The following is a 57,671-nucleotide window of genomic DNA, read 5'->3' on the forward strand; positions in this document are numbered from 1 at the left end:
TTACTCACCCGTCCGCCGCTAGGAATCAGGTGCAAGCACCCTATCCCCGCTCGACTTGCATGTGTTAAGCCTGCCGCCAGCGTTCAATCTGAGCCATGATCAAACTCTTCAGTTAAAATCATTTCGAGTTTTATAAGTAAAACTCTTAAACTTGGCTCATCAATTTTCTGACTTAAATTTCGCTCAAATAAACTTCGAGTAATTTAAACCAATCAATCAATGAAAATAATTTCGATCAATCAACCAGTAAAAATCCACACAAGTTGTTCTTCATAATCTCTTAATGATCTTCTCACTACTTCGTCAGTAGCAAGCTAGGTCGGCTATATTACTCTCTATCTCTAGAAAGTCAACCAGTAATGAAAATTATTTTTAAACCTTCTTTCTAAAACCCAACTCAACCATTTCATGCTAAGTTACTGTTTTATCAGAAGTTTTAATCTTCATCACCGCCGATGGATGTGCATTCTACAGTATTTCAGGGGGCTTGCAACCCCATTTTTTAAACTTTACAAACGCATGTTTATTTTATAATCCATAAAATTCATAAGTTACTGTTTTATTTATAAAAATTATTTTAATAAAAGTTTGAGTTATTATTTAATGCAAAACAAAACAATATTAACTTACTGATAAACATGAATTTAAATTACTACCATAAACAAAAAGCAGGAAAAAACTCCTGCTTTTTGTTTGTTTTCAGTTCAAATTAGAATTTCATACTGATTCTTGCCCAGTAATTCCGTCCGATATTATTAAATTGCTCATTGGCAGCAAATCCAAAACCGGAACTGCCCATCTTGTTCAAATGCTCGGCATAGGTACGGTCCAGTACGTTATCGACACCCACAGAAAGATCCATGTTGTCATTTACATGATATGTACCATTTAAAGAGAGAGTACCAAAACCAGCACTTTGCTTAAGATCATAGCCGACAATATTGCCTTCACGCTCACTAATTCGGTTCTGACCATCGACCAGGCGCCAGTAGGCACCCAAAGTATAGTTATCCTGGATATAACGTAAATTTACCCGAGCTTCCAAAGGTGAAATCTGTGGCAACGGCGTATTGTCACTGGTATTTTCACCCCAGGCATACATCGCACTCAGATCAGCCTGAATCGCATCAGTAAACTGATATCCGATTCCGACTTCTGCACCTGCCACTGTTGCATCTACATTTCGGCTATGTGCTTCTAACATTCCCATATTACCTGTTGGCAAGTAAGTCGTGAGGATGTAATCATTGATCACACCTGCATATGCCGATGCCCATGAACTGAAATTACCATGTTCATGCTGGTAGCCAATATCCAGCTGTAAAGTTTTTTCAGTATCAATGTTCTTAAAGGTATTTGGATGACCATTGCCTGATTTTGGACTGAACAGCTCCCAGTAATCCGGCATACGTTCGACATAGCCAATACCCATATAAGTCTTGCCATCATCATGGTCTGGATGCTGATTCTCAAAACGCAAAAAAGCGCTTGGTAAAGTTTTTTTACGCTCCTGGTTTGACTCCACTGCTTCTACTTTGACCTGATCCAGACGCAGGCCACTCACCAACTTATGATTATCACTGACCTCATAACTGAGCTCACCGAAACCACCGATCGACTGGAACTCCATATCTTTAATACGTGGCTTATTCTGATACGCTGTCATCAGATTTCCGTTACGTTTGCTATGCTGATTATTCTGGCTGTCGATACCTGTAATCAGCTGTAATTTATCCCATTCACTGGTCACGGCCATACGCGCATTCAATGTCTTACGCGCTACATTGGTGGCCATAGGCATACTCATCATACCGCCAGGCTTGAACTCGCGCAGACTATAGTTATCCATGACATGGTCATTAAAATTGTAGTTTACCTGTGCTTCAATTTTCTTGATCACATCGCTGACATTTCTCTTTTCAACACGCAAACCCAGACTTTCACGGGCAAACTTGGAGCCATCCATTGCACGGCCGGCATACACAGCTTCACCATCCGCCTTGCCCCCGGTCAGTTCTACCCAAGTGTCTTCATCCGGCGTCCAGCCCAGTGCCAAATCTGCATTCCAGCGTTCCCAATCTGAAGGTACAGTTTGGCTATCACCATCTTTATAACTGTTTGATACCGAACGGTTGGTGTTCAGGCGGATATATTTCTGCTCATCACCCACGGCTGCTTCAATATTTTGATCCAGACGACCAAAAGATCCCATCAGTACACTGGCCTGACCACGATATTTTTTATCCTGATCAAACTGTTCCGGGCTACGCTCAAAAATGACGGTTGCTGCCGAACCGGTATTGGCATATTGAACCGTTTGCGGGCCTTTAATCACTGAAATACGATCATAACTTTCTGGAGAAATATATGAAGTGGGCGAATCCATCCGGCTTGGGCAGGCACCGAGGTTTTCAGTGCCATCAGTCAGGATTTTAATGCGTGAACCGAACATACCACGAAAGGTCACATCGCCATTGGTACCTGCTCCGCTATTGACCGAACTAAAACCTACAATACTTTGCAGATAATCTGCGCCATCAGTTGCTGGCACTGGCTGAATCGGCTGTTTGGGATCAGCACGAACAATCAGACCATTGGCATCATTACCGGCAGTTGAAGTCACCACAATCGGTGCCATGGTTTGTACTGGCATGCTTTCATTGGCCATAACCACTGAGGAATAACAGGCAACATAAATTGCAGCCACAAGGGGCTGTAACGAGAATTTAGGCTGAGCCATTTTCTATCTCACTGAATACATAAATTAAACACGGTCCGAGTCATTCAAGACCCAGTCAAAACAACGTGGATTTATGCAAACAGTGGCGGTGCCCGTCCTTGCGGAATCAGAAAGAGTCGCTGAAGAACAAACCAGACATGTTTAAAGGCTTGTTCAAAAGCCAAGAGTCTGACCTGAATTCGATCCAGGACTTCTTTCACTTCAAGCTCAGGCGGCAAAACCAGGTTGCCATAGACAGTACAGTACTGACACTGATGACTGGCATCGTGTTCATGCGCCATGGAGTCTGAGGAAATAGGATGCTGATCAAGGTGATAATGGGCAGAATGTTCAGAATGAACATGAGAGGAAACTAAAAGGGCGCGCGTGATGGTTTCACAGACCGGAGCAACCTGATATTGCTTCGGCAGCAAAGGCTGTAAGAACACAGCAATCTGTAGAAATACCGCCACAAAGGAAAGTAGCAGACCTCCCCGCAGGACCATAGGCAAACCCTTGAATTTGTCTGAGCTAAGTATAACAAAGCCCAATCAAAATTGGGCTTGTTGAAGCATAAAAATTGCTTGGGAAAAGAGTCCTAGCGTTTAACTGCAACTTTTTCTTTATTGCGCTGGCGAACCAGTTTTTCTACTTTTTCACGGGCACGCTGACGTTTCAATGGCGACAGATAATCCACAAAAAGTTTACCATTTAAGTGATCCATTTCATGTTGGATGCACACAGCGAGAAGTCCATCAGCCTCTTGTTCAAAGGGTTGACCATCCAGACCAATTGCCTCGATTTTTACGCGTGACGGACGCTCAACTTTATCGTATATTTGAGGAACTGATAGACAGCCCTCTTCATAAGGCTGTGTTTCTTCAGTCAATGGTGTGATTTTGGGGTTAATGAACACCATGGGTTGATCTTTGTTTTCAGACAGGTCCATCACAATCAGCTGAATATGACGATCAACTTGGGTCGCGGCGAGTCCGATGCCTGGCGCTTCATACATGGTTTCAAACATATCTGCAGCGAGCTGACGAATTTCATCAGTAACTTCTTCGACTGGTTGTGCAATGGTACGAAGACGGGGATCCGGGAAACTTAAAATAGGTAATAAGGCCATACTGCGTCCTCAATTATGCCATTGATCAAAAAACCAAATGAAGGGAATGCTTCATCAAAAAAATGTGTGTAAGATCGTTATTATAACGCAACTACGCACATAATTTTAGGAATTATGATAATGAAAAAGGTTTTGAAGGGCATGCCATTTTTTAGTGCCTTGGGGTTAAAAAATCAAATGCTCGCACTGGCAGTTTGTGTCGGAGTGAGTATGGGGACAATGTATTCAGCCGAGGCAGCTCCTGCCCGCAACGTCAATCCACCTGCTTTAAAAGCCAGTGCGCCCAATGTCTACGTGGTCAAAAAAGGCGATACATTGTGGGATATTTCAAAACGTTTCTTAAAAAATCCGGTGCGTTGGCCAGAAATCTGGGCCAGTAACAAGCACGTGAAAAATCCACATTGGATTTTTCCAGGTGACCGCCTGTTGATGTGTGACTATCAAGGTCGTCCAATTATCGGTAAAGACGAAGGTGATGGCTGTGAAGGTATCATCAGTCGTTATATCGGTAGTACTTCATTACAACCACAGGTTCGCGTTGAATCTTTAAATAATACGATTCCAGTGATTCCATTAGCGCATATCCAGCAATGGTTGGAACGCTATACCATAGTGGCAGCGGATTCAGTTCAGGGTACGCCTTACATTCTCGGCACTGCAGACCAGCGCGTACTGGCCGGTAAAGGCCAGAAGGTCTATGCACGCGGCAATGGTTTGGTGGTTGGCCAGCGTTATGCGGTATATCGTGAAGCAGACCCTTATGTATTTACCGATGCCAATGGCAAGAAATACACGGCTGCTCTAGAGTTGCAACAGGTTGCTTCCGGAATTGCAGTACGTGGCGAAGGTGATGTCACCACGCTGGAATTGACAGATAGCTATAATGCCGAAGTGCGTCGCGGTGACCGTGTATTGCCTGAATACGATCCGATGTTACCTACCCTGTTCTATCCAGTGAATGCAGAAAATACGGTTGCTGGTGGTCAGATTGTGCGTGTACTGGGTTCAATTGGTACCGCTGCGCGTCATAGTGTCGTAACGATTGACCGTGGTACGGCACATGGGGTTCAGACTGGTCATGTCTTTAGCGTAAACCAGAAAGGTGAAGTGGTGACTGATCCGAAAACCAAAGAGCGCGTACAGCTTCCAGGTGAGCGCATTGGCAATGTGATGGTCTTTAAAACTTTTGACCAGCTGAGCTATGCTTATGTGCTGGAAAGTGAGTTACCTATCAAGGTGGGTGCCAATATTCAAGCGCCATTGTTAGATGAATAATAGATTGATCTAACTTTACAACTGAAAGAATAAGAAGACACACATATAGGTCTCGATATGCTGAACTCTTTATCACGCGTGCAACTGGAAACACTGACGTTATGGTATCTGGTTCAGCATTCTCTTTCGAGCTTCTATAAAATCAGTCAGCATTATTCAAGTCTGACCACAGCCCTACAGCCTGATCAGGTGCCCACCTGGCAGGCGCTTGGCATTCATGCCAATCATATCCAACGCTTGAAAGACTTCTCGCTTCCAGAATCACAACAGAAATTTCAGCGCTGTCTGGAAAAAGTTCAACGAGATAGTGATTTCATCCTGCTCTATCATGATCTGCACTATCCGCAGCAACTCAGCCACTATGTAGACAAGCCACCAATTATTTTTGGTCAAGGTCAGCCGGATACATTGCTTCAGGCTCAAATTGCGGTTGTAGGAAGTCGCAAGCCGAGTCCTCACGGCCGGCAAGTAGCTTATGATTTTTCCTTTTATTTGAGTGAACAGGGTTTCTATATTAATAGTGGATTAGCACAAGGCATAGATGAAGCAGCACATCGGGCAGGATTAAAATATCAGGGCACCATTGCAGTGATGGGGACTGGACTGGATCAGACCTACCCTTCTCAACATGCACAATTGCGCCAGGAGATTATTGCGCATGGTGGTGCGGTCATTACCGAGTTTCTGCCAGAGACTCCACCATTGCAGCATCACTTTCCACGGCGTAACCGGATTGTCAGCGGTTTAAGTCTCGGAGTCATTGTGGCTGAAGCGACCTTAAAAAGCGGCTCTCTAATTACGGCCAAACTGGCTGCCGAACAAGGCAAAACCGTGTTTGCCATTCCGGGACATATTTATAGCGAATATCATAAGGGTTGCCATCAGCTGATTCGTGAAGGCGCGATTCTGATTGATCACCCGCAACAGGTGATTGAAGAACTGGCTCTGGCGACTCAATGGCAAGCCTTACAAAATGAAGTACAACATGACATGGCGGATGAACTTCCTGCACACATACCGCCCCATCTGCTCAGACTTTATAACCAGTTAGACTGGGTCGGACAGGATCTGGATCATCTCAGTCATCATCTGCAACTGGATGTGTCTTCTCTGACCAGTCAATTGATGGAACTGGAGCTACTTGGCTTTTGTACTCAGCAAGCCGGCATGTATCTACGTTGTCGTCCACATAAATAAGGTTCACAATAGACACTTCTTGTTTTGATAAGGTATACACATGATCACCACCTCTGTTGCCGAAGCAGCTGAATGTCTCAAAGCTGGACAGGTCTTGGCATACCCTACAGAGGCTGTTTGGGGCTTAGGTTGCGACCCCTACAATGAACAGGCATTTCACCAGATTTTAACCTTAAAACAGCGCCCGATTGAAAAAGGCGTGATTTTACTCGCAGCTCATATTTCACAAGTGGAACATTTACTTCAGGATCTAAGTGAAGAAATGCGTGAAAAAGTAATTGAGTCTTGGAGTAATGATCGACCTACAGACCGGGCAACCACCTGGCTACTCCCTGCCAATGACGATATTCCAGGCTGGATTAAAGGCAAACACCCTAAAGTAGCCGTGCGTGTGACCACTCATCCTCTTTGTGTAGCTTTGTGTCAGGCCTTTGGCGGTTTTATTGTTTCGACCAGTGCCAATCCTGCCGGCTTAGAACCTGCACGTTCCCTGCAAGATGCCATGCGTTATTTTGACCAGGATCTGAATTATCTGAACGGCGATCTGGGACTGAGCCAGAAACCAAGCCGGATTATTGATGCTGTAACAGGTGAAATTATTCGTGACTGAGCCTTTGCTCAGTCATTTTTCTTTTCAAGCCGACTAAAGTTTTAAGACAAAAAAAAGCTCAACCATATAGGGATGGTTGAGCATAAAAAAGGATGTGTATTATCACATCCAGAGGGTCTGTAAATCTCTGGGAGTTTGATAAATCTAGGTTTTTTCTGATTCATCATTCTCGATGCGGGCATTATGCGAGAAATCCGTCACAACAGCAAATACAATAAAACAATGTATCAATACATTTTTCCTATTAAAAATATTTAAAATTTAATCAAAATTCAAAATATCTTGCTATTTTTGTTTCAGTTTTAAAATGAAGTTAATTTTTAATAATTTATTTTTATATCCATAATCACTAAATTTAAGGAATAATACTGTAAAAATAATGTAATCATTTGTTCAAATATTAAACAAATAAAACTTCAACTCTTTATTTGATCGCTTAAACCTTGGGCTTAGCTGGGTATTGCGCCAATAAAATACCTACCAGAATAATGGCACCACCAATGCTGTGGTAGATCGTCCAAGCTTCAGACAACCATAAATAAGCGATTAACGCCGTAAACACTGGCATCAAATTCATAAAAATACTGCTGCGGTTTGGGCCCAGTTGTTGTACAGCCATCATCCATAAGAATGGGGCAGCAATAGAAGGAAAAATTCCGGCATAAATAATACTTGCTACGTTATTACTATTAATAGCATCTAAGCCTGAGTACAGTACTAAAGGAATGTGATAGAGAACGGCCAAAAAAATCTGCATATAGAGACTAACCAATAGCGGAATCTGGATCTGCCATTTTTTGAGTAATACGCCATAACAGGCATAGAAAAATACCGCAATCAGCATCAGCAGATCACCAATATAATGATCTTCTGCATCCAGTAAATGTGCCCATTGCCCCTGCCCCATCACATACATCAGACCAATAAAAGACAATATACTGCCCATCACCGCCATTAAGGTGGGACGAACATGTAAAAGAAAGATCCCGACAATAATGGTAAAAATCGGAATAAAAGCATTGATCAGGCCCATATTGGTGGCACTGGTATAATGTGCTGAGGTATAAGCTAGACCTTGATACAACACCATACCCAATGCACTTAAGACAGCCAGATGCCCCAGATGTGGTCGAATTTCCGGCCAGGCTTTGCGAACCTTGGGCCACATCAACGGCGTTAAAATCAGCAGAGCCAGAACCCAGCGATAAAAACTGATACTTAAGGGAGAAATATAATCCGCTACATAACGGTTAACGGTCATATTCAATGACCAGATCAGGACCGCAGTCAAGGGAAGCAGCATGGCCCACCACATTGTTTTTTGCTGCTGCGTCATAACTTCATCCCTGTCTTTATCTATTGTTAATCTATGCTTCTTGGCAAGTGCCTAAGCATAATTGATTTTTCAACTAAAATTAATGCTATTTGTAGCCGGCCAGTAAGCATTTCACTGATTCCGACTTGTACTGTATTTAAATACCCGTTAAAACAAATAGCCCTCATTCATTTAATAAAAAGGAAATCCGATGAGCACTTCTGTGTATGACATTCCGGTAAAAACGATTCAAGGAACGGACACGACGCTGAACCAGTATCAAGGCAAAGTCTTACTGCTGGTAAATGTGGCATCAAAATGCGGCCTCACTCCACAATACGAAGGCTTGCAAAAACTCTATGATGATAAAAAAGCCGAAGGACTGGAAATCTTAGGTTTCCCTTCCAATGATTTTCTGGAACAGGAACCTGGAAGTGAAAAGGAAATTCAGGAATTCTGTTCCCTGAACTATCAGGTGGATTTCCCGCTGTTTGCTAAAATTCCGGTCGTGGGTGAAGCTAAACATCCTTTGTATGCTACTTTGACTCAGGCTGTGCCAGAACGTATTGGTGAAGGTCCATGGTGGAAAGATCTGGTCGACTATGGCCTGACTCCAAATGAACCGCCTGAAGTCCTCTGGAACTTTGAAAAATTCCTGGTGAACAAACAGGGGGAAGTCGTTGCACGTTTTGCACCGGATATCACGGCAGATGATTCACGCCTGCTGGATGCAATCAATGCTGAGCTTGCTAAATAAGTCTTTTTAAATAGGTCGGTTGCAACTGATGACCAGTTTAGCCGACCTGGCTCATAGGCATAAACATTGAATTTCATATTTTTTTCACAAACTTATCTAAAATTTATGTTTGCTGAAACCGCCCAGACCCGATAAAACATGAGTCTATTTCCATAACAATTCGAGCAAAATAATATGAGCCAGTCCATTTATGAGATTCCGGTAAAAACCGTCACTGGAGAAAATACGACTCTGTCCGATTATCAAGACAAAGTCCTGCTGATTGTAAATGTCGCATCGAAATGTGGTTTAACCCCACAATATGAAGGACTGCAGAAACTTTATAATGAGAAAAAAACCGAAGGACTGGAAATTCTGGCTTTTCCTGCGAATAACTTTAAAGGTCAGGAACCGGGCACAGACGAGGAAATCCAGCAGTTCTGCAGTCTGAACTACAATGTGGATTTCCCGCTATTCTCCAAGATCTCTGTCGTGGGTGAAGATCAGCATCCTCTTTACCATTATCTGACCCAAGCTCAGCCGCAACGTACAGGCGGCGAAGATTTTGCAGAGCGCCTGAAAAGTTTTGGCAATACGCCAAATGAATTACCAGAAGTGCTGTGGAACTTTGAAAAATTCCTGGTCAACAAGCAAGGTGAAGTGGTCGCGCGTTTTGCACCAAATATTCCAGCAGATGATGCCCGCTTGCGAGATGCGATCAATGCAGAATTGGCTAAATAATTTGTAACAGTAATGTAAGTATCTATTTCAATAATAGATACTTATTATTTAAATAAAAATCAAATACTTACAACCAGATTTACTTAGCTCTAAAATCTCCATGATTTACGCTTAATTTTTATTTTTCTACAACACTTCATTCCATATTTATCAATGAGTTAAGCCTAATATGCAGTTATCCCAAGAGAGATAACGATAGGTTCAAAACATGAAAAACTTAGTAAAAGCAGTCGTATTTTCATTATCTAGTACACTTGTGGCGACTTCAGCTTTTGCTGCAGCTCCAGAGCATCATTCGCAACATCATCAGCCACAAAAAACGCATGTTCAGCAGCATGCACAGTATAAATCTCCTGCACACGCTCAACAGTATAAACAGGTACATAAGAAAGTAGATCCTTCACACGATTGGCGTGTAGGTCAAAAAGTACCAGCTCAGTTCCAGAGCAAAGTGTACAAGGTAGACCACAGCAAATACAAAAAACTCAGCAAACCTGGTAAAAACCAGCAATGGATCAAAGTGAATGGTGACTATATCCTGACCAATGTGATGAGCCATAACATTATCAAAATTATTGCAGGATAAGTTTTATCCTCCTCGGTGAAAAAAGAGTGCTTCGGCACTCTTTTTTAATGTCTTAATCTTTTGTATTCAAAATATTTGTTATGACTTTGCAACAATCTTTTTTATCTCCACATTTTATTCTTATAGTCATGCATTAGAACCACCTGCACCGAGACCACGATTTCATGTCCAAGATTCTTGTAAATGCTCTTCTTCCTTTTGCCCTATTTAGCTCAGGCGTTTTATTAATAGGCTGTGAACAGGCGACCGAAGCACCGGTCGAGCAAGAACAAAGTACGCTTTCTACTGATCTTGAACCTGCAAAGCAAAGTGATCGCACGATGACTGCGCAAACAGAGCTGAAGTCTGGCAATATGTTTTATATGGTGCGTGATGTGGCTGATCTGCAATTCAAGGCGGGCAGTTATGTCGAACAGTTAAAACAGACCCAAACTGATCTGCAAACTGCGGTGGATACTAAAGATACCCAGCAACTGCAAGCTACAGCAGGTAAGTTACAACAACAGTTGACAGGCTTTAATCAGGCCTTAGGTGAACTGAATTTAAAAAGTCAGGAAATTGATCAGGTACGTAGCAATATCATGAGCGCCAATCAACAGGTTCTGGCTTCTCCTTTACTGAATGGCCAAGTCGATTTCAGTCAGGTTGATTTAAAGAAAATTGAAAGCCAGATGGTCAGTGTGCAAGCTGAAATGCTTAAACTGGCAGGCATACTGATTCAAAACTCAGATAAAGACGCTTCATCAGAAGCTGAAACAGAAAATACTTGATTTACGCTGATATCTCGTTCAAAAAGAAGCCACTGTTTAAGTGGCTTCTTTATTTTAAAAATTAAATATTATTTTTTTGGGCTTTTCACCACCACCAATCGTTTCTGCACAAATTCTTTGAAACCATCGATTGAAAGTTCATGACCATAACCCGAGTTTTTAATCCCGCCAAATGGCAGCTCTGGGGCAGTATCGGTATACCAGTTGATCCAGATCATGCCGGTTTCTACACGTGAAGCCAGCTTTTTCGCCCGCTCAATATTTTGTGAATGAATCACGCCTCCGAGACCATAATTGGAATCATTGGCAATCGATACAATTTCATCTTCATCTTTTGCGACATAGATCTGTGCCACAGGACCAAAGAATTCTTCATACCAGGCCGGATTATCACGGCTGATATTTTCCAGAATAGTTGGCTGATAGAAATTACCTTCATGCTCATAAGGCTTACCACCAGTCACGACTTTCGCGCCATTCTCTACTGCCTTATCAACCTGCTTGGTCAGTTTTTCCAACGCATCTGCCGAAGACAGTGGGCCAAGTGTAGTTTCAGAATCCAACGGATCACCAATTTTTAAGCCTTCAAAGACCTTGATCATGCCCGATTTAAATTGTTCCGCAATTTTCTCATGCAGGATAAAACGTTTAGCTGCTGTACAAACCTGCCCCGTGTTATTAACGCGTGCCTGACAGCCGATTTTGATCGCTTTTTCCAGATCAGCATCATCCAGCATAATGAATACATCATTACCGCCCAATTCTAGTGTCGATTTGGTGACATGTTTACCGGCCTGCCCCGCTACTGCACGCCCTGCGCCTTCTGATCCCGTGAGAGCAACGCCTTGTACACGCGGATCTGCGATAATATCTGCGACCTGATCGCTACTGATAAACAAGTTAGTCCACACACCTTTCGGTGCGCCTGCATCCAGAATCAATTGTTCAAAGGCTTCAGCACATTGCGGAACGATGCTGGCATGCTTGGCTACCACAGGGTTGCCAATCGCGCAGTTTGGGGCAAAGACACGCATCAACTGATAAAAAGGAAAGTTCCAGGGTTCTACTGCCATGATGATGCCTAAGGGATGATGCTCTACCCATGCTTCTCCTAGTTCCGTTTCATAAGAAACTGGCGCTAAAAACTCTTTGGCATGATCTGCATAATACTCAGCAATTTTGGCACAGCTTTCGATCTCACCTTCACTCTGCTTGATCAGCTTACCCATATCCAGTGTCATGATTTTAGCCAGTTCTGACTTGCGTTCCCGCATATTGTTTGCCAGTTTGCTAAGTACCTCAATCCGGGTATCTACTTGTTGAGTCCAATCCGACTTCAGGATTTTTTCTGCGGTATCCAAGGCATTTTGGATATCTTGATCAGTGTGTGACGGATAATCTTTTAATTTCTGGTTGTTAAAGGGGTTAATGGATTGATAACTCATAATTAGATCCCTGCTTGGCCAATTCAATTTTTATAAATGGATAACAACGTGATTTGCGTCGTGACAGAGGTAGTAGAACCGTGAAACTTTTTATTGAATAAATCTGAAAAACTTAAAGACGCCATATCAACTTAGCATTGTTTTTTTCTGACTATGACTTTGCTTACAGATTGGTTCAAAAGATTACGCAGCGCAGGTAAAAGTTATATCGAGTGGTACAAATTAGAGCTATATAGTTTTCTTAAAATAATTATTCATAAGGCTAAAATCTGGTAACTTTTTTCAAAATAGTTTTTATATAAAAAAACCACCCTTTCGGGTGGTTTTTTCAATCTTAAACCAGCAATTACATTGCACGGTTTTTGATTTTGCGGATCGTTTCCAGCTGAGCAGCAGTTTCTGCAAGAGCAGCCAAAGCAGCAGCAGAGTCCAAATCGCTCTTTTGATTTGCTAGCAATTGTTCAGCGTGTTTACGCGCTTCAATAATTGCAGCTTCATCCAAGTTTTCTGCACGGACTGCTGTATCAGCAAGAACCGTAACAACATGCGGTTGAACTTCTAGAACACCACCAGATACATAGATTAATTCTTCTGTACCGTTTTCCAAAATAACGCGGATCGCGCCAGGTTGGAGCAAAGTTACCAGCGGAGCGTGACCAGGCATAATACCTAACTCACCGCCAGCACCTTTAGCAATTAGCATAGTTACAGTGCCTGAGTACAAAGACTCTTGAACACTTACAACGTCACATTGCATAGTCGCCATGAGAATCTCCTAAATTAGGGAACTAATTAAAGTTTCTCAGCTTTAGCAATCACTTCGTCAATACCACCAACCATGTAGAACGCTTGTTCTGGGATGTGATCGTATTCACCAGCTAGAAGACCTTTAAAGCCACGAATCGTTTCTTTAAGCGGTACAAGTTTACCAGGAGCACCAGTAAACACTTCAGCTACGTGGAACGGTTGAGAGAAGAAACGTTGGATCTTACGTGCACGGTATACAGTAAGTTTGTCTTCTTCTGACAATTCGTCCATACCAAGAATTGCGATAATGTCTTTCAATTCTTTATAACGTTGAAGAACGTTTTGAACTGAACGAGCGATTTCGTAATGCTCAGTACCAACTACAAGTGGATCTAGCTGACGTGAAGTTGAGTCAAGTGGATCAATCGCAGGGTAAATACCTTGAGAAGCGATGTCACGGCTCAATACAACAGTTGCGTCCAAGTGAGCGAACGTAGTTGCAGGCGATGGATCTGTTAAGTCATCGGCAGGTACGTATACCGCTTGGATTGACGTAATAGAACCAGACTTAGTAGATGTAATACGTTCTTGAAGAACACCCATCTCTTCTGCAAGAGTCGGTTGGTAACCTACTGCAGATGGCATACGGCCTAGAAGTGCTGATACTTCAGTACCCGCTAGTGTATAACGATAGATGTTGTCGACGAACAATAGTACGTCACGGCCTTTACCGTTTTCGTCTTTTTGATCACGGAAGTACTCAGCCATAGTCAAACCAGTCAACGCTACGCGTAAACGGTTACCTGGTGGCTCGTTCATCTGACCGTAGACCATTGCTACTTTGTCAAGAACGTTAGAGTCTTTCATTTCGTGATAGAAGTCATTACCTTCACGAGTACGTTCACCAACACCAGCAAACACAGATAAACCTGAGTGCGCTTTCGCGATGTTGTTGATCAACTCCATCATGTTTACAGTTTTACCAACACCGGCACCACCGAACAGACCAACTTTACCACCTTTCGCGAACGGGCATAGTAAGTCGATGACTTTAATACCAGTTTCTAGAAGGTCAGTAGAAGCCGCTTGTTCTGCATAAGAAGGCGCTTGACGGTGAATTGGTAAACGCTCTTCAGTCGCAACAGGACCAGCTTCGTCGATCGGGCGACCAAGAACGTCCATGATACGGCCAAGAGTCGCTGTACCTACTGGTACAGAGATCGGAGCGTTAGTGTTAGTTACGTTCAAACCACGCTTAAGGCCTTCAGTAGAACCCATTGCAATAGTACGAACTACGCCATCACCAAGTTGTTGCTGAACTTCTAATGTAGTTTCAGTACCGTCAACTTGGAGAGCGTCATAGATCTTAGGAACGCTGTTACGTTCAAACTCGACGTCGATAACCGCGCCGATGATCTGAATGATACGACCGCTACTCATTGCTGTCTCCTCAATTCAAACTAATATATGTTAAACGGCAGCGGCACCACCAACGATCTCAGAAATTTCCTGAGTAATCGCGGCTTGACGCAGCTTGTTATAAATAAGTTGCAGGTTCTTGATCAATTCACCCGCGTTATCAGTTGCAGCTTTCATTGCAACCATACGAGCAGACTGCTCACACGCGATGTTTTCGATCACACCTTGATACACCACAGACTCGATGTAACGAACCAACAAGCCATTTAAAAGCTCTTCAGCTTCAGGCTCGTAGATGTAATCCCAACCGTATTGACGGTTAAGCGTCTTGTCTTCTTCAGCAGCTGCCAAAGGAACAAGCTGTTCGATCTTTTGGTTTTGAGTCATGGCGTTGACAAAGCCGTTAGAAACCAGATAAATACGATCTAATTCGCCTTTATCATAAGCGTCTAACATCACCTGTACAGAACCAGATAACTGTTCAAGACTTGGAGTGTCGCCCACTTGAGTGGTCGCACCAAGCACTTTACCGCCGTAGTTTTTAAAAAACGAAACCGCTTTTTGACCAATCAAAGCAAATTGAACTTCAATTGACTGCTCTTGTTGCTGTTGAACGTGTTTTACCACTTTCTTGAACAGGTTAATGTTCAAACCACCAGCAAGGCCACGATCTGAAGACACAATGATATAGCCAACGCGCTTAACAGGACGTTCAACCATATAACGGTGTTTATATTCAGGATTCGCTTGTACCAAATGAGCAATTACACGGTGCATATTTTCGGCATACGGACGGCCTTGAGCCATGCGCTCTTGCGCACGACGCATCTTAGAAGCTGCTACCATCTGCATCGCGCGAGTAATTTTCTGCGTGCTTTTGATACTAGCTACTTTGGCGCGAATTTCTTTTAAATTTGCCATACGCTTAACCTAGTATTCGAAGGCCCTTTCGAGCCCTCGAAGGTTGATTCCGTGAACCAAACCAACACTAATTAGCAAGTTGCTAAATTAGTAAGTTTGAGTCGCTTTGAACTTTTCAATACCAGCTTTGAATTCAGCTTCGATATCTTTATCCCAAGCACCAGTCTCGTCAATTTTTTGCATTAACGCAGCGTGTTCTGAACGGAAGTAAGCAATTAACGCAGCGTCAAAGTCTACGATTTTCTTCACTTCTACGTCAGCCATGTAGCCTTCGTTAGATGCATAAACTGATACAGCTTGGTCAGCGATTGAGTATGGAGCATATTGTTTTTGCTTCATAAGCTCAGTTACGCGTTGACCGTGTTCAAGCTGTTTACGAGTTGCTTCGTCAAGGTCAGAAGCGAACTGAGCAAACGCTGCCAATTCACGGTACTGTGCAAGTGCAGTACGGATACCACCAGACAATTTCTTGATGACTTTAGTCTGCGCAGAACCACCAACACGAGATACAGAGATACCCGCGTTCACAGCAGGACGGATACCCGCGTTGAACAATGATGTTTCAAGGAAGATCTGACCGTCAGTAATCGAAATTACGTTGGTTGGTACGAATGCAGATACGTCACCTGCTTGAGTTTCAATAATCGGCAATGCAGTTAATGAACCAGTTTGGCCTTTAACTTCACCGTTAGTGAATTTCTCAACGTAGTCAGCAGATACACGAGAAGCACGTTCAAGTAGACGTGAATGTAGATAGAACACGTCACCTGGATAAGCTTCACGACCTGGTGGACGACGAAGAAGCAATGAAATTTGACGGTAAGCAACAGCTTGTTTAGACAAGTCATCATAGATGATCAGAGCGTCTTCACCGCGGTCACGGAAGTATTCACCCATTGTACAGCCAGAGTATGGAGCCAAGAACAGCATTGCTGCTGGATCGGCTGCAGCTGCTGCTACAACAGTTGTATACGCCATAGCGCCAGTTTCTTCCAGCTTACGTACTACGTTTGCAATAGTTGATTGTTTTTGACCAACTGCAACGTAGATACATTTAATGCCAGAGTTTTTCTGAGCGATGATCGCGTCGATCGCCATAGCTGTTTTACCAGTCTGACGGTCACCAATGATCAACTCACGTTGACCACGGCCTACTGGGATCATTGTATCTACTGATTTATAACCAGTTTGTACAGGTTGATCCACTGATTGACGCCAAATTACGCCTGGTGCTACTTTTTCAACAGCATCAGAAAGTTTTGCATCAATAGGGCCTTTACCATCAATCGGGTTACCCAAAGCGTCTACGACACGACCAAGAAGTTCAGGACCAACCGGAACTTCTAATACACGACCTGTACAACGAGCTTTTTGACCTTCTTGAAGGCTTAAGTAGTTACCTAAAACAACGACGCCCACTGAATCCTGTTCTAGGTTCAGTGCCATACCGTATAAGCCGCCGTCGAATTCGATCATTTCACCGTACATTGCATCAGCAAGGCCGTGAATGCGCACAATACCGTCGGATACCATAACAATGGTACCTTCGTTTTTAGCGGTCGCGCTGGTGTCCAGATCGCCGATACGCTGTTTAATGAGCGCACTGATCTCGGATGGATTCAGTTGTTGCATTGCGCTATACCTCAATCTTTTTAAAGTTCAGTCTTCTTATATGCAATTAAGCTAGAAGACGAGTACGCATTTTTTCAAGCTTATTAAGCGCAGAATCATCTATCACTTGGTCGCCTGCACGAATAACCACACCCGCAATTAACGCTGGGTTCACTTCTACAGAAACATTTACTGCCGCAGCGAAACGTTTTTCTAACGCTTGAGCAAGAATTTGTTCTTGTACAGAAGTCAATGGGAATGCTGATTCAATCACAACATCCACAGTATTGTTATTCTGTGATTTGAGCTGTTCGTATTCTGCTTGAATTTCAGGAAGCAAAGCCAAACGGTTGTTTTCAGCAAGCAATGTCAAAAAGTTTGACACTGCTGCAGTTTGGTCTTCACCTAAAACTTTGGCAAAAATACTCACCTGCTCAGCAGGCGTAAGCTCAGGGCGATTTAAGTAAGCTGAAAATGCTTCGTCTTGCACCGCAGCACTGAGCAAGTTAAGTGCTGTTGACCAATTGTCAGTTGCACCTTGCTCAGAAGCGTAAGCAAATGCTGCTTTAGCGTATGGGCGTGCCAACGTCAAGAGTTCAGCCATAATCTGCCTCTCTCTTAAAGTTTAGCAGCCAGCTGAGTCAGCATGGCATTGTGAGCTTCTGCGTCAACTTGCTGGCTAAGAATTTTCTCAGCACCAGCAACTGCAAGAGCAGCCACTTGTTGACGTAATTCTTCGCGAGCAGCATTGATTTCAGTATCAACAGCTTCTTTAGCTTGTTGACGAATACGCTCACCTTCAGCTGACGCTTGAGTACGAGCTTCTTCGACCAATTGCGCTGCACGACGGTTCGCTTGTTCGATCAATTGAGCCGCTTGTGCTTTTGCCGCGTCCAGTTCAGCTTTCACTTGTGCTTGCGCATCTGCAAGGTCAGCCTTCGCTTTTTCAGCAGCGTTTAAGCCATCAGCGATTTTACGCTGACGTTCACTAATCGCATTGATTAGTGGTGGCCATACAAACTTCATGCAGAATGCGACGAAAATCGCAAACGCAATCGCTTGGCCAAACAATGTGAGGTTGATATTCATTGCAAATTCCTCAAATAGTGAATTTCGGAATTAAGCTGATTAACCTACAAATGGATTAGCGAAGATGAAGAACAAGCCAATACCAACACCGATCATAGGCACAGCATCAAGAAGACCCGCGATTAAGAACATACGAGTTTGAAGTTGTGGAGCCAATTCTGGTTGACGAGCTACAGCTTCAAGGAAACGGCCGCCTAGAAGACCAAAACCAATCGCAGTACCTAAAGCACCGAAAGCGATCAAGATAGCAGATGCAATTGCAACTAGACCTAAAGTGAGTTCCATGATAATTCCTCAGAGGTTAGGTTTATACCAAATTAAGTTAAAAAATTGTGCCCAACCATCCCGTGACAGTTAGGCAATACCATTAATGCTTTTCGCTTGCCATGCTCAAGTATACGATAGTCAGCATCATGAAAATGAATGCTTGTAGCGTAATAACAAGAATGTGGAAGATCGCCCAAGGCACAGATAACGCCCACTGGATCCAGAACGGTAATAACGCGATAAGAATGAAGATTAACTCACCCGCATACATGTTACCGAATAGTCGTAGAGCCAATGAAACTGGACGTGCAAGGAAGGTTACCAATTCCAGAATCAAGTTCACTGGAATAAGGATCGCTTTTGCAACTGGGTTACTTGGGTTAAATGGGTTAAGTGCTAGTTCACCAACGAAGCCGCCAACACCTTTTTCACGGATGCTGTAGAATAAGATAAGTGCAAATACAGACAATGACATACCAAGGGTAATGTTAGGGTCAGTAGATGGAACGATCTTGAAGTATACGTGGTGTGGATCAATACCAAACAGGCCACCAATCACGTGTTGAGCGACATAAGGAATCCAGTCAACCGGGATAAGGTCCATCAAGTTCATGAGGAAAATCCACACGAAGATGGTTAGCGCTAGTGGAGCGATCAAACGCGATTTACCATGGAAGGTATCGCGTACACTTGAGTCAACAAACTCGATAATCATTTCGATTGCAGACTGGAACTTGGTAGGAACACCAGAGTTTGCAGCTTTCGCTACGAGCCAGAATAACAAGCAGAAAATGATACCAAGGCCGATTGACCAACCCATTGAATCCAAGTGAATAGCAGTGAACCCCATCTGTTGAGCTTCAGCACCGTTCTCGGCCAATTTCCATGTACCGTCTGGCATTTTGCCATAGGTCATATTGGTCAAGTGATGCTTGATATACTCGGTCGAAGTAAGGGCATGTTCTTCAGCAGCCATAAATCACACCTGGTCAATGTCAAAAAACTATAGAACAAACGAATATCGCGTGCTGCTTGATATCTCGCCTGCTCCTAAAAAAACTTTTCAATTTTTTGTTGTGTTTAAACTCGTTTTTGTAGACGTGACACCCAAAAAGGAGCGACCCACGACATGGCTTGAACGAGCATAAAACCACAAAACAACGCAACCGGGGATAACGGCTTGACATTGCTTAAAATTAAAATGAAACCAACAATCACAATTGCAAACTTGCCCATCAAGCCTTTATACATGTTCGAAAGAACCTGCTTAGATGCCCGGGCTCCTGCCGCTCGAAATGATTGCCATGAAAAATAACAACTCGCAAGCCAGCAGACGAACGCCCCCAAAGCGGCACTCAAGGCTACGGTTGAGTCTTTCACGACCCAGCCAATCAAGGCTGAAACAGGAATCATTAATGCTTGTAAGAGGACTAAAGCTTTCGCTAATCGTCGGTCAATCAAGCGACTAGTTCGGCTCATTATTTATTCACTCACAGCAAGCATGCTTGACAAGTTTAGCTGATGATTATTTTTAATCGCAGGCATTATAGAGTTACACCCCTGAACATGCAATCTTTTCCCGACCTTAGTCGTGTTTTTTTCAACAGATCAAATGCTGGCAAACTAATCAAAACTTGATTATTTTTAAATCATTGATGGGCATTTAACACACATTTACGGGTTTGCTCGGCCAATTTCTGCCAGGCCTGGATAAAGTCCCCTGCCCCACTCATGCTTTCATCGACACTCTGGAATACAATCGGTTTCAGTTTTCGGTACTGATTTTCACCAGCATGCGCTTCTGCCAGCAGACACATTTTGCTCTGCACACGAGTGTCTTGCAGATATTTGATTTGCGCCACGGTTGGTGACACATGTGGATCATCCGTCAAAGCCCCCATGAACTTCAGGTTCAATGAGCGTTCCAGATATTGATAGGCATCATGATAGGACCAATAAGGTTGAGCTTTACTTGTAGAACTATAACGCTGTGCAGTCAAAAACATGGTTTGGGCAAAGTCACGCGCATTTTTCCAATAGGCCTCCCGATGCTCAGGCAGCTGCTGAGAACGTAAGGCTGCAATAAAGAAACCGATACGTACTGCATTGTTGGGATCGAGCCAGACATGGGTATCGACGGTATCTTTTAAGGCTTGCCCACGTGGATTACGCATTGGCAAAGTGGTCAGAATACCCGAATCTAAAATCGCGATACTTTTATTGTTATTGTTCAACACTTTTGCCAACGGCGCTTCATGTGCCTGCCCTAACCAGATCACCAGGCCGGCATCCTGAATCGTTTTACGGTGTGCCGGGGTCAGACTGACATCATGACCGCTTTGATTGGCCAGTAATAAAGTCGGCTGTTCCACGCCTTGAGTAATGGTCTTGGCAATCAGATAAATCGGCTGCGTTGAAACCACCAGACTTTGCGACCAGCTAAGGGTACTGAACAAAGCCAGGCTACACAGGGCAAGGAAACGGAACATGAAGAGAAATCGCTATATAAGGACAAATTTAATAGTGTTATAATATAACAAAATTACAAAAATACCTATGCCCAATCGAAACTCTGGGCGCTTCATGTTAAGATTTGAAATCTTTTAATTTTCAGTTTCGCACCTGAGGTGAACTATGGGTTCATGTTCGCACGAACACCACAATGCATTGCACGGCGTACACGACCATCCAAATGTCGCGCAACGTCTGGCCGAAGCAGAGAGTCTTTGTGCGGCAAGTGGCGCACGCCTCACTCCTTTACGCAAAGAGGTACTGGAACTGATTCTGAATGCAAGCGGCCCGATGGGTGCGTATGACCTGCTGGCACAAATGAAAAATGCCAGCGACCGTCCCGCTGCCCCACCGACCGTGTACCGTACACTCGACTTTTTATTAGAAAAAGGCTTTATTCACCGCCTGACCTCTATTAATGCCTATATTCCCTGCTGCCATCCGCGTGAAGGTCATCAGGCGGCATTCTTGATTTGTACTGAATGTAAAGCCGTAAAAGAAGCATCTGCACAAGGTTTATTAGAACAACTGGATGCCTTGGCGGCTTCAGACGATTTTAGTGCACACCACAGCATTATCGAAATTTCAGGAATCTGTCAGCAGTGTCGCAACAAAGCTTGAATGCATCTCCCTTGATCCAGCTTTCCAAGATCTGGGTCAATATTGATGATCGTGACATTTTAAAGGCCATTGATTTCTCTTTGCAGGAGAAAGAGATTGTTACGCTGATTGGTCCGAACGGTGCCGGTAAGTCGACCTTAATAAAGGTCATGCTTGGAATCGTCAAACCGAAATCCGGTGAAATCAAAACGGCGCGCAAGCTGAAATTCTCTTATGTGCCACAAAAATTCAATCCGTCACATAGTTTACCGCTACGGGTTAAAGATCTGCTGGCACTAGAAAAATGCCCTTCAGCTATTAAAGCTGAAATCATTCGTGATACCGGTATTGCCAAACTGGAAAATTCTAAAGTACAACAGCTTTCCGGCGGTGAACGTCAACGTGTGTTGTTGGCTCGCGCCTTATTACGTCAGCCGGATATTCTGGTACTGGATGAACCGATGCAGGGTCTAGATATTCAGTCTGAGGCTGAACTGTATGAATATGTGCGCAGCCTGCCGGAAAAATATGGCTGTGCCATTTTAATGGTCTCGCATGACCTGCAATGGGTAATGCAAGGCACGCATCGCGTGGTATGTCTCAACAAACATATCTGCTGTAGCGGTCTACCAGAAAGTGTGCAGCAGCATCCAGAATATCAAGCCATCTTCGGTACTAACCGGGTATTCTACCAGCATCATCATGATCACTGTGCCCATGGTGACTCCGCGACACCTTGTCAGCACGATTCACGTCCCCACATTCACCCCGAGCCGGAAGCTTAAGCCATGATGGATTGGTTATCTCTCCTATTACCTGCATGGATTATGGGAACACTCTTGGTGTTCCTGACCGCACCACTCGGCTGTCTGATGCTGTGGCGTCGTATGTCTTTCTTTGCAGATACGATGGCACATGGTACTTTGCTCGGTGTTGCCATTGCCGGTGCGATGAGCCTGCCACTCTGGATGGGGGTCAGCTTTATCGCTATCTTGCTGGTCGCTGTACTCTGGGTATTATATGATCCACGCTTGCCGAATGATGCATTGTTGGCACTCTGTTCCGCCACCCTGCTCTGTTCAGGCCTGTTATTCATTCAGCATTTACCGAGTTTAAGACCGGAACTGCTTAGCTATTTATTTGGTGATCTACTCACTATCTCATGGACAGATCTTCCTACTTTTGCCGTCGTGATTATCTTGGCTTTGGCTGTCCTGTATAAAAGCTGGCAGGCGCAAATCCAAATTGCGATTGATCCTGATATGGCGATCAGTGAAGGGGTGAATGCAAAACTGCAACGTCTAATCTTTATGCTGTTATTGGCACTGTTTACTGTATTGGCATTACGTGCGGTCGGTTCACTCTTGATGGGCGCACTTCTAGTCATTCCAGCTTTGACGGCTCGCCTACTGGCAAACTCGCCTCGTCAAATGGTGATCTGGGCTTTTGTGATTGCACAAATTGGTGTGACGGTTGGGCTCTGGTCAAGTGCAGGTCTGAATACGTCAACAGGTCTGACCATTGTGCTGACCATGTCAGTGCTGTTTGCTGCTATTTTTATCTTGCAGAAGTTTAAAAAACTGGCTTAAGACATGGCAGGTAAATTTTATCTAATTAGTGCCTGCTTACTCGGACACAAGGTCCGTTATGATGGTCGCGACTGTCTGGTAAAAGAGTTGGTCGATCATTTGCTACCAGATCAATATGTCACAATTTGCCCTGAAGTCAGTGGTAGTTTGCCTATCCCCCGACCCGCCGCAGAAATTCAAGGCGGTACAGGATTAGAAGTTCTTAAAGGTTTAGCTCAAGTAACAGATATTCAAGGACAAGATATATCTACTGCTTTTATACAGGGAGCTTATGCTGCCTTGGAACTAGCACAGAAATTTCAAGTCACCCATGCAGTCTTAAAAGCCAATAGTCCATCTTGCGGCAGCAAGCTGATTTATGATGGTTCATTTACTGGCAATAAAATTCAGGGTGATGGCGTAACGGCTGCATTATTTAAACAGCATGATATTGAGGTCATGACTGAAGATGAATTTTTACAGATGATTCTTTAAGAGATCGTTGAATTCCATCTCCTTTAAGGAGAGGTTTCCCTACTGATGCACCAAACTCAATAAAAACGCAGCTCCAGCGAACAAGCTGGCAAAAGTTCGATTCATGACTTTCTGCTGTTTTGGCGATTTCAGAAGACGCAGAACCTTAGCAGCCAGACCGGTATAACCTGCCATCACAATCAGATCAATCGTTACCATAGTCGCGGCCATAATCACATACTGAATCCATTGCGGTTTAGATAAGTCCAGAAATTGCGGTAATACTGCCAGCAAAAATACAATTGCCTTGGGATTACTCATATTGACCAGAAAACCGTGAATGACGAGTTTCCCAGCTGATTTTCGTGCGAGTTCATGTTTAATTTCAATCGACTGCGCTGGTGCTTTCCACTGCAAAAAGGCCAGATACAATAAATAGGCAACCCCAAACCATTTCACTGCAAGAAATGCCCAAGGTGTAGTCGCAAACAATACCCCTGCCCCGGCAGCCACAATGGCAATTTGAACCAATAGGGCGAGTTGCAGGCCGAGCGCATTCCAGTATCCATGTCGAAAGCCATAATTCAGTCCGCTCGACATTGAAGCAATAGCACCCGCACCTGGGGAAATACTGATCACCCAACAGGCTAACATATAAGCAAACCAGACTTGATAGGACATAGAGATTTAACTCATTCAAATTCAGGATCTAATTATATGACTTTTCCAATATTTTCAGCCAAAAAAATTGCTTAAACATCAGACTGCATACTATTCACTCTATAGCGCTTCAGGCACAATAGCAGGATTGGATACAGAAAATTTATTACAGGAGCCATGAATGACAGCCCAATCTGTAATTTTGCCATTACCTTCAGATCATGCTCGCTTTATTGTTTTACGTCTGAAAAATCTCAGTATCGAAGATTTTAAGGAACGATTAAAAGAGCTATTTACGACACGCGATCGCCTGATTACCCAACATCCGAATGCGCAAATTAAAACGGCTGTCGCTTTTGGTCCTGAACTCTGGTCAAAATTGTATGAACAGGCACCTGCTGGTTTTAAACAATTAGAGCCAATTCAAGGTTCATTTAATATGCCTGTGGTACCGGCAGATGTGCTGATCCATATTGCCAGTGCGCGTGCCGATATCTGTTTCGCCTTGAGTCAGTCTTTCTTTGAAGGTATTCGCGATCAGGTTGAAGTACTAGATGAGCGTGTTTGCTTCCGTTACTTTGATGGCCGTGATATTACCGGTTTCATTGATGGGACTGAAAATCCGCAATTCCCGGATGATCGAGCTGAAGTGGCTTTACTTGGTGAAGATACGGGCATTTTCCAGGATGGTTCATTCATTTTTGCACAGCGTTATGCGCATAACCTGGATAAATGGAAAAAACTCAAAGTCGATGCTCAAGAACAAGTGATGGGTCGTACCAAACTTGAATCGATTGAGCTCGAGGATGAAGTAAAACCTGCCAATGCGCATATCGCTCGTACTGTCGTTGAAGATGAGGAAGGCGAGGAAATGGAAATTCTACGTCACTCTCTACCTTATGGAGATGGTCGTGGTGACCAAGGTCTATTCTTCATTGCTTATACCAAAGACCTGAAAATCATTGATACCATGTTAGTGCGTATGTTTGGTACATCAGGCGATGGGATCCATGACCGCTTGCTACACTTCGTGACTCCAATGGATGGTGCGTATTACTTTGCACCGAGTGAGGAGTTACTGGAAGAGGTTTTGGAAGGGTAAAATTTATAAGGTCGGTGATTGCTACATTCTCCATAATGTAGCAATCTAAAAAATTATTTTTTAAGAAAATTTCTATAATTAATATTTTCACACCCTAGAGTAAATGTTAAGCACTTTAAATCTGAATCTAAAATCAATTTATAGTCATTAATTTTCCTGTTACTTTCCCTAATATTGGCATTATATAAATATTTTTTCTCTTCTTTAATATAAGAAAAATTATCACCAGCCAATATACTCCCGTAATCACTTTCTAAATTAGCAGATGAAGAATTTACTACTGGAGCTTCAATAACTAAATTTGATAACTTATTATATATAAAAAAGTTAGATATAAATTTTTTATAAGGTCTTTTCACATAATCTAATTCACTAAATTCCCTTATCCGAAAGGCAACTATTTTTTTATCTTGATAAAGTATTTTTAAATCTACAGTTGATTTTAAAGGCACAGTACCTTGATATAAAATATAAGTTTTTTGATTATTTAAAACTTCGACGCCATAACTCTTAAGAATGTAATCTCCACCAGAATATTTTTTGTTTTTATCCCCATAATCAACTAAACTTAATTTTAAATTTTTATTTAATTGAGAGAATCTACCAAATTGATCCAGAAATAAAACTGGTTCTTTAATTTGGGTAGCACTTTGCTGGTAATCATTCCAATCTATATTTTTTGCGTGACATAATAGTGAAAAGAAGCTACTGCTAATTATTACTATAGATTTAAGTATTTTCATATTTTAACCCGAATCGCGGATAAAAAATTGACTTGAAAAATAAGAGGACTAGAGCCATCAGTTGAGTTACCACATAAAACTTAAAACTCTAGTCCCGATGTTTAATAGTACCGAATTATTTTGCGTAATTGATGATTTCTTTCTTAAATTTGAAGCAACCTACTGGAATTTCCTTAAACAAAGTCGTCGTTTCTCCAGAGTCCGAACTGATCAGCTGAAAGGTATAGATCTTCATTAGTTGAGAGTGCAATTGAATTCGGTGCGCACAGCAGCATTAAAGCCTGTTTAAAGGTTTCAGCCTTGCTTTGATCTTGCTGTTCAATCTGATCCAGAAATTTTTTCAGATGATCTAACCCTTCTAAGGGATCTGTTTGCTGATTTTTGGCAATCTCACTTAAGGCTTTACTATGATTCAAACTAGATTCAAGCTGGCTTTTCGCAGGACTGGCATTTAAGTGATTGGCATTGGCATTTTCTTGTTTATAGGTAGAGAGAAGCAAGCCAGCTCCCGCTCTAAGTGCTCCCCATTGATCTGTTCTTAACTCAAAGCCCTCACCACGCCCGTCGCTAGCCTCATCTTCTTTTGGATGACTTAGATTTCCTAAATTTAGCTGACTGACCCCATGACTACTTTGCAGCTGTGCACTAATCTGTCCAGTTGTATCATCGAAGCGAAGCTGGTTAAAACCTTCACCCCCCACCTCTTGAGAACGGATACCACTTAGTTTTTTAGTGAGTGGCAATTGGCCCTTCTTATCAAACATAGTTTGATAACGTTCAGCTTCATGAATACGTCCAACAATAAAGGGACGATCAATATCCCCTTCGAAGAAATCAATCACTACAATTTCCCCGATACGCGGATGGAATCGGGCGCCATAACCTTCGCCTGCCCATGGCGTTAGCACATCTACCCAGGCCGAATCAGTGTCATTATCATTGGCGCCAGCACCACCATCATGCTGATGATCTTCACTACGGGTAAATAAAAAGCGAACTTTCACGCGTCCCCATTCATCGATATAAATAGTTTCACCTTCAGGCCCTACCACTTTCGCCCGTTGTGGATAGGCCATTGGCCGATGTTGTAGTGGATGATATTCAGGTATCACCAGAATATCTCGACGAATTAAATACAGCTCATTGCCTTGTCTCTCGTCATCCAGAACTTTCCAGCGACTGGACAGCATGAGCTGATCCACCTGTAGCAAAATGTCTTTTGGTAAATTATTCTGGTTATAGAAGTGTTTGCCCAAAATTAAAAATTCACGCTCATTGCACGGATGTTGATCAATTTCGGGATGATCATGCAGTTCAAACCAGTAACCCACTTGGGCATCACGAACACTACTGCTGGCCTTAAAATATTTGGACTGCATGGCATGATAGTGACTAAGTTGCTGACTGAGTTGATCCAGTTGAGCTGGACTGGATGATGTAGCCTGATCTTCTCTATTTAGGTCACTGGTCCAAGCTGGGCTGATGTTCCAGACATCTTCCAGACTTAAACTGGTATGATCCTGAACACTACTTTGCTGAATATTCACCAACTGCTGGTTTTGCTCCTGCTCCAGATCTATAGCTTGCCAGCGTTGCAATCCAACATTGTTTGGCACTAATTGGCGCTCAGCAATTAGGCTGGTGATAGTATCGAATTGCTCAGTTGCATGACTGCGATGGAAGCGGATGGAACGGCGCTTTAAGGCTTGAAAATATTGCTGCTCATCAACAAGACGCAGGACTTGTGGCTGAATGGTTCGAGCTGATATTGAAATGATTAATTCCTTTTCATCAATCAGCCAGTTAATACCCTCACTACGCCATAAGCGGGTCAGAAAGTCATAATCACTTTCATTGGACTGTATGACCAATGGCCGTACATCATATTCACGATTTAGTCCGGAAAGATCCAAACTTAAACTTTGCGCAAATAAGCCACTTCGCTTTTGCCATTCAGCAAACAAAATTTCACTGATTTCTTTGACACTTTTATTCAAAAACACACGACTATTACGGCGTTTATGCCAAAGTGAAGTCGCATCTTCGAGAGTCAGCTGATAGACACTTAAAGCACCATCGCTATGACCCTGTTTAGCTGCGGTAATGATACCTGTAGTCCGGAAAAGCTCACCTTGATCAGTGACCTGATCAACAGCAACCTGACAGCCAATAAACTGTTTTAAGGGAATATAGGGATGAGTGGATAGACAAAGTAATTCAGCATGTAGCCCCTCATTGATCCAGTGCCTGCCTTCAATACGCTGAATCAGAACCTGAGAATTTAAAATTTCATTGGAAAATCGGAGATGAAGTGCACGCTTCTGTGAGCTTAGACCCAAGCCCTCAAGCACCGTATAAATACTCTGTAGCATTTTATAATTATTATTTGAGGTTATTTTTATCGCACTGATTTTAGGGAATAAGCTTAGAACAATCCATCTTGGTATTTATTTCACATGAATTAACCACGAATAGCCTTAACCTGACCTTATATTCTCTATGCTTATGAAATAGAAGATGTATTCTGTTTCAACCTTTTCGATTTTTCTGATTATTTGCTGATTCACTTACTGCTACACTGAAAGCCGAATACTTTATATCTCCTACATCATCCTCGATTACAGGATAAGCCAGAGGCCAAGGACATGCTTGAGTTACATTCTAAACTTCCCAATCTGGGCGTTACTATTTTTAGTACTATGTCGGCCTTGGCACAAAAACTCGGAGCAATTAACCTGTCACAAGGTTTTCCAGATTTTCCTGCTCCACCGCAATTGATTGAAGCCCTCAGTCGGGCGGCTGAAAATGGTTTTAATCAATATGCACCGGGTGATGGTTTACCAGTATTACGTGGGCTGGTCGCTGATCTTTATCAGCATCGTGACCAGCTCACTCTAGATCCGGTAGATGAAATCACCGTTACCCCTGGCGCAACGATTGCAATCTTCTGTGCAATTCAGGCAACGGTACGGGCGGGTGAAGAAGTCATTATTTTTGACCCTAGTTATGATAGCTATGCGCCAAGCGTGAAGCTGGTCGGTGCCAAACCGGTACATATCGCTCTGGAATATCCTGGTTTTTCTGTAGACTGGAATAAGGTCAAAGATGCGATCAATGACCATACCCGCATGATTGTAGTGAATACGCCGCATAATCCCACCGGAACGGTATGGACAGAGCAAGACTGGCAACAGCTGATTGAACTGATTCGTGATCGTAATATCGTGGTTCTGTCCGATGAAGTTTATGAACATCTGGTATTTGATGAAGTTCGCCATCATTCCGCAGCATCATTTCCGGAACTCCGTGAACGCAGTTTTGTGATTGGTTCTTTTGGTAAAACCTTTCATGTGACCGGCTGGAAAACTGGTTTCTGTGTTGCACCGCCAGCCTTAATGCAGATGTTCAGACAGATTTACCAGTTTGTCAGCTTCTGTGGTGTAACGCCAATTCAGGTGGCTTTGACTGAATATATGCAGCTACATTCTGAACATATCCATGAGCTGTCCGGTTTTTATCAGACCAAACGGGACCTGTTTAATCATGCACTGACAGATTCCCATTTTCACTGGACGCCGTCTCAAGGTACCTATTTCCAGAATCTGGATTACAGTGAAATTCGTCCTGATCTGGATGCACTGTCGATGTGTCACTATCTGGCTGAACAGCATGGCATTGTAGCGATTCCGGTATCAGCGTTTTATCAGGAGCCGCCTAAAGATTTACACTTATTACGCTTCTGCTTCGCCAAAAAAGATGAAACCTTAATAGAAGCGGCACAGATTCTTTCCAAAGTTTAAAAAAATAGACTTATTGGTTACTGAAAAGCTAAGGCGTTCTTGATGCGGATCAAGGATAATTTAGTCCTGATAAATATATGAAAAATCAAGAACAGGATGTCATATGGCACAGCAAGCATTGGTTCACCAGCAGAATTTATGGAAAACATTTTTTATTTTCCTGTTACCGCTGGTCGTTACCAACATCCTGCAAAGCCTGTCCGGTACGATTAATACTGTTTTTGTCGGGCAAATGCTCGGCGTGCAAGCAATTGCCGCTGTGGCAGTATTTTTCCCGATTCTGTTCTGTCTGATGGCTTTTGTGATTGGTCTCTCTGCAGGTTCTACGGTTCTGGTAGGACAAGCTTGGGGTGCCAGAAACCTGGAAAAAGTGCGCTGTGTAGTTGGCTCTACCCTGTTTATGACACTGATTGGTGGCAGCCTGATTGCCCTATTGGGTGTATTTTTTGCTGAAAATATCCTGCAATTATTAGGTACAGATCCGAATGTGATGCACCTGTCTTTGCCTTATGTGCAATGGATGCTGGCCGGTAGTCCTCTGATTTTTATTTATATTATTTATACTTCAATTTTACGCGGGGTTGGAGACAGTACTACGCCACTGTTTGCCTCTGTCCTAACGATTGGTGTGGGCTTGGTAGTGACACCGGTCCTGATCGCGGGTTATTTTGGTTTTCCTAAGATGGGGGTCATCTCTCCAGCAATTGCAACCATTCTGGGCAACTTGGCTGTTCTGTTATTTCTCATTCTCTATTTAAATTATAAGCGTCATCCTCTAAGACCAGACTGGGCGTTGATCAAAGATATCCGTCATCAGCCCCAGCTCAGCAAGATTATCCTGCGCTTAGGTATTCCAACCGGGGTTCAAATGGTCACAACTTCAGTCGCTGGTCTGGTCATTGTAGGTCTGGTCAACCGTTATGGTGCAGAAGCGACGGCGGCCTATGGTGCCGTGAATCAGGTGCTGAATTATATTCAGTTCCCTGCCCTTTCTATTGCCATTGCGGCTTCCGTCTTTGGGGCACAGGCCATTGGTGCTGGTAAAAATGATTTGCTCAATAAAGTGACCCGAACTGCCTTAAGTATGAATATCTTGTTCACAGGTAGTCTGGTGATTCTGGCTTATCTGTTTTCTAAATATCTGATGGCACTATTTATCACTGATCCGCAGGTCGTGGTATTGGGTCAGCAACTTCTCTTCATTGTCCTATGGTCGATTTTGTTCTTTGGTGCTAGTGCAATTTTTGCTTCGATCATGCGGGCCAGTGGCACAGTGACAGTCCCGATGTTGATCAATATCATTGCCATTATTGGAATTGAAGTACCGGCTGCCTATATGTTCAGCCGCTGGTGGGGTTTACAAGGGATCTGGTATGGCTATGCCCTTGCCTTTGTCTGTCTTTGTATTATGCAAGGCTTGTATTACCAGTTTATCTGGAAGAAAAAGACCATCGAGGCACTGGTTTAATCTTCCGGCCTGAACTACTGGATAAACCTTAGTAAACCACCTCTAAAGAGCGTATTTCCTGCTTAATCCATATTTTTTATATGGATTCATTTTTATTATATTTTTCAGGCATGAAGATCCTTGTTATAAGCAGTGTATTGTATAAAAACACAAGGTCTTCTCATGGCTAAACGACAAATTAAACTGGGTGCTTTTATTCCAACGACTTCGCAACATGCGGCAGGTTGGCGCCATCCTGAATCTCGTCCTCAGGATCATTTAAGCATTGATTATGCGATTGAATTAGCAAAAACTGCTGAACGCGGCCTGTTTGATGCCTATTTCCTTGCAGATGGTCTGGCAGTCAACTGGAGTCATGGCGCTTCCAAACATAATAAGAATATCGGTTATAGCGATAAAGTTGTGGGCTTTGAACCCGTCACCTTATTCGCAGCGATTTCAGCCGTCACCCAAAATATTGGTTTTATTGCAACTGCTTCTACCACCTATGAAGAACCGTATCTGTTGGCACGAAAATATGCCTCTTTAGACCATATCAGTAAGGGTCGTACCGCATGGAATGTCGTGACCACTATTTCTGCTGAAACCGCGCGGAACTTTGGTTTTAGTGCACATCCGGATGCCAAAGTCCGTTATGAACGCGCGGATGAATTTATTGAAGTTGTACAGAAGCTCTGGGACTCCTGGGAAGATGATGCATTCCTCTATGACAAAGAAAACGGTCATTTCTTTGAGGCATCTAAACAGCACGAACCACTGCATAGCGGCAAATATTTTAATGTCCAGAGTGCACTGAATGTCCCTCGTCCGCCACAGGGCTATCCAGTGATTGTTCAGGCAGGTCAGTCTGAAGATGGACGTGAGCTGGCCGCCAAATATGCCGAAGTGATTTTTACTGCCCAGCAAAGCCTGTCTGATGCCCAAGCCTTCTATCGTGATGTCAAAAGTCGTCTGGCTAAATATGGCCGTCATCCGGATGATCTAAAAGTAATGCCGGGGGTTTCTGTCTTTGTGGCTAAAACCGAACAGGAAGCCAAAGAAAAATATGAATTACTGAACAGTCTGATTCATCCAGATGTCGGTTTGGGCTTACTGTCTGGTCTGGCAGGTGATATTGATCTTTCAAACTATGATTTGGATGCCCCATTTCCTCTCAAAGATATTGAGATCAAGTCTAGCCGTCAGCAAATGATGTTCGAAATTGCAGCGAAGCATCACTTCAGCATTCGCCAGCTATATGAATATATTGCCTCTGCTCGCGGTCACTGGACGCTGATCGGAACACCTGCACAGGTAGTCGACCAACTACAGGAATGGTTCGAAAATGAAGCAGCTGATGGTTTCAATGTCTTGCCACCAACGACACCTGCCGGTCTGAATGACTTTGTCGATTTCATCGTACCCGAGCTACAACGCCGTGGCCTGTTCCGGACCGAATATGAAGGCACAACTCTGCGTGAAAACTTAGGACTGAAACGGCCAGAAAATCAGTATGTGATTACGCAACAAAATACTGCGGTTGCCTCTTAAACCATCCATTATAAAAAATGCCCGATAGGGCATTTTTTATTTCTTTAAGTTAAGCACTGGGGTAATTGGTGCTAGTGGAAATGACAACTATGGGCGAGGTTGTGTCGCTGTTGATTTCTGTTTAATTTAAAATGAATGAAGACCCTAGCCTACCAGCAAAACTGACCAGAGCTTGTAAGTAGCAGCTGTTGATCCTTCACGATTGAGAAATTTAATACTTTTAGAATTTCTTTTTTTAACTGCTGTAAACGTGTATTCTGGTGCTTGCGTGGATAAGATAAGGGCACTTTTAAAACCTGTTCGATTCGCCCAGGATTAGCCTGCATCACGGCTACCGAATTGCTCAGCAATAAGGCCTCAGCAATATCTTTGGTTGCTAAAATCACGGTAATTTTTTTGGCTTTCCAGATTCGCTGTAATTCTTCATGCAGATGATGATGCATTAGCGCGTCCAGTCCAGCAAAAGGATCATCTAATAATAAAATATCCGGTTGAGTAACCAGACTTTTGGCAATTGCCACTTTCAGATTCATGCCAGCAGACAAGTGCGATGGATAAGCATCCTTAAACGGCGTCAGTTGCAGCAATTCCAGCTGTTCCTGAATTCTTCGGTTTTCCTCTTCTTTGCTTAAAGGGATTTGATGTAAGGCCATGCGGATATTTTCCGTCACACTGAGCCAGTTAAACAGTCGATGATCCTGATAGACAATACTGAGATTTGGAAGATGTTCAGCTGGCTGTTTTCCCTGAATCAGAATCTGTCCCTGTTGATGCTGCTCTAAGCCCTTCAGTAAGCGTAACAATGTGGATTTACCGCAGCCAGCATGCCCTATCACACTGACAAAATCACCTGCATGAATATCCAGATTAATATCTTCGAGGACTTGGGTCTGCTGATCTGGTGCGGTGCTATAACTTTTATATAAATTTTGAATCGTGATTCTACATTGAGAGTGCTCCGTCATTTTTCCTCACCTTTTGCTGCAATACATATTTAATGATTGTTCTAGACTGGATCTATCCTGTTTATGAACTTGGATAAATTTCTGTCTCTTTTAGATCTGCTGAAAATAGGACTCTTTTGACTATAAAAGAGTTTAGGGTAAGGAGTTATCTTGATTTTTTATTTGGTTATCAAAAGCATGTATAGATTTTAATAGTTAGATATAAAATTATATATTTCAATAACTTAAAATTTTTTCTTCTAGAAAACGTTATTTAAAATATTCCGAACAACCAAATCGCAACAATGCTTAGGGCAATAAAAAACCCGCGAATGCGGGTATTCAAATGGCTCTGCTTACCAGGCCAATTTATATTGTTCTAATTCATGCGGCACAAGCTCGACCTGATCCTGGAAGTCAAGCAAGATGTCATTTTTAATGGCCGCCAGACGGTAGTCTTCACGTTTACGCGGACGTTCCAGATCCACTTTCACAATACGTTTGATTCGTCCCGGATGCGGTTGCATTACCACTACCCGATCACCTAACAATACCGCCTCTTCTACATCATGGGTGACCAGAATAGAGGTGATCTTTTCCGACTGCCAGATCCGCTGTAATTCCTGTTGCAAGTTGGCCCGAGTCAAGGCATCCAAGGCACCAAAAGGTTCATCCAGTAATAAAATTTGTGGACGATTCACCAGACTACGCGCAATTGCCACACGCTGGCTCATCCCCCCAGACAGCTGACTTGGATAGGCAGTTTTAAACTGGCTCAATTGCACCAGTTCCAGATGATAATCAATGAGTTCCTGCTTTTCGGCTTTGCTCAGGCCTGATTTTTCCAGCGCTAAAGCTACATTCTGCTCGACACTCAGCCAAGGGAACAAACGGTGATCCTGAAACACAATACCGCGATCCAGACTGGTGCCCTGAATCGGTTTGCCATCAATCAAAATACTGCCTTGAAACTCGGCATCAAGGCCCACCAAAAGCCGCAATAAGGTTGATTTACCACAGCCACTATTACCGACAATACTAATGAACTCGCCTGGCTGGATATTCAAATTAATCTGATCTAAAACCTGTAACTCTTCCCCATCTTTAGGGAAGAACTTGTCGAGTTTCTGGATCTCGACATGACCCTTAATATTCACCTGTTGATTCATGTTGTTATCTCACATCTTTTATTTATTGGCCGCCTGACGCCAGCGTAAGTTATAGTTTTCAAAGAATTGTGCTGCCTTGGAAAATAACAGCCCGACAATCGCAATAATGGCCATGCCATATAGCACCACTTCCATCTGGAACAGGTTCTGTCCGTCCATGATTGGATTGACCACGCCAACCGAGGACACAAAAAAATACTCCGCGCCCACAGTCGCCACCCATGAAAATACCAGCGCAATATTCAAACCGGCAAAAATACTTGGGGCTGCTGCGGGTAAAATCACTTTAAAAAAAGTACGTACCGGACTGAGCTGGAAAATCTGCGCCACTTCCTTAATTTTGACCGGCACATTCTTGACCCCGTCATAGGTATTAAAGAACACCGGATAGAACACCACCAAGGCAATAAAAATCACTTTTGAAACTTCACCATGTCCAAACCACATGATCATCAGTGGAATCCAGGCAAATACAGCTACATGCTTGATGGCATTCAGTGTTGGAGAAAAGATTCGATCCAGCCAGACGTTTAGACCCAGGGCCAAACCCAGCACTGCACCCATCACTCCACCGGCAATAAACCCTGCCGTGTTGCGAAGTAGGCTGGCGATAATGTTTTCTGTCACCTCGCCTGCCTGCCAGCTTTCTACAAAGGCCTGCCATACAGCAGCTGGCGGCGCCAGTAAAGCAGGATCAATCCATTGTTTTGCGGTCACGATCAACCAGGCAACCCACAGAACCAGAGGAATGACCCAGCCGCGATAATCTATTTTTTTCATGATATTCTCTCTATCTAGCCTGATCCCAGCCACGGAACTGTTTTTGTATGAGGCGGATAATGACGTCAAAGCCAAATCCCACCAGTCCAATCACCACTACAGTTGCCATCACCACATCGAGCTGGAAAATCTGACGGCCATAGACCATCACATAGCCGATCCCTTCACTTGAAGCTAGCAGTTCTACTGCAACCAGAGCGCCCCATGAACTTGCCAGAGATAAACGCAGACCACCGATAAAACTGATAAAAGCACCCGGCAGAACCACATTTTTAAATCTGGACCAGGTGCTCAACTGATAAACTTCCGCGACTTCGGTCAATTGCTGTGGAATATTGCGCACGCCTTTAAATACATTGATCGTCATCGGTACCAGCGCGGCTTTAGCAATCAGAATAATCTTGAGGGCTTCATCAATCCCGACCAGTAAAATTAACAGTGGAATCCAGCCGATCACGGGTACCAGATTAATGGCTTTGAATGTGGGCCAGATATAGGCTTCTGCTCGACGTGACAGCCCCATAGTCAGACCTAAGACCAGTGCCAGTACAATGCCGGCACTGAACCCGTAGCCAATCCGGCTCAGGCTGACACTCAGATTGCTCCACAGTTCGCCGGTTTGATACAGATCTTTCAAGGCCACCCAGACCAGTTCAGGTGCAGGAAGCAATAAAGGGTTCACCCAGTTCCGTTCTACCGACACATGCCACAGATAGAGCAGCGCGATGGGGAAAATGATTCCGATTCCCCATATGAACACCTGATTCTGTTTTAAAAAATTCAGAATACTTTTTCGGTTCAATCTGGATGCAGCATTGTCCTGTGTCGGTGTCTTGGCTGTTTCAAGCTCGATTTCCTGTAACATCACTCAACCTCCTCAAGGGCATGATGGTTATTGCCCATTGGCATTGAGAGGTTTCCAATAATTCTGTAAATTCAGTGTTTTTAGAGCATTATTGACATACTTCGGCTCAATCCATTTATCCACATCGACATTACCGCGAATCAGTTTCAAATCTTGACCCGCTTTAAGCTTCTGCTTAATGAGTGACACGTTATAGGCATCAAAAATCGGGGCACTATGACGTTTCAGATCTACCCCAATATGGGCTTTATTGATGTTGCTATACGATATTCCAGATTTTGCCCAGAGTTTAAACAGGGCATCTTTATTAGCGGGCTTGCTTTCCCAAGCCGCTTGTTTGACCAAAACATTCACTACACGCTGAACCACTTCAGGATATTTTTGCTCAAACTTGGAATTCACCAGTACATAGCCTGAGGTTTTATAGAGATCAGGTTCATTTTTGGTACTATAAATAATCTTGGCAATACCGCGATCGACTACAGGAAAAATATAGCTACTGCTCCAGATTGCATCAATATCACCACTGGCTAAAGCGGAATACGCCACTGGGCCATCCATGTTGACAAAACGGAAGTCTTTCTCACTGAATCCGTATTTTTTGACCACATTAATAATCGATAAATGCAGATTGGTTCCTTTAAAGAAGCCTATTCGTTTCCCTTTTAAATCAGCAATCGATTTAGCCGGAGAACCCGGTGCTACCACCAGATAAGTATTATCCTGTGAGCCAGCCATGGCGACCAGTTTAGTGTCCAGACGACTGGCTTTGCCAATCAGTCCAGGCAAATCACCAATCCAGGTAATATCGACCAGACCATTCGCATAAGATTCATTAATCGCAGGACCCGCTCCTTTAAAGTTATTCCATTGTACTTTGATGCCATCTTTCTGGAATTCTTTTTCAAATAAACCCAAGGTCTGTGCAGTCGCATAGTAATTACCATAACCTACAGGGCGATTACCTGTACCGACCATCGGCGAAGCAAAACGGATCACGCTGGGTTTCGCCTCTGCGGCAGAGGTCTGAATCGCTGGCAGCAGTGTTGCTGTAGAGAGAAGGCCAGCAAATAATACTTTTGACCATTTAAACATGTGAAAATTCCTCAAAATATAAAATTAGAATCCGTACTGGAATTGTGCGACCAGTTCGTTATAGCTCTTGTTTGTAATGTCATTGTTGACATGGTTCAGGTTGATCTGAAACTTGGTGGTTTCCGCAAAGAATGCATTCAGGCCCAGACTGTGAATATCAACAGTTTGATCGGCTAAATTCTTGTCACGATCAATGGTGTCGTAGCGATAGAAGGCCTGGTAAGACTTTGGCCACCAGTCGTCATAACGGCCCTGATTACGGAATCCTTTGACAAACTGCTCACCAAAGTTCCAGAACAAGGTACCTGTGTGCGACTCACTTTCACGCTTATAGGTCTGTGCAGTTTGTGAAATGTAGGTGTCATCTTCACCTTGTACATATTCATAGGTCACACCGAATGGATGGTGGTTATAGTAAATATCGAAGCCTTTACGCAGCACATCGCCCTTACCAGCAAAGGCCGCGCTGGTACCATCAATTTCAAATAGATTGCTCTTGCCTTGATACCAGGACAGACCAAAACTCAGTTCACGCAGCCATGAGTTATATTCCGCAGGCAAGGTATAACGCAGACGTCCAATAAAGTTTTTGTCATCATTGTCATCCGATTTATTGGCTCCATTACCATTCACCAGACCAAAGGCATAGCTAATCATTGGCGAGCGATAGTTATATCCATAGTCCACGGTTGGTAAGGCATCCCCACGTACAATCAAGCCGACTTCACGCAGTGCCAGTCCATAACCTAGGCCCGGCAAACTGAACAAGGCATTGTTAATGGTAGGTTTTAGGTCTTCAGTGGCCTGAACTTCCTGGCCAAATGGTAACAGTTGCTGACCTAAAGTAACGCTCAAGCGCCCCGTGTCGGCACTTAAGGTTGGCAATACGTGATAAGTCAGTTGCGCATCCAATAAGTTCAGATAACTATTATTGGTTCCTGTCTGTGGAGAAGTACCAAAACGCAGATTGAAATCCAGGTTTTTGCCTTCTTCATAGTCTTTGTACAGATTGCCAATAAAACCAATTTGGACTGCACCTAAATCAAACGAAGAGTGGCGGTCTTGAACTGCCATCCCGGTATTGGTACCCGTAGGTGGAGTGCGCTGTGCTTCATCGATATAAGAAGCTTTGGCCTGCACGACTCCATTAATCAGCAGTTGACGTGTTGATAATGCCGTTTTGGTATCGCGGTCACGTTGTACCTGATATTTATAGTTTTCCAGATCGCTTTGCAGACCTTGCAACTCGGCACGTGTCACAAAGCTTTGGTCATCATCAGATTCAGTTTCTGCATCAGCAGATAGTTCAGCCTCATCAGCAGTAGTGGCTTCTGTAACGGCTTCGTTCTGATTCTGAATCTGCGCTAACTGGGTTTTTAATTGTTTTAATGACTGCTCGAGTTGACTGACCTGTTGTTGTAACTGACCTACCTCCGCATCTGCATGCGTTAAGCCAATACTCGCGCTTAGCAGAGTCAGTACCGTTGCCCCTTGTTTAAAATATTGCTTCATACAATCGACACACCTACAGTTTTGCCAGTGAAACATCAGTCGATTTGATCAGTACAATCACCTGACTTCCTATCTGCAAATCCAGCTCTTCTACAGAACGTGTCGTAATTACCGAAGTGAAAATACCTGAAGCAGTCACCACATCGACTTCAGAAACCACATCACCTTTTACAATTTCCTGAATAGTACCTTTTAACTGGTTACGCACATTAATAGATTGAATTGTCATTATTAATTCCTGTTGTTTTGGTTGGAATTAATATGCATGATTTTTAATATGCAGAAAAATAATATAAATAGATTTTGATATATTATTTTATAAAATCCAAAAATATTATTTTAAATCCAGTTAATCTGATAATTTAAATATTCTTTGTTTTTAATCACGATATTTTCATATTGCCAATCTAGAATATTTTGACTGGCCAGATTCTTTATTTCTTTATTAATGGTTTGGCGTGAAGCAGAGAGTAAATCTGCTAAATCATGCTGGGAGATCTTGAGTTTAATTTCAGTTCCCAGAGGATGAGATCGACCGTACTGAATCGAAAGGTCATGCAAAACCTTGCATACTTTTTGATGTAAATTAGCGACTTGCAGGAATTTAACCTGCTGGATCAGATATTGCATCCGACGGCTGAGAATATTTAAAGCATCCTGCTTTAAGTGATTGTTATCATTTATTTCTTCTATAAATATATGCTGTGGAATTTGCAGGACCTTGACCTGATTAAAAGCATAATAATCATAATCAATCACTTGTGTATTGAGGCAAGGAAGCAGGTTAATCAGATGCTTTTCCGAGAAATAATTAAAGGCATGAAAACGACCTGATGGGCTTAAATATCCAATCTGGATAATCCCATCAAGCAATATATATAAAGCAGTATGGCAATTTTCTTTATTTAATATCAAATCGCCTTTTTGATATTTTCGAATCGTTGAATATTTTAAAATATAATCCAGCTTATCCTCAGAGATATTTTTAAATATATTTTTTAATATGTCATAATCCACATTATTTTTTGCAGTATGAATTTTCATAAAATGATCCACCCTATATTTTATTTAAATATTAGATGGATCATTAATGACTGGCGAATCATTTATTCTTGATTCTTTAGCTATTTATATGCAAAGTTTCCAATTGAATAAGAATTACTTATGAAACTTTTTCATAAATACCGTCTTCGCTGTTATAGCGGAAGTTGCTAATGTCCTGCTTGACATCTTTACGCAGTTCACGGCTTGGACGGCCATCCACACCGACTGGCACATCACCCTCTAAAGTTACACGGCGTACTACACGGTGCTGGTCACCATAATCATTAATCGCACGGTGTTGCGTTGCACGGTTATCCCAGATCGCCACATCACCTGCACTCCAGCGCCAGCTGACAATATTTTCCAGCTTCTCTACATAACTTTGGAACAGGTCGAATAAACGGCGTGATTCACTTGAGCTATAACCGACGAAGCTCTTAAAGAAATGGCCCAATAACAAGGTTTTTTCACCTGTTTCAGGATGAACGCGTACTAATGGATGTTCAGTTTCATATTCAGTTGAATTGAAGTAGTTTTTATATTTTTCCAAAGCTTCTTTTGGAACACTGACTTTTGCAGCATAGTCAAAGTTGTTGCTGTGAATCGCACGCAAGCTATCCGCCAGTGTTTTCAGTTCTTCAGGTAAATCATTGTAGGCAGCGGTTGTATTTGCCCATACGGTATTGCCACCTACTGCGGGTGCAACCACGCTACGAAGAATAGAAGCTTTTGGATAAGCATCAATAAAGCTGATGTCCGTATGCCAGCTGTCTGCACGTGCACCACGTGAATCAATTTCCAGAATATGTGCAGAGCCATCTTTTACCGGCACAGTCGGGTGATTTAACGGCGTGCCTAAACGTGCTGCAAAGGCTTCTTGAGCGACATCATCCAGATGTTGCTGATCTTTAAAGAAGATCGCTTTATGCTGCAATAATGCCTGATTGATTTCATTCACCACTTCATCAGCCAAATCCGCTGACAGTTTTATGCCCTGGATTTCAGCGCCGATACGGCCACCAATTGGTTGAACCTGGATGTGTTTGTATTCATAAGCCATGATCATTTCCTCTATCTATAATTATGTCGACCTTCGGTCTGTAAAATCATCATGCCGAATCGGCTTATCTAACGCTGTCAATTTATTGACATTCTTATGCACCATTTTTGATTTATAAAATACTTTAGCTGCTTAAGTTTTCGGGCATAAAAAAACCCGCTTACGCGGGCTTTGATCAGGGTGTTTTAAGCTGACTTTTTCTTCTGCTTGCCGAGGCGGGTAGCTAAAGCCGTGACTTTCTGATAGCCAGTTGGCATAAGGCGCTGAATTAAATCAATCGCTTTGGCATCATTTCCAATCAGCAGACGGCGTTTATCTTTTTGTACCGCTTCCAGAATTTGACGGGCTGCTTCTTCCGGTGGGCAACGCAGCAGCTTATTGAAATTCTGTGCAGATTTTTCCGGGTGCATTCCCAGACTACGAATACTGTCATTCATTTTCGCTGCAATGGCGATATTGGTACGGATTCCGCCTGGGTGTACACAGAGTGCGCTTACCCCGCAGTTTTCCATATCCAGTTCCTGACGCAAGGATTCGGTAAAACCACGCACAGCGAATTTAGTGGCATTATAAGCAGACTGGGTTGGCTGGGCAGTTAAACCAAACAGACTGGAAATATTGATGACATGACCATCACCGGTTTTCTTGATTAAAGGCAGAAACTCTTTAGTGCCATAAACTACGCCCCAGAAGTTAATGCCTACAATCCATTCCAGCTCTTCATAGCTGGCACCTTCTACGGTAGAACCAAGGGCCACGCCAGCATTGTTAAAGATCATATTCACGCTGCCATGATCTTTCTCGACCTCAGCGGCCCAAGCATGCATTTCTTCCAAATTAGCCACATTAACCTTTTTGGTCGTGACACGAACATCAGTACCTTTCAACAGCTCAACTGTTTTAGCCAGACCCTGTTCATTCACATCGCTTAAAGCTAAATGACAGCCCTGCTTTGCTAAAAGCACCGCAAGTTGCTGGCCGATACCTGAACCTGCACCTGTAATGGCCGCGACCTTATTATTAAAATTTTTCATTGAATTTCCTTGATTAAAACACTGCCCTTCCATGACAGCCTGTTTTTCTGTCGCATAGGGATACAGCACACTGTTTCAATATAGTTTTGACAATCCATATTGTCAATAATTCCAGCATGTCTCTACGGGCCAATTTTCAGGTTTGAATTTCAGCATAGGTCAAAGCCGGATTTATTGATAAGATACTTAAAATCTCAAGCACATGAGTCTATGGTCTTTATGACGGATGTAGTAAATTCAGGACAAAAACTAGCAAGTAAAAGTAAGGAACGCCAGTTTAAAGGACTTTCCATGGCTGAGCGTCAGCAGGCGCGTCGTGAAAAGCTGATTGAGGCCGGGATCGAGGCGTATGGTCGTCATGGTTTCTTTTCGGTCACTGTGAAGGATATCTGTAACGAAGCCAAACTGACTGAACGTTATTTTTATGAATCCTTTAAGAAAAGCGAACATCTGTTCCAGACTATTTTCCTCAAGCTGATTGACCAGTTACAGCAGAATGTCATGCAAGCCATGATGCAGGCTTCTTCTGATCCAAAGAAAATGATCGAAGCCGGTCTGACTGCCTTGCTGACGACCTTACGTGACAATCCGGGTATGGCACGAATTATTTATATCGATGCGATGCTGGTTCAAGAACTGCATAATCAGGCCACGATTCATGAAACCATGGGCCGTTTCGACCGTATGATTCAGGCCTTTGTCATGCTGATGATGCCGAACCTGAATCGTTCTGAAAGAGAGATTTCCCTGGTCTCGACCGGACTCAATGGTTATGTTACCCAGATTGCCATTCGTTGGGTCATGAGCGGCTTTAAACAGTCACTGGAAGAAATTCTGTCTTCCTGTAGTCTGGTATTCTTTGCTTTACTAGATACTTTGGGTACAGAAAAACCGGCGGATCCGGTTAGATAATTTTTAAATCAGGATAAGGTCTACGTAGATCTAGCTCTCAGTGATCTACAAGATTTTGAATTAAGACCCTCTTATAAAATAACAGTTTAAATTGTGACAAATCTTTGCGAAAGGCCCCGGAACTACCTATTCTGCAATGATACTGTCATAATTAATCTTTGTAATAAGCCTGTCATAAATATAAAACGGTCCACCGTTTGCATGAAATAGGGTATTGCGCTGTGAAAGATGACTACATTCTAATTGTTGATGACGAACTGCCGATTCGTGAAATGATCCATACTGCTCTGGATATGGCGGGCTTTCAATGTTTACAGGCAGAAGATGCCAAGCAGGCTCATCAAATGATTGTGGACCAGCGTCCAGCATTAATTTTGCTGGACTGGATGATGCCAGGTGGCGTGAGTGGTGTGGATCTCTGTCGTCGTCTGAAACGTGATGAAAACCTGTCCGAAATTCCGGTCATCATGTTGACCGCGCGTGGTGAAGAAGATCATAAGGTTCAGGGACTGGATGCCGGTGCCGATGACTATATGACCAAGCCATTTTCGACCCGTGAGCTGGTTTCACGCATTAAAGCCGTCCTGCGTCGTTCCAATGCCCTCAGCGGTGAAAAATCCATTGATGCTAACGGATTGGTATTAGATCCGGTCAGTCAGCGCGTGAATTTTGGCAGTACTATACTGGACATGGGACCCACTGAATATCGTCTCTTGGCATTTTTCATGACCCATCCGGAACGTGCTTATACCCGTGCGCAATTGCTGGATCAGGTTTGGGGTGGCAACGTCTATATTGAAGACCGGACTATTGATGTGCATATCCGTCGCCTACGCAAGGTGCTTGAACCTTATGGCGCTGACCGCTATGTACAGACTGTACGTGGCACCGGTTACCGTTTCTCGACCCGTACCGACGTTGCACTGGGTTAATTGTTTTTAGGTAAATCTTGTTTTATGTATGAGCCCTATCCTGTTCCCGAACTGTCACACGAGCACAAAAGACTCCGTTACAGCAGCCTATGGGATTTTGCCAAGCAAGATTTACGTCTCCTTCTTCTCTTCCTGGTGATTGCCAGTTGTATTGGCCTAGGCATCGGCTATTTCTGGATCTGTATCGTTCTGGCCTTTGTTGCCTTCTTTGGCACACAGTTGCGTTCACTCTACCTGGTCAATGAATGGATCTCGAACCGTCCCTATGATGTACCGCCAAATATTAACGGGATCTGGGGGGCTTTACTGTTCAATGTCTATCGGGCCCAGCGTCAGGAACGTGTCGTTCAGGCTGAAATGGTCGAGCTGATTGACCGTGCTCAATCCTCGCTAGTCGCCCTACAAGAGGCTGTGGTACTGATTGATGAAAACCAGCAGATTGAATGGTGGAATCCGGCGGCAGAACGGTTACTGGGGATTGGTCAGGAAGATCGCGGCCGCAATATCCTGAGTTTGTTACGTCAGCCAAATTTCATTGATTACTATCATCATATTGATGATGCACCTGATGGCCTTAAAATGAAGTCTTCGATATTCGAAGATCATTATGTGCAAATCAAAATGACCCGTTTTGGCGGTGAAAGCCGCTTACTGGTCGCTTATGATGTGACCCGGATGCATAATCTGGAACAGATGCGTAAGGACTTCGTCGATAATATTTCGCACGAACTGCGTACGCCGTTAACTGTGCTCAGTGGTTATATCGAAACCTTTACCGATCAGGAAGATATTAGCCCGCGCTGGAAACGCGCCTTTGACCAGATGCAGTCCCAGACTCGTCGCATGAATGCACTAGTGAATGACCTGTTGCTGCTATCCCGTCTGGAAAATGACAAGAATATTGCCAAGAACCAGATTATTGATATGCCGAATCTGATGAACCAGCTGTTTGATGATGCGCAAGCCTATAACGTGGATTATGGCCATACCCTAAATCTGGATATTGACAGTCACTGTGACCTGATCGGCTCAGATATGGAAATTGCCAGTGCCTTCAGTAACCTGATTACCAATGCTATCAAGTACACGCCTAAAGGTGGAACTGTCACCATGGGCTGGCATGATGATGGTGAATCGGCCTATTTTGTCGTAGAAGATACCGGAATTGGGATTGATCCTAAACACTTGCCTCGCTTGACTGAACGTTTCTACCGGGTAGATTCTGACCGTAGCCGCCGTACTGGTGGCACAGGACTGGGTCTGGCGATTGTGAAGCATGTACTGATGCAACATCAGGCTCAGCTCGAAATTGATTCCCATGAAAATCAGGGATCCACCTTTAAGGTGATTTTCCCTAAAGAACGTCTCAGTTTCCCAGACTGATTCAAAAATAAAAAAAGGTGCAAATCGCACCTTTTCTTTTTTAGCGAAGGCTTTAAGACTTTAATGCCTGCTCCTTGGATAAGGCCCGGAAATAAGCCGCACGATGCGAGATCCGTTCCAGATAGGCTTGAATCGCCGGATAGCTTTTACCGGTACGGCTTTGCATGGCTTCAAGTGGGAAGCTCATCTGGATATCCGCAAAACTGAAACGACCGGCAAAATATTCATGCTGGCTTAAATGATCTTCCAGAAACTGGATATGGTCTTTTAGACGGCTTTGTACAAACTGCTTTTTCACTCCTTCACAAATTGTTTTAGCAACCGGACGAACTAAAAATGGCACTTGCTCAGGAACTTTAGTCATCACCAGTTGCATGACCAGCAAAGGCATCAAAGACCCTTCTGCATAATGCATCCAGTAGCGGTATTGCGCCTTGTTCTCGGCACTGATCGGCTGAAACTGATGGGTCGAATCATAGGTTTCTTGGAGATACTCCAGAATGGCGGCAGACTCAGCCAGTACCAGATTCTGATCTTCCAGAATCGGGGCTTTACCCAGAGGATGAACCTGTTTCAAAGCAGGCGGAGCAGAATAGTTAGGCAGGCGTTTGTAATACTTGATCTCATAATCAAGTTCCAGCTCTTCCAAGGCCCACATGATTCGAAATGATCTTGATTGTTCGAGATGATGTAAAACACGCATATTAGACTCATGATTTTATTGTTATTACTGCGTGAGCATAGCAAAAAGTCTGGCTCTAACTAAAGAGTTTATCAGTCTACTTACATTTTCCCTACCGGATATAGCGTACTCTCTTTTAGCTTAAATCAGGCTAGTGCGGATCTCCAGACTGCGTAACAGGGTTTTGGTCACCGGGGTTTTGGCACAAATCTCCAGAATTTTCTGCTGCAAAGCCGAATCATGAGTAATATCGAAACTTAAGCGTCGTTCAATCCATTCCTGTCCTTCTTTATTGGCAAAGAATTCTGCTTCAACCTGAAAGTCGCCCAGTTCAATGTCCTTATGTTTGGCATACATGCGCAACGTAATCATGGTGCAAGAGATCAGACTGCCTAAAAGCAGATCATAAGGTGCAGGACCTGCATCCTGCCCACCGAAGGATTCCGGTTTATCGGTTAGATAATGATGCTGACCATGACTGATTTCTCCCTGCCACGGTATGGTTAAGCTCTGTATTTTGGCAAGTGCGATACGGGCCATACTGATCCTTTGTTCTTATAGTTATATGAAAGATTTATCGAGAAGCACGCATATGTTCCGGAAATGCTGGTGCTTCCATACGCGGCCCATCATAGCTTGGAATGGTGCCAAAACGCGGGTGCCCCATCATCCACTGTTCACGGGCCAGCTTCAGTTCTTCCACATCACGACCAACCAGATTCCACCATAATAAAATAGGGCTTTCAAATGGCTCTCCACCAATCAGCAAGATTCGCCCACCCGCATGAATTTCGACATCTACATACTGTAATCCCGGCTCAAGAATCACCATATTATCTTCAGTCAGTTCATGCCCATTAATACTTGCCAGACCCTCAAGGGCCATAAAGCCATATTCAAATCTTGGATCTAAACTCAAATGGGCACGGGTACTTTCAGCAGCAAATAGATCCACCCCCAAAAGTTCGGTATGCACTTTAACCGGGGATTGTGTATTTAGGAATTCCCCGACCAGGACCGTACATTGAATGCTTTGTTCTTCGATCACAGGTAATTCCGGATAATGATCAAACGCGGGAGCCATATTGATCTTGTCATCAGGTAGGGCGATCCAGAGCTGTGCTGCATGCATCTTGGTTTCAGTTTCCGGTGAAACCTCTGTATGCGAAATGCCATAGCCTGAAGTCATCAGATTGACCTGTTTCGGCCGGATCAATTGCCGGTTACCCAAGCTGTCACTGTGCATCATGGTGCCTTCAATCATCCAGGTAAAAGTTTGCAGGCCAATATGCGGATGCGGTCCGATATCCAGGCCATCTCCCTGAGGAAATTGAGTGGGACCGGCATGATCCAGAAAACACCAGGCACCAATCATGCGTTTATACCGACTCGGTAAAGCGCGTTTAATGACAGTTCCCTGCCCGATTTCCGCACGCCGTAAAGGAACTTCCTGTATGAACTGATTGATATACTTTTCACAATCATCTGAATTTGACAGTTCAATATCATTATTATTCGACATGGTTGAGCTGACCTCGGCAAGTTCATTCTGGCTATATGCTGCATCAAGACATCTTTCCCTGATCATCATAAGATGTCTACCTCATAGAACAATGTACCGCGTCTACCCACAAAATCTATCTTTAGAAATATTTCGATACGTATAAAATGTGCTACTCATCAGAACAGTTCAAATGCTTAAAGGCTTCATTCTTCCAAATCCTGTAATCAAGATCTTGGTGATGAATCATATAATCATTCAAGCACCTTACATCAGTTCGTTTAAATCAACTTATTCATCATACTCATGTTTCACGTGAAACGCCTATTTTTATTGATATAAATGATTAAAATCAGCAATCTATAAAAATGTGATCCGTATAGCTTCATATTTACAAAACAAAAATTTTGTTACGTTTTCTTTTTAAAATTCGTACTACCCCCTGATTCTAGGGAGATTTTTTTTTATTCATTTGGTCCATAATAGGACCCAATAAAAATAAGATTGGATCAGGACATGTCATCCTCGAATGAAAATATATATTCAACGGCGAATATGTCTTTTCAAAACTCGACCACAGATAGATCATTAAAGTTGGCCGAATGTGATCTGCAAAATCGCCAGTTAATTGAAGATGCGCTTGTACATCGCGCTGCACCTATTCCTGCGCAATTCCAGCAGTACTTTTATAACTATCTTTATGTGCATCGTCATCAAAATCTTCGCCAGATTAATTACATGGCGCAGATCGCCTTTTTGCTGTATTTCTTTGCCGATATTTTTATTATTCCTGACATGTTTTTCCTGTCTGGCCTGATCCGGGTATCACTGGTCATTGCTGTCATGTTTTGCTGCTATTACCTGTTTAAGCATCAAAAGAATATCCGGGTTCTGGACATGATTTTGCCTGTGGGCACGACTGTGGCTGCAGCGACCTGGATTAGCCTGCTCCTGCTGTCGAGTAGCCCGCATGTGTCAACTTATATCTATGCCTCTGCGATCTTTGTTTTAATTACCAATCTCTGTGTACAGACCGAGTTTAAGGGTGCGCTGTATTGTTCTATTTTTATCGCCCTGTTTATCATGATTGGGGTGACTCATCTCATGAGTCTATCGCAGGCCTTTATTTTCGCCGTTGTTTTCACGCCTCTCTGGGCGTTTAGTATTTATATCAACTGGAATAATATCATCAACATACGGCGCTCTTTTTTACGCACTTTGCTGGATGAATGGAACTATCAAACCTTAAAAAATCTTGCTCATACTGATGATCTGACGCAGTTATTTAATCGTCGTCATTTTGTGGATATGGCGGAACGTTCAATCCATCAATGGCCAAAGCCTGCCAGCACCTGCCTATTGATGTTTGATGTCGATTATTTCAAGAGAATCAATGACAATTATGGCCATGATGTGGGTGACCGGGTGCTACAACTGATTGCTGAAATTACCCGTAAAGAAATGCGCTCTAGCGATGTACTGGCACGTTTTGGTGGAGAAGAATTTATTGCCTTGCTGGAAGATACCCAGCTACAGGACTGCCTGATGATTGCAGAACGGATTCGCTGTTCGATTCAAAAGCAGGTGATGCACATCAATTCTGACCAGAAAATCCAGTTCACGATTTCTATCGGTATTGCTGAACTTGAATCTCCGCAACAGGAGCTTGAAGACCTGATTAAGCATGCAGATATTGCGCTTTATGAAGCTAAGAAAGCGGGAAGAAACCGGATTAGGGTCTATCATCCTAATATGCTGCAACCGACTAAACCGCTCTCTCCAAATCCCTGGAATGTATTTAAACCTTTGAATAAACAGGAGCAGTCTGGCGCTCATCATAAAGCGAAACAGTCTTGGTCTGCTTTGTAATCTGATAGCAAAATCAAGATTATTAGACAAGAATTTAAGAATTAGGCCTAAATCTGTTTGTGATGCTTTTCAAATAATTTCTAAAAGAATAGAATATTTTTCATACAAATATAAATATTCATCTTATTCATTTCTTTGGATTTAATGTGGGAAGGCGATATGCCAGATAAATATGAAGAAGAAGCTCGCCTCCTGCTTCAGGATGCCCTTCACGATCCTCTTGTTCGTATTCCTGGGTCTTTAAAACCTGCCTACTTTAGGCATCAGAAACAGCTCACTCTAAAATATTTGTTGTAGGTAAACCTATTTGCACAGGTGGCATATGCCTCCTACACCCTTGCCGATATTCTGGTACTGAATGACATTATGAATTTGCTCATTCTGACCAAACTAGGCTATACCTTGGTGATCGTGCTGATAACCATCTGGATGTATCATTTTTACCGGAATTTGCCTGTATTTGACCTGCTGTTGCCGACCTCGATTATCGGAGCAAGTGCAATCTGGTTTTTTAATCTGAATCAGTCTGAAAGTCCGCATACGCTCATTTATCAATATGCTTCACTGGTCTTTATTGTCCTGGCCAATTTATGTGTGCAGATCCGCTTCTGGCCTAGCCTGATTAATTCCGGTCTGATTACACTGGTGATTTATATCGGTGTGTATTTCAATACCCAAGCTAACCTGTACCAGATGTTCTTGTTTTCCCTGATCTATATGCCGGTTTTGACTTTCAGTTTATATATCAGCTGGAACTCTACACTAAAATCCCGTTTGGTATTCCTGCAACACACCCTGAATGAATATCACCGTCAGACCTTTGAAAATCTCGCCCATACTGACTCGCTGCCAGGCCTGAATAATAGACGCTGTTTTAAATATCTGGTGCAACAGCTGATCCGAAAGAATCTTAAACAGCCTGCTCCAATCAGTTTGCTGGTCTTTGATGTCGATCATTTTAAGCAGATCAATGACCATTATGGACATGATGTTGGAGATCAGGTACTCCAGATGATTGCGCAGACCACACGTAATGAAATGCGGCGCCATGATGTGCTGGCACGGTATGGGGGTGAAGAATTTATCGCATGCCTTCCTGAAACTTCACTGGATGATGCGTTAAAAATTGCCGAGCGTTTAAGATACAAAATCGAGAATATTGTGGTCAATCTGGAACATGGGCATCGTCTTGATTTCACCGTTTCAATTGGTGCGGCCATTCTGGAAAGTAGTGAAACGGATTTAATGGCGCTGATTAAACAGGCTGATATTGCCCTGTATCAGGCTAAAGCCAATGGTCGGAACAGAGTGGAATGTTATGATCCTGAACTGGATCAGAGCTTGCTTGGAGAACTTCAAAACTGGCAGGTTAAACCGGTTTAAATGTCATTTGAAAGATAATAAAAAAAGAGCGCCGAAGCGCTCTTTTTATAAGGATATATCTGAACCGTCAGACACTGCCGCGAGCACAGCTCTTGGCATAATTTAGGCAAGAAGCGTTGCTTCTTGAAATCCCTAAATTACTCCCATTCAATTGTTGCTGGTGGCTTAGATGAAACGTCATACACCACACGAGAAACTTCAGCAATTTCGTTCATGATACGTGTAGAAATACGGTCTACCAGGTCATATGGAAGATGTGCAAAACGCGCTGTCATAAAGTCGATGGTTTCAACTGCACGAAGTGCAATTACCCATGCATAACGACGGCCATCACCGACCACACCCACAGATTTCACTGGTTGGAATACGGCAAAAGCTTGAGCAGTTTTGTCGTACCAGCCGCTTGCGCGAAGTTCTTGCATGAAGATGTCATCAGCAAGGCGAAGAATATCAGCATATTCTTTTTTCACTTCACCTAAGATACGAACACCAAGGCCTGGACCTGGGAACGGATGACGGTAGATCATGCTGTGTGGCAAGCCTAGAGTCGTACCTAATTTACGTACTTCATCTTTAAACAGGTCACGCAATGGTTCAACCAGGTCAAATGCCAAATCTTCTGGCAAGCCACCTACGTTGTGGTGCGACTTGATGACATGTGCCTTACCTTGTTTGCTGGCAGCAGATTCAATCACGTCTGGATAAATCGTACCTTGTGCAAGGAAGGTTACGCCATCGAGCTTACGCGCTTCTTCAGCAAAGACTTCAATAAATTCACGACCGATGATTTTACGTTTTTTCTCTGGATCAACTTCTCCAGCCAATGCAGAAAGGAAACGATCTTCAGCATCAGCACGGATCACGCGGATCCCCATGTTGTCTGCAAACATCTGCATCACTTGATCGCCTTCGTTCAAACGAAGCAGACCGTTGTCTACAAATACACAAGTCAACTGATCGCCAATTGCCTTGTGTAGAAGTGCCGCTACAACTGATGAATCCACACCACCTGAAAGACCTAACAATACTTTTTCATCGCCAATCTGTTCACGAAGCTGTTCTACACGCAGGTCAATAATATGTTCTGGTGTCCACAGACCACGACAACCACAAATCTGGTGTACAAAGTTAGACAGTAATTCTGCACCTTTCGAAGTATGTGTCACTTCAGGGTGGAACTGGATCCCATAGAAACGGCGGGTTTCATCAGACACCATGGCAATCGGGCAGCTTGATGTGCTTGCAGTCACCTGGAAGCCTTCTGGAATGCGTGCAACCTTGTCACCATGACTCATCCAGACATGCAGCTGGTTTTCACGGTCTTGCAGCTGACCAATCAGCTGGTCACGTACCACGATATCCACTTCTGCATAACCGAACTCATGTACAGTACCTGGCTCAACTTTACCGCCAAGTTGTTCACACATGGTTTGCAAGCCATAACAGATACCCAGTACAGGTACACCTAACTCAAATACCACTTGCGGCGCACGCGGGCTGCCTTCCAGGTGAACACTTTCAGGTCCACCAGACAAGATGATACCGTTTGGATTAAATGCGCGAATGTCTTCTTCAGACATGTCATAGGCATACATTTCAGAATATACACCAGCTTCACGGACACGGCGTGCGATGAGCTGACTATATTGAGAACCGAAATCCAGAATCAGGATACGATCTTCAGTAATTTGAGTATTGGTAGTCATGACAAACAACTATGAAAGGCAAACGAAAGATAAGCGCCGTATTCTAGCATTTTTATTAGGCTTAAGCACACTATTCCCATCAGCATAATAATTAAGCAGTTTATTTTTTTAGATGGAATAACGCTTTCGATTCAACAGAGGAGTCTTCCCTTCTCTCCACAGAATTCAGCGTATTTATCACCCTATCTGGATTTCAACCATTTTAAGATCGGCCAGTTAAGTGGCTATTGAAAGTTTATTTCGCTTACCTCTATCCTCTATTACGGTCTTCACTTGGATGGCGTTAAGGGTTAAACATGGGAGCCACCTTTTAATTTTTATTTTAATGACGTTTTCATGCCAAGCCGGTTTTTGCAGGAATTCACCGCCAATTTGTAAGATAAATTTTTAATTCACCCATCAGGGATGAGCAGGCAATTATTTTCCTTTTCGGTACTGACTTTCATGCCCCAGACTGTTAGGATTTGATCACCTTTTCGCTTGTTTTTTCCCTATGGAACTGCTTGATTTTATCCTCCACGTTGATGATCACCTGCTCGAATTCATTACCAATTACGGCATCTGGATTTATGGCATTCTTTTCCTGATTATTTTTGTTGAAACGGGACTAGTGGTGATGCCGTTCCTGCCGGGAGACAGCCTGTTATTTGCATCAGGTGCGCTGGCGGCTTCAACGGGTGCTATGGATCCATGGGTACTGATTCCACTACTGTTCACTGCGGCAGTGCTGGGCGACACCCTGAATTATCATATTGGTAAATATATTGGACCACGTGTATTTGAGATTGAATCACGTTTTATTAATAAAAAACATTTGCTGGCTACCCAGCAGTTCTTTGTCAAACACGGCGGCAAAACCATTATTTTTGCCCGTTTCATTCCTTTTGCACGTACCTTTGCACCTTTTGTTGCCGGTGCGGGAAGTATGAATTATAAATATTTCCTGACTTACAATATGATCGGTGGCTTTCTCTGGATTAGTTCATTTGTGATCCTGGGTTATCTATTCGGCAATATGCCAATCGTCAAAGATAATTTCACTCATCTGATTTTTGGCATCATTATTTTAAGTGTTATGCCAGGTGTGATTGGCTTTATTCAGCAGAAACTCAAGAAAAATAAAATTGCCTAGAAGCCTAGAGCTGTTGAGCAAACATTTACTCCAGCCAATTAATCAACAAGGGCACCAGACAAAGCAGTAAAAACAGAGCCGACCCTTTATAAATCAGGTCGGCTTTTCTTTTTGCCGACTCTCCCGCCAGAATCGCCTGTCCGAAGATCATCCAGAACAACGCAACCAGCAAGGCAATCCCAGTAAAAATGGCAAAGATCAGAACAAAGTTACTCGGACTTTCCCAAGTAGAGAGCGGTAAGATTCCGGTTGCCAGAAGCGCTGCTTTGGGATTTTTCAAGGTTCCCTTAAACATCTGCCAGGGACGGATTTGAGGATGACTCTGATTATATTGTTCCAGTTGCCGCGCTTTGAATAAATGAAAGGTCATCCAGCCCACACCAATTGCGCTCAGTACATGTACCAGTTCCTGAAAACTGGGCCAGATCGGTGAAAACAGATGAACCAGCAAAGCCCACCCGTTTATCGCATATAAATACCCCACCAGAATGACGGGAATATACAGACTGGTTTTGGCTGTTCCCTGCTGATAGGCAGAACTGGCCACCAATGCATTGGCAGGTCCAGGGATCATCAGCACTGCTATTGTTGCAAAAACAAAGAGCCAGTTTTCAATCATGGTGGTTAGACATATCAGATAAGGTGATTACCTTAACCAATCTCGTGTTCTGATCACAAGACGAGATCTTTCAAAATTTTATGCGCATCGGTCATTTTTTTCTGGTGAATACTGTGAACTGTGTCACTTGACCAATCACTTCCAAGATAGAAAAAATGCCAACTTAAAGTCAGCATTTTTTTGATACCTAGATGGCTATTTATTGGTGTTTTGACGGACAACAATTGGGCAAGCTTTAAATTTTGCAGCTTGTACAATAGCTTCCTGTTCACCCAGTAGACGTGCCGTTTCAGTACGTTTGGTATTGGAAGACTGTCCCATATTCACTGATACACTCGGACCAATGCCCCAACCGCCACGGCTGCCCCAGCCACCACCGACGCCTACCCCTACGCCGACACCTGTACGTTTAGGCGGCTCAACACCATTATCGAGATATTGCTGAATACGGTTGTATTCACCCTGAAGCTGCTGACAGTTGAGGGTCTGATAATGGGTCGGTGAAACATAGGTCGGTTTGACCGTCGTTGCACAGGCACTCAACAAGCTAAGTATGCTGATCGCCAGGCTTATTTTCACAAGTTTCATAGTTAACTCGATCTTAATGCTGCTCTATCTCATTGAACAATGATTGATAGGCCTGAGTCAATTTATGATCAGTTGCCAAGTGAATTAATGGCTGATTTTTTTGATGCGACTCTTTCATCAGCACCGAGGGCGGCAACATGCTGTTCAGCACCGGAAGACCTTCATCTTTCAGTTGCTGTACCACTTCTCGCGGCAGTTTTGCCTGAGCCTGAAACTGGTTGACCACGATGCCTTCAATTTCCAGACGTTCATTATGATCATCCTGAGTTTCGATGACATTTTCAATCAGAGTTTGTAAGGCCCGTTTAGAAAACACATCACAGTCAAACGGAATCAGGACACGGTCTGCAGCAATCAGTGCTGAAAGCGTAAAGAAATTAAATGCCGGCGGAGTATCGATAAACACCCGGTCATAATGCTCAGCAAGTGGTTGCAAGGCATCGCGCAGCTTATAAATCTTATGTTTGGATTCCAGTGCATGGGCCAGCGTGCCCAAACTCGGACTCGCCGGAATGACATCCAGATTTTTAAAAGGTGATTGATGCAGATAACTTTCCAGCCCTTTAGCCCGGGTCTTGAGAATGGAGCCAATCGCATTACCAATTAAACTTTTGCTCTGCTGGTTCCCCAATACATCTTCAAAATAGTTTTCAATATTCGGTTCTAGCGCCGGCTTGTCACTCGAATAAGTTGCATCATCTCCTAGTAAATACTGGCTGGAGTTTGCCTGCGGATCAAGATCGATCAACAGGGTTTTAAGCCCCTGATGCGCACTGATTGCAGCCAGATTGACTGCAATACTCGATTTCCCTACCCCACCTTTCTGATTAAATACCACACGAGTATGCATAAACACCCCTCTTTATTTTTCTAATGATCAGTATGTTTTACTTCATTGACTGATGAATAATTTAGCCAAAATTCGGCTTGATCATGACCAATACCATAATCGCAATAAGTGAAACCACAGCAATAAATAAGCCAGCACGGCGTTGTACCAACAGGATTGAATCATCTTTTTTATAGGCTTTGCCCAGGGATGAAATTAGCACCAGGAATAAAATGATTTTGGCATAAAACCAAGGCTGTACATCAAAATTCTTTAAAAACAGGGCAATAATCCCAGTTAAGGCAATCACGCTAATGACCAGGTGCTGCAAAGCGACCAGAAATACACGTGCTTTTGGATTCGGCTGATTGCCCTGTGTATCCACAAACAGGGTAATAGCACGTGCAAGAATGGCCACAATGGCCAGTCCTGCCGCAGACATATGAATAATCTTGACTAAAAGCTGGGTATCCATAAAATCCTCTTAGTTTTTCGGTGCATGTGCACATTCTGGACTAGACGTGTCCTGTCCTGTCCACTCTTCAGGCAAGAAAGCATGAATTGCCAAGGCATGAATTTTATCTTTAGAAAGCAAATCACCTGCCGCAGCATAGACTTTTTGATGGCGTTGTACCGCACGCAGGCCAGCAAAAGCTTCGCTGACAATCACCGCCTTAAAATGCGATTCCTTACCCGGGAAATATCCACCATGACCTGAAGATTCATTCACGACTTCCAGATAGGTAGGTGACAATTGTGCCAAACGGTCTTTCAGTTGTTGTTCTAAGCTCATGGCCTGACTCCGATTCAAGATATGGGTCCAGTATACCCTGTTCTATCCGCTATTTCGGTGCAAGAAATGTCTGCAATTATTTGATTGTGCCGAGATTTCATTAAATTTTGCATAAATTTTGTCTAATTGTCTGGAAGCACAGAGAATATTGCTTTTATTTTATGCAATCGACACAAGATTTTTCATAAAGTTATTGACCCTGTTTTTGCATGCTGTATTATACACGGCATGCGGGAATAGCTCAGTTGGTAGAGCACAACCTTGCCAAGGTTGGGGTCGCGAGTTCGAGTCTCGTTTCCCGCTCCAAATTCTTTTTTGTTCATTTTTTAAAGTAAAAAATTGATCGACCCTGCGGGAATAGCTCAGTTGGTAGAGCACAACCTTGCCAAGGTTGGGGTCGCGAGTTCGAGTCTCGTTTCCCGCTCCAAATTCAAAAAGCCCTGATCGAAAGATTAGGGCTTTTTTCATGTTGATTTTATTATGTTTTTTGAAAACCCTCTTTTCTTTTTTATTCGATTCAATAAAAAATATTCTTAATGTAATTTGTATTTTGTGACCAAGATGTGACCATGGCGTGCCCACGACAATAAAAATGGTCTCAATTGACCTTAAATATCCTCAATCGATCACCACTTTCAGAGCTTTTTTGAAGGCAAAAAATTATCCTATTCTCTTCCAAACAAGGTGTTTTTTACCAAATGATCAAGAATTTGTGACCATTTCACTTTTTGATGTGACCAATTGTGACCAATTGTGACCAAACTAACTATTATCATTTTGATTATTATCAATTTTCTTGAAAATCA

Annotated in this window: 58 protein-coding genes, 2 tRNA genes, 1 rRNA gene and 2 pseudogenes (1 of these 63 running past the window's edge); 24 read left to right on the forward strand and 39 right to left on the reverse strand. The window is 43.2% G+C overall.

The annotated features are described in order from the left end of the window. The 4 genes from FTV14_RS08680 to def form a co-directional block, all read right to left on the reverse strand. A 16S ribosomal RNA gene (locus FTV14_RS08680) occupies positions 1-115 on the reverse strand; the annotation flags it as partial. Positions 116-709: 594 nt separating this feature from the next. Further along, complete coding sequence (locus FTV14_RS08685) at positions 710-2,740, reverse strand: TonB-dependent copper receptor (protein ID WP_180053775.1); 2,031 nt, start codon at positions 2,738-2,740, stop codon at positions 710-712. A 71-nt stretch (positions 2,741-2,811) separates the two neighbouring features. Next, positions 2,812-3,225, reverse strand: coding sequence for a DUF2946 family protein (locus tag FTV14_RS08690; protein WP_180025430.1), 414 nt, complete (start codon positions 3,223-3,225; stop codon positions 2,812-2,814). Positions 3,226-3,317: 92 nt separating this feature from the next. Then, positions 3,318-3,848 (reverse strand): peptide deformylase, encoded by a 531-nt coding sequence (def, locus tag FTV14_RS08695; RefSeq protein WP_004780730.1) that lies wholly within the window; start codon positions 3,846-3,848, stop codon positions 3,318-3,320. A 120-nt stretch (positions 3,849-3,968) separates the two neighbouring features. Between def and FTV14_RS08700 the strand changes: the two genes are divergently transcribed. Genes FTV14_RS08700 through FTV14_RS08710 form a run of 3 tightly spaced genes read left to right on the forward strand, consistent with a single transcriptional unit; the run spans position 3,969 to position 6,930 of the window. Next, positions 3,969-5,123, forward strand: a complete 1,155-nt coding sequence (locus FTV14_RS08700) for a LysM peptidoglycan-binding domain-containing protein (protein WP_104426934.1) — start codon at positions 3,969-3,971, stop codon at positions 5,121-5,123. A 57-nt stretch (positions 5,124-5,180) separates the two neighbouring features. Further along, complete coding sequence (dprA, locus tag FTV14_RS08705; protein ID WP_180025429.1) at positions 5,181-6,320, forward strand: DNA-processing protein DprA; 1,140 nt, start codon at positions 5,181-5,183, stop codon at positions 6,318-6,320. 40 nt (positions 6,321-6,360) lie between these two features. Further along, entirely contained in the window at positions 6,361-6,930 is a 570-nt protein-coding gene (locus tag FTV14_RS08710; RefSeq protein WP_159124339.1) for an L-threonylcarbamoyladenylate synthase, read from the forward strand. A gap of 436 nt (positions 6,931-7,366) precedes the next feature. Here the strand turns inward: FTV14_RS08710 and FTV14_RS08715 are convergent, their stop codons facing one another. Further along, positions 7,367-8,266 (reverse strand): DMT family transporter, encoded by a 900-nt coding sequence (locus FTV14_RS08715; protein WP_180053776.1) that lies wholly within the window; start codon positions 8,264-8,266, stop codon positions 7,367-7,369. Between the two features lie 190 nt (positions 8,267-8,456). Here FTV14_RS08715 and FTV14_RS08720 point away from each other — a divergent pair, with 190 nt between their 5' ends. From FTV14_RS08720 to FTV14_RS08735, 4 genes are all read left to right on the forward strand, one after another. Next, on the forward strand, positions 8,457-9,002 hold the full coding sequence (locus tag FTV14_RS08720; RefSeq protein WP_104426931.1) for a glutathione peroxidase: 546 nt from the start codon (positions 8,457-8,459) through the stop codon (positions 9,000-9,002). 174 nt (positions 9,003-9,176) lie between these two features. Beyond that, positions 9,177-9,722 carry a glutathione peroxidase gene (locus tag FTV14_RS08725; RefSeq protein WP_159124341.1) on the forward strand — a complete coding sequence of 182 codons (546 nt, stop codon included), beginning with the start codon at positions 9,177-9,179 and terminating at the stop codon, positions 9,720-9,722. Between the two features lie 208 nt (positions 9,723-9,930). After that, a complete protein-coding gene (locus FTV14_RS08730; protein ID WP_180053777.1) occupies positions 9,931-10,308 on the forward strand; it encodes an RcnB family protein in 378 nt (125 codons plus the stop codon). A 164-nt stretch (positions 10,309-10,472) separates the two neighbouring features. After that, positions 10,473-11,078, forward strand: coding sequence for a hypothetical protein (locus FTV14_RS08735; RefSeq protein WP_180053778.1), 606 nt, complete (start codon positions 10,473-10,475; stop codon positions 11,076-11,078). 68 nt (positions 11,079-11,146) lie between these two features. On the opposite strand, the gene FTV14_RS08740 is transcribed toward FTV14_RS08735, so the two are convergent. From FTV14_RS08740 to FTV14_RS08790, 11 genes are all read right to left on the reverse strand, one after another. After that, positions 11,147-12,523: an NAD-dependent succinate-semialdehyde dehydrogenase gene (locus FTV14_RS08740; protein WP_180053779.1), complete on the reverse strand. Its 1,377-nt coding sequence runs from the start codon at positions 12,521-12,523 to the stop codon at positions 11,147-11,149. Between the two features lie 346 nt (positions 12,524-12,869). After that, positions 12,870-13,289 (reverse strand): F0F1 ATP synthase subunit epsilon, encoded by a 420-nt coding sequence (locus FTV14_RS08745; protein ID WP_004780711.1) that lies wholly within the window; start codon positions 13,287-13,289, stop codon positions 12,870-12,872. 26 nt (positions 13,290-13,315) lie between these two features. Continuing rightward, a complete protein-coding gene (atpD, locus tag FTV14_RS08750; protein WP_004780710.1) occupies positions 13,316-14,710 on the reverse strand; it encodes a F0F1 ATP synthase subunit beta in 1,395 nt (464 codons plus the stop codon). 30 nt (positions 14,711-14,740) lie between these two features. Continuing rightward, positions 14,741-15,610, reverse strand: coding sequence for a F0F1 ATP synthase subunit gamma (atpG, locus tag FTV14_RS08755; RefSeq protein ID WP_004780708.1), 870 nt, complete (start codon positions 15,608-15,610; stop codon positions 14,741-14,743). A gap of 87 nt (positions 15,611-15,697) precedes the next feature. Next, positions 15,698-17,242, reverse strand: coding sequence for a F0F1 ATP synthase subunit alpha (atpA, locus tag FTV14_RS08760; RefSeq protein ID WP_004780707.1), 1,545 nt, complete (start codon positions 17,240-17,242; stop codon positions 15,698-15,700). Positions 17,243-17,288: 46 nt separating this feature from the next. Beyond that, a complete protein-coding gene (locus FTV14_RS08765; RefSeq protein WP_004970141.1) occupies positions 17,289-17,825 on the reverse strand; it encodes a F0F1 ATP synthase subunit delta in 537 nt (178 codons plus the stop codon). 14 nt (positions 17,826-17,839) lie between these two features. Then, positions 17,840-18,310, reverse strand: coding sequence for a F0F1 ATP synthase subunit B (locus FTV14_RS08770; RefSeq protein WP_004780703.1), 471 nt, complete (start codon positions 18,308-18,310; stop codon positions 17,840-17,842). Between the two features lie 39 nt (positions 18,311-18,349). Then, positions 18,350-18,595, reverse strand: coding sequence for a F0F1 ATP synthase subunit C (gene atpE / locus FTV14_RS08775; RefSeq protein ID WP_000424060.1), 246 nt, complete (start codon positions 18,593-18,595; stop codon positions 18,350-18,352). An 82-nt stretch (positions 18,596-18,677) separates the two neighbouring features. Next, positions 18,678-19,553: a F0F1 ATP synthase subunit A gene (gene atpB / locus FTV14_RS08780; RefSeq protein ID WP_004780701.1), complete on the reverse strand. Its 876-nt coding sequence runs from the start codon at positions 19,551-19,553 to the stop codon at positions 18,678-18,680. A gap of 104 nt (positions 19,554-19,657) precedes the next feature. Next, on the reverse strand, positions 19,658-20,056 hold the full coding sequence (locus FTV14_RS08785; RefSeq protein WP_166139355.1) for an ATP synthase subunit I: 399 nt from the start codon (positions 20,054-20,056) through the stop codon (positions 19,658-19,660). Positions 20,057-20,226: 170 nt separating this feature from the next. After that, a complete protein-coding gene (locus FTV14_RS08790; RefSeq protein ID WP_180053780.1) occupies positions 20,227-21,066 on the reverse strand; it encodes a metal ABC transporter solute-binding protein, Zn/Mn family in 840 nt (279 codons plus the stop codon). Positions 21,067-21,211: 145 nt separating this feature from the next. On the opposite strand from FTV14_RS08790, the gene FTV14_RS08795 reads away from it, so the two are divergent. The 4 genes from FTV14_RS08795 to FTV14_RS08810 are packed head-to-tail and all read left to right on the forward strand — an operon-like array spanning position 21,212 to position 23,751. Next, the gene (locus FTV14_RS08795; RefSeq protein ID WP_005233384.1) at positions 21,212-21,709 is read left to right on the forward strand and encodes a transcriptional repressor; all 498 of its coding nucleotides are present in this window, start codon (positions 21,212-21,214) and stop codon (positions 21,707-21,709) included. Next, positions 21,691-22,473 carry a zinc ABC transporter ATP-binding protein ZnuC gene (znuC, locus tag FTV14_RS08800; protein WP_005233382.1) on the forward strand — a complete coding sequence of 261 codons (783 nt, stop codon included), beginning with the start codon at positions 21,691-21,693 and terminating at the stop codon, positions 22,471-22,473. Before FTV14_RS08795 ends, znuC begins: the two co-directional genes overlap by 19 nt. A gap of 3 nt (positions 22,474-22,476) precedes the next feature. Next, positions 22,477-23,277 (forward strand): zinc ABC transporter permease subunit ZnuB, encoded by an 801-nt coding sequence (gene znuB, locus FTV14_RS08805; RefSeq protein WP_180011618.1) that lies wholly within the window; start codon positions 22,477-22,479, stop codon positions 23,275-23,277. Positions 23,278-23,280: 3 nt separating this feature from the next. Then, complete coding sequence (locus FTV14_RS08810; RefSeq protein ID WP_180011616.1) at positions 23,281-23,751, forward strand: DUF523 domain-containing protein; 471 nt, start codon at positions 23,281-23,283, stop codon at positions 23,749-23,751. A gap of 39 nt (positions 23,752-23,790) precedes the next feature. Here the strand turns inward: FTV14_RS08810 and FTV14_RS08815 are convergent, their stop codons facing one another. Beyond that, positions 23,791-24,411, reverse strand: a complete 621-nt coding sequence (locus tag FTV14_RS08815) for a LysE family transporter (protein ID WP_125279444.1) — start codon at positions 24,409-24,411, stop codon at positions 23,791-23,793. Between the two features lie 160 nt (positions 24,412-24,571). Between FTV14_RS08815 and FTV14_RS08820 the strand changes: the two genes are divergently transcribed. Then, positions 24,572-25,492: a Dyp-type peroxidase gene (locus FTV14_RS08820; RefSeq protein ID WP_180053781.1), complete on the forward strand. Its 921-nt coding sequence runs from the start codon at positions 24,572-24,574 to the stop codon at positions 25,490-25,492. Positions 25,493-25,545: 53 nt separating this feature from the next. Here FTV14_RS08820 and FTV14_RS08825 read toward each other — a convergent pair whose 3' ends face one another. Next, positions 25,546-26,235: a hypothetical protein gene (locus FTV14_RS08825; protein WP_159124352.1), complete on the reverse strand. Its 690-nt coding sequence runs from the start codon at positions 26,233-26,235 to the stop codon at positions 25,546-25,548. A gap of 97 nt (positions 26,236-26,332) precedes the next feature. Here FTV14_RS08825 and FTV14_RS08830 point away from each other — a divergent pair. Beyond that, a pseudogene (locus FTV14_RS08830) lies at positions 26,333-26,452 on the forward strand (IS982 family transposase); the annotation flags it as partial. On the opposite strand, the pseudogene FTV14_RS08835 reads toward FTV14_RS08830, so the two are convergent. Next, positions 26,442-28,607, reverse strand: a pseudogene (locus FTV14_RS08835) (type VI secretion system Vgr family protein); the annotation flags it as partial. The pseudogenes FTV14_RS08830 and FTV14_RS08835 overlap by 11 nt on opposite strands. Positions 28,608-28,880: 273 nt before the next feature. Here FTV14_RS08835 and FTV14_RS08840 point away from each other — a divergent pair. The 3 genes from FTV14_RS08840 (at position 28,881) to FTV14_RS08850 (ending at position 33,033) form a co-directional block, all read left to right on the forward strand. Then, positions 28,881-30,035 (forward strand): methionine aminotransferase, encoded by a 1,155-nt coding sequence (locus tag FTV14_RS08840; protein ID WP_180053782.1) that lies wholly within the window; start codon positions 28,881-28,883, stop codon positions 30,033-30,035. 103 nt (positions 30,036-30,138) lie between these two features. Then, a complete protein-coding gene (locus FTV14_RS08845) occupies positions 30,139-31,503 on the forward strand; it encodes an MATE family efflux transporter (protein WP_180053783.1) in 1,365 nt (454 codons plus the stop codon). A gap of 162 nt (positions 31,504-31,665) precedes the next feature. Further along, positions 31,666-33,033 carry an LLM class flavin-dependent oxidoreductase gene (locus FTV14_RS08850; protein WP_180053784.1) on the forward strand — a complete coding sequence of 456 codons (1,368 nt, stop codon included), beginning with the start codon at positions 31,666-31,668 and terminating at the stop codon, positions 33,031-33,033. A 149-nt stretch (positions 33,034-33,182) separates the two neighbouring features. On the opposite strand, the gene FTV14_RS08855 is transcribed toward FTV14_RS08850, so the two are convergent. The 10 genes from FTV14_RS08855 to FTV14_RS08900 all read right to left on the reverse strand — a co-directional run bounded on the left by FTV14_RS08855 (position 33,183) and on the right by FTV14_RS08900 (position 42,536). Continuing rightward, positions 33,183-33,998, reverse strand: a complete 816-nt coding sequence (locus FTV14_RS08855; RefSeq protein WP_180053785.1) for an ABC transporter ATP-binding protein — start codon at positions 33,996-33,998, stop codon at positions 33,183-33,185. A gap of 335 nt (positions 33,999-34,333) precedes the next feature. Further along, positions 34,334-35,146: an ABC transporter ATP-binding protein gene (locus tag FTV14_RS08860; protein ID WP_166138948.1), complete on the reverse strand. Its 813-nt coding sequence runs from the start codon at positions 35,144-35,146 to the stop codon at positions 34,334-34,336. An 18-nt stretch (positions 35,147-35,164) separates the two neighbouring features. Beyond that, positions 35,165-35,926: an ABC transporter permease gene (locus tag FTV14_RS08865; RefSeq protein ID WP_180002675.1), complete on the reverse strand. Its 762-nt coding sequence runs from the start codon at positions 35,924-35,926 to the stop codon at positions 35,165-35,167. 10 nt (positions 35,927-35,936) lie between these two features. Further along, positions 35,937-36,791 carry an ABC transporter permease gene (locus FTV14_RS08870; protein WP_159124141.1) on the reverse strand — a complete coding sequence of 285 codons (855 nt, stop codon included), beginning with the start codon at positions 36,789-36,791 and terminating at the stop codon, positions 35,937-35,939. A 27-nt stretch (positions 36,792-36,818) separates the two neighbouring features. After that, on the reverse strand, positions 36,819-37,886 hold the full coding sequence (locus FTV14_RS08875) for an ABC transporter substrate-binding protein (RefSeq protein WP_180053786.1): 1,068 nt from the start codon (positions 37,884-37,886) through the stop codon (positions 36,819-36,821). 24 nt (positions 37,887-37,910) lie between these two features. Then, entirely contained in the window at positions 37,911-39,398 is a 1,488-nt protein-coding gene (locus FTV14_RS08880; RefSeq protein WP_180011601.1) for a hypothetical protein, read from the reverse strand. Between the two features lie 13 nt (positions 39,399-39,411). Beyond that, a complete protein-coding gene (locus FTV14_RS08885; RefSeq protein WP_159124130.1) occupies positions 39,412-39,627 on the reverse strand; it encodes a molybdopterin-binding protein in 216 nt (71 codons plus the stop codon). Positions 39,628-39,737: 110 nt separating this feature from the next. Beyond that, positions 39,738-40,442, reverse strand: a complete 705-nt coding sequence (locus FTV14_RS08890; RefSeq protein WP_180011599.1) for a Crp/Fnr family transcriptional regulator — start codon at positions 40,440-40,442, stop codon at positions 39,738-39,740. Positions 40,443-40,560: 118 nt separating this feature from the next. Beyond that, positions 40,561-41,502 carry a TauD/TfdA family dioxygenase gene (locus FTV14_RS08895; protein ID WP_180018351.1) on the reverse strand — a complete coding sequence of 314 codons (942 nt, stop codon included), beginning with the start codon at positions 41,500-41,502 and terminating at the stop codon, positions 40,561-40,563. A 185-nt stretch (positions 41,503-41,687) separates the two neighbouring features. Further along, positions 41,688-42,536, reverse strand: a complete 849-nt coding sequence (locus FTV14_RS08900) for an SDR family oxidoreductase (RefSeq protein ID WP_179992732.1) — start codon at positions 42,534-42,536, stop codon at positions 41,688-41,690. A 219-nt stretch (positions 42,537-42,755) separates the two neighbouring features. Here FTV14_RS08900 and FTV14_RS08905 point away from each other — a divergent pair, with 219 nt between their 5' ends. The 3 genes from FTV14_RS08905 to phoR all read left to right on the forward strand — a co-directional run bounded on the left by FTV14_RS08905 (position 42,756) and on the right by phoR (position 45,763). Next, complete coding sequence (locus FTV14_RS08905; protein WP_171505606.1) at positions 42,756-43,448, forward strand: TetR/AcrR family transcriptional regulator; 693 nt, start codon at positions 42,756-42,758, stop codon at positions 43,446-43,448. A 221-nt stretch (positions 43,449-43,669) separates the two neighbouring features. Beyond that, entirely contained in the window at positions 43,670-44,380 is a 711-nt protein-coding gene (gene phoB / locus FTV14_RS08910) for a phosphate regulon transcriptional regulator PhoB (protein ID WP_166138973.1), read from the forward strand. Positions 44,381-44,404: 24 nt separating this feature from the next. Continuing rightward, entirely contained in the window at positions 44,405-45,763 is a 1,359-nt protein-coding gene (gene phoR / locus FTV14_RS08915; protein ID WP_179992734.1) for a phosphate regulon sensor histidine kinase PhoR, read from the forward strand. A 52-nt stretch (positions 45,764-45,815) separates the two neighbouring features. Here the strand turns inward: phoR and FTV14_RS08920 are convergent, their stop codons facing one another. From FTV14_RS08920 to FTV14_RS08930, 3 genes are all read right to left on the reverse strand, one after another. After that, on the reverse strand, positions 45,816-46,466 hold the full coding sequence (locus tag FTV14_RS08920) for a glutathione S-transferase (protein ID WP_179992735.1): 651 nt from the start codon (positions 46,464-46,466) through the stop codon (positions 45,816-45,818). Positions 46,467-46,586: 120 nt separating this feature from the next. Beyond that, positions 46,587-46,985 (reverse strand): OsmC family protein, encoded by a 399-nt coding sequence (locus FTV14_RS08925; RefSeq protein WP_159124123.1) that lies wholly within the window; start codon positions 46,983-46,985, stop codon positions 46,587-46,589. A gap of 34 nt (positions 46,986-47,019) precedes the next feature. Next, positions 47,020-47,967, reverse strand: coding sequence for a pirin family protein (locus FTV14_RS08930; RefSeq protein ID WP_180053792.1), 948 nt, complete (start codon positions 47,965-47,967; stop codon positions 47,020-47,022). A 495-nt stretch (positions 47,968-48,462) separates the two neighbouring features. Here FTV14_RS08930 and FTV14_RS08935 point away from each other — a divergent pair, with 495 nt between their 5' ends. Continuing rightward, on the forward strand, positions 48,463-49,815 hold the full coding sequence (locus tag FTV14_RS08935; RefSeq protein WP_166138987.1) for a GGDEF domain-containing protein: 1,353 nt from the start codon (positions 48,463-48,465) through the stop codon (positions 49,813-49,815). 315 nt (positions 49,816-50,130) lie between these two features. Continuing rightward, positions 50,131-51,198: a GGDEF domain-containing protein gene (locus tag FTV14_RS08940; RefSeq protein WP_373688483.1), complete on the forward strand. Its 1,068-nt coding sequence runs from the start codon at positions 50,131-50,133 to the stop codon at positions 51,196-51,198. A gap of 137 nt (positions 51,199-51,335) precedes the next feature. Here the strand turns inward: FTV14_RS08940 and guaA are convergent, their stop codons facing one another. After that, complete coding sequence (guaA, locus tag FTV14_RS08945; protein WP_179992737.1) at positions 51,336-52,904, reverse strand: glutamine-hydrolyzing GMP synthase; 1,569 nt, start codon at positions 52,902-52,904, stop codon at positions 51,336-51,338. A 493-nt stretch (positions 52,905-53,397) separates the two neighbouring features. Here guaA and FTV14_RS08950 point away from each other — a divergent pair, with 493 nt between their 5' ends. Continuing rightward, positions 53,398-54,036 (forward strand): DedA family protein, encoded by a 639-nt coding sequence (locus FTV14_RS08950; RefSeq protein WP_034704672.1) that lies wholly within the window; start codon positions 53,398-53,400, stop codon positions 54,034-54,036. Between the two features lie 25 nt (positions 54,037-54,061). On the opposite strand, the gene FTV14_RS08955 is transcribed toward FTV14_RS08950, so the two are convergent. The 5 genes from FTV14_RS08955 to FTV14_RS08975 all read right to left on the reverse strand — a co-directional run bounded on the left by FTV14_RS08955 (position 54,062) and on the right by FTV14_RS08975 (position 56,865). Continuing rightward, positions 54,062-54,655 carry a threonine transporter RhtB gene (locus FTV14_RS08955; protein WP_166134737.1) on the reverse strand — a complete coding sequence of 198 codons (594 nt, stop codon included), beginning with the start codon at positions 54,653-54,655 and terminating at the stop codon, positions 54,062-54,064. Positions 54,656-54,850: 195 nt separating this feature from the next. Beyond that, positions 54,851-55,243, reverse strand: coding sequence for a hypothetical protein (locus tag FTV14_RS08960; RefSeq protein ID WP_004780647.1), 393 nt, complete (start codon positions 55,241-55,243; stop codon positions 54,851-54,853). A 13-nt stretch (positions 55,244-55,256) separates the two neighbouring features. After that, complete coding sequence (locus FTV14_RS08965; protein WP_034704678.1) at positions 55,257-56,093, reverse strand: ParA family protein; 837 nt, start codon at positions 56,091-56,093, stop codon at positions 55,257-55,259. Between the two features lie 61 nt (positions 56,094-56,154). Continuing rightward, positions 56,155-56,547: a SirB2 family protein gene (locus tag FTV14_RS08970; RefSeq protein WP_159124117.1), complete on the reverse strand. Its 393-nt coding sequence runs from the start codon at positions 56,545-56,547 to the stop codon at positions 56,155-56,157. Positions 56,548-56,556: 9 nt separating this feature from the next. After that, complete coding sequence (locus FTV14_RS08975; protein ID WP_004780643.1) at positions 56,557-56,865, reverse strand: BolA family transcriptional regulator; 309 nt, start codon at positions 56,863-56,865, stop codon at positions 56,557-56,559. A 230-nt stretch (positions 56,866-57,095) separates the two neighbouring features. Between FTV14_RS08975 and FTV14_RS08980 the strand changes: the two genes are divergently transcribed. Beyond that, a tRNA-Gly gene (locus FTV14_RS08980) sits at positions 57,096-57,171 on the forward strand. 45 nt (positions 57,172-57,216) lie between these two features. Continuing rightward, a tRNA-Gly gene (locus FTV14_RS08985) sits at positions 57,217-57,292 on the forward strand. Between the two features lie 335 nt (positions 57,293-57,627). Here FTV14_RS08985 and FTV14_RS08990 read toward each other — a convergent pair. Beyond that, on the reverse strand, positions 57,628-57,671 hold the end of the coding sequence (locus FTV14_RS08990) for a helix-turn-helix transcriptional regulator (protein WP_005094613.1). It continues 184 nt past the right edge of the window; 44 of the gene's 228 nt are visible here — the last part of the coding sequence; its start codon lies off the right edge, out of view — the gene reads right to left on this strand; its stop codon occupies positions 57,628-57,630.

Source organism: Acinetobacter sp. YH12236 (assembly GCF_013417645.1).
Taxonomy (GTDB): Bacteria; Pseudomonadota; Gammaproteobacteria; order Pseudomonadales; family Moraxellaceae; genus Acinetobacter.

Excerpts from the sequence above, each read along its gene's own strand:
- FTV14_RS08685 (WP_180053775.1), bottom strand. The coding sequence starts at position 2,740 with ATGGCTCAGCCTAAATTCTCGTTACAGCCCCTTGTGGCTGCAATTTAT.
- FTV14_RS08690 (WP_180025430.1), bottom strand. The coding sequence starts at position 3,225 with ATGGTCCTGCGGGGAGGTCTGCTACTTTCCTTTGTGGCGGTATTTCTA.
- def (WP_004780730.1), bottom strand. The coding sequence starts at position 3,848 with ATGGCCTTATTACCTATTTTAAGTTTCCCGGATCCCCGTCTTCGTACC.
- FTV14_RS08700 (WP_104426934.1), top strand. The coding sequence starts at position 3,969 with ATGAAAAAGGTTTTGAAGGGCATGCCATTTTTTAGTGCCTTGGGGTTA.
- dprA (WP_180025429.1), top strand. The coding sequence starts at position 5,181 with ATGCTGAACTCTTTATCACGCGTGCAACTGGAAACACTGACGTTATGG.
- FTV14_RS08710 (WP_159124339.1), top strand. The coding sequence starts at position 6,361 with ATGATCACCACCTCTGTTGCCGAAGCAGCTGAATGTCTCAAAGCTGGA.
- FTV14_RS08715 (WP_180053776.1), bottom strand. The coding sequence starts at position 8,266 with ATGACGCAGCAGCAAAAAACAATGTGGTGGGCCATGCTGCTTCCCTTG.
- FTV14_RS08720 (WP_104426931.1), top strand. The coding sequence starts at position 8,457 with ATGAGCACTTCTGTGTATGACATTCCGGTAAAAACGATTCAAGGAACG.
- FTV14_RS08725 (WP_159124341.1), top strand. The coding sequence starts at position 9,177 with ATGAGCCAGTCCATTTATGAGATTCCGGTAAAAACCGTCACTGGAGAA.
- FTV14_RS08730 (WP_180053777.1), top strand. The coding sequence starts at position 9,931 with ATGAAAAACTTAGTAAAAGCAGTCGTATTTTCATTATCTAGTACACTT.
- FTV14_RS08735 (WP_180053778.1), top strand. The coding sequence starts at position 10,473 with ATGTCCAAGATTCTTGTAAATGCTCTTCTTCCTTTTGCCCTATTTAGC.
- FTV14_RS08740 (WP_180053779.1), bottom strand. The coding sequence starts at position 12,523 with ATGAGTTATCAATCCATTAACCCCTTTAACAACCAGAAATTAAAAGAT.
- FTV14_RS08745 (WP_004780711.1), bottom strand. The coding sequence starts at position 13,289 with ATGGCGACTATGCAATGTGACGTTGTAAGTGTTCAAGAGTCTTTGTAC.
- atpD (WP_004780710.1), bottom strand. The coding sequence starts at position 14,710 with ATGAGTAGCGGTCGTATCATTCAGATCATCGGCGCGGTTATCGACGTC.
- atpG (WP_004780708.1), bottom strand. The coding sequence starts at position 15,610 with ATGGCAAATTTAAAAGAAATTCGCGCCAAAGTAGCTAGTATCAAAAGC.
- atpA (WP_004780707.1), bottom strand. The coding sequence starts at position 17,242 with ATGCAACAACTGAATCCATCCGAGATCAGTGCGCTCATTAAACAGCGT.
- FTV14_RS08765 (WP_004970141.1), bottom strand. The coding sequence starts at position 17,825 with ATGGCTGAACTCTTGACGTTGGCACGCCCATACGCTAAAGCAGCATTT.
- FTV14_RS08770 (WP_004780703.1), bottom strand. The coding sequence starts at position 18,310 with ATGAATATCAACCTCACATTGTTTGGCCAAGCGATTGCGTTTGCGATT.
- atpE (WP_000424060.1), bottom strand. The coding sequence starts at position 18,595 with ATGGAACTCACTTTAGGTCTAGTTGCAATTGCATCTGCTATCTTGATC.
- atpB (WP_004780701.1), bottom strand. The coding sequence starts at position 19,553 with ATGGCTGCTGAAGAACATGCCCTTACTTCGACCGAGTATATCAAGCAT.
- FTV14_RS08785 (WP_166139355.1), bottom strand. The coding sequence starts at position 20,056 with ATGAGCCGAACTAGTCGCTTGATTGACCGACGATTAGCGAAAGCTTTA.
- FTV14_RS08790 (WP_180053780.1), bottom strand. The coding sequence starts at position 21,066 with ATGTTCCGTTTCCTTGCCCTGTGTAGCCTGGCTTTGTTCAGTACCCTT.
- FTV14_RS08795 (WP_005233384.1), top strand. The coding sequence starts at position 21,212 with ATGGGTTCATGTTCGCACGAACACCACAATGCATTGCACGGCGTACAC.
- znuB (WP_180011618.1), top strand. The coding sequence starts at position 22,477 with ATGATGGATTGGTTATCTCTCCTATTACCTGCATGGATTATGGGAACA.
- FTV14_RS08810 (WP_180011616.1), top strand. The coding sequence starts at position 23,281 with ATGGCAGGTAAATTTTATCTAATTAGTGCCTGCTTACTCGGACACAAG.
- FTV14_RS08815 (WP_125279444.1), bottom strand. The coding sequence starts at position 24,411 with ATGTCCTATCAAGTCTGGTTTGCTTATATGTTAGCCTGTTGGGTGATC.
- FTV14_RS08820 (WP_180053781.1), top strand. The coding sequence starts at position 24,572 with ATGACAGCCCAATCTGTAATTTTGCCATTACCTTCAGATCATGCTCGC.
- FTV14_RS08825 (WP_159124352.1), bottom strand. The coding sequence starts at position 26,235 with ATGAAAATACTTAAATCTATAGTAATAATTAGCAGTAGCTTCTTTTCA.
- FTV14_RS08840 (WP_180053782.1), top strand. The coding sequence starts at position 28,881 with ATGCTTGAGTTACATTCTAAACTTCCCAATCTGGGCGTTACTATTTTT.
- FTV14_RS08845 (WP_180053783.1), top strand. The coding sequence starts at position 30,139 with ATGGCACAGCAAGCATTGGTTCACCAGCAGAATTTATGGAAAACATTT.
- FTV14_RS08850 (WP_180053784.1), top strand. The coding sequence starts at position 31,666 with ATGGCTAAACGACAAATTAAACTGGGTGCTTTTATTCCAACGACTTCG.
- FTV14_RS08855 (WP_180053785.1), bottom strand. The coding sequence starts at position 33,998 with ATGACGGAGCACTCTCAATGTAGAATCACGATTCAAAATTTATATAAA.
- FTV14_RS08860 (WP_166138948.1), bottom strand. The coding sequence starts at position 35,146 with ATGAATCAACAGGTGAATATTAAGGGTCATGTCGAGATCCAGAAACTC.
- FTV14_RS08865 (WP_180002675.1), bottom strand. The coding sequence starts at position 35,926 with ATGAAAAAAATAGATTATCGCGGCTGGGTCATTCCTCTGGTTCTGTGG.
- FTV14_RS08870 (WP_159124141.1), bottom strand. The coding sequence starts at position 36,791 with ATGTTACAGGAAATCGAGCTTGAAACAGCCAAGACACCGACACAGGAC.
- FTV14_RS08875 (WP_180053786.1), bottom strand. The coding sequence starts at position 37,886 with ATGTTTAAATGGTCAAAAGTATTATTTGCTGGCCTTCTCTCTACAGCA.
- FTV14_RS08880 (WP_180011601.1), bottom strand. The coding sequence starts at position 39,398 with ATGAAGCAATATTTTAAACAAGGGGCAACGGTACTGACTCTGCTAAGC.
- FTV14_RS08885 (WP_159124130.1), bottom strand. The coding sequence starts at position 39,627 with ATGACAATTCAATCTATTAATGTGCGTAACCAGTTAAAAGGTACTATT.
- FTV14_RS08890 (WP_180011599.1), bottom strand. The coding sequence starts at position 40,442 with ATGAAAATTCATACTGCAAAAAATAATGTGGATTATGACATATTAAAA.
- FTV14_RS08895 (WP_180018351.1), bottom strand. The coding sequence starts at position 41,502 with ATGGCTTATGAATACAAACACATCCAGGTTCAACCAATTGGTGGCCGT.
- FTV14_RS08900 (WP_179992732.1), bottom strand. The coding sequence starts at position 42,536 with ATGAAAAATTTTAATAATAAGGTCGCGGCCATTACAGGTGCAGGTTCA.
- FTV14_RS08905 (WP_171505606.1), top strand. The coding sequence starts at position 42,756 with ATGACGGATGTAGTAAATTCAGGACAAAAACTAGCAAGTAAAAGTAAG.
- phoR (WP_179992734.1), top strand. The coding sequence starts at position 44,405 with ATGTATGAGCCCTATCCTGTTCCCGAACTGTCACACGAGCACAAAAGA.
- FTV14_RS08920 (WP_179992735.1), bottom strand. The coding sequence starts at position 46,466 with ATGCGTGTTTTACATCATCTCGAACAATCAAGATCATTTCGAATCATG.
- FTV14_RS08925 (WP_159124123.1), bottom strand. The coding sequence starts at position 46,985 with ATGGCCCGTATCGCACTTGCCAAAATACAGAGCTTAACCATACCGTGG.
- FTV14_RS08930 (WP_180053792.1), bottom strand. The coding sequence starts at position 47,967 with ATGTCGAATAATAATGATATTGAACTGTCAAATTCAGATGATTGTGAA.
- FTV14_RS08935 (WP_166138987.1), top strand. The coding sequence starts at position 48,463 with ATGTCATCCTCGAATGAAAATATATATTCAACGGCGAATATGTCTTTT.
- guaA (WP_179992737.1), bottom strand. The coding sequence starts at position 52,904 with ATGACTACCAATACTCAAATTACTGAAGATCGTATCCTGATTCTGGAT.
- FTV14_RS08950 (WP_034704672.1), top strand. The coding sequence starts at position 53,398 with ATGGAACTGCTTGATTTTATCCTCCACGTTGATGATCACCTGCTCGAA.
- FTV14_RS08955 (WP_166134737.1), bottom strand. The coding sequence starts at position 54,655 with ATGATTGAAAACTGGCTCTTTGTTTTTGCAACAATAGCAGTGCTGATG.
- FTV14_RS08960 (WP_004780647.1), bottom strand. The coding sequence starts at position 55,243 with ATGAAACTTGTGAAAATAAGCCTGGCGATCAGCATACTTAGCTTGTTG.
- FTV14_RS08965 (WP_034704678.1), bottom strand. The coding sequence starts at position 56,093 with ATGCATACTCGTGTGGTATTTAATCAGAAAGGTGGGGTAGGGAAATCG.
- FTV14_RS08970 (WP_159124117.1), bottom strand. The coding sequence starts at position 56,547 with ATGGATACCCAGCTTTTAGTCAAGATTATTCATATGTCTGCGGCAGGA.
- FTV14_RS08975 (WP_004780643.1), bottom strand. The coding sequence starts at position 56,865 with ATGAGCTTAGAACAACAACTGAAAGACCGTTTGGCACAATTGTCACCT.